Origin of the sequence: Pseudomonas sp. BP11-1-1 (genome assembly GCF_052112105.1) — a bacterium.
GTDB lineage: Bacteria > Pseudomonadota > Gammaproteobacteria > Pseudomonadales > Pseudomonadaceae > Aquipseudomonas > Aquipseudomonas alvandae.
Map to the genome: position 1 here is coordinate 516,286 of NZ_JAUTYU010000001.1, position 57,671 is coordinate 573,956.

Genomic DNA, 57,671 nt, shown 5'->3' on the forward strand with positions numbered 1-57,671 from the left:
ATGTGCTTCTGGCGATTTCCACCAGCGGTAACTCGGCCAATATTATTCAAGCGATCCAGGCCGCACATGATCGCGAAATGATTGTCGTAGCATTGACCGGTCGCGACGGCGGCGGCATGGCATCCCTGCTCTTGCCCGAAGATGTCGAGATTCGCGTACCAGCCAATGTCACCGCACGTATCCAGGAAGTCCACCTGCTGGCGATCCACTGCCTTTGCGACTTGATCGACAGCCAACTGTTCGGGAGTGAAGAATGACCCCTAATCGCCTAGGCCTTCTGGCCCTGACCCTGTGCCTCGGCATCAGCGGCTGCACATCGGTGGTTAACGCCAGCCGGGAAAAGCCGATTGAAGATGACCGCGGCACCCGCACCTTCGGCAGCAAGATCGATGACTCGCTGATCGAAACCAAAGTTGGCGTGAACATCGCCAAGGCCGACCCGGACCTGGACAACAACTCGCACATCGTCGTCACCAGCTTCAACGGTGTCGTACTGCTGGCCGGCCAGACGCCACGCGCCGACCTCAAGGCCAAGGCCGAACAGGAAGCCAGCGCCGTGCAGCGGGTCAAGACCGTGCATAACGAACTGCAGGTCCTCCAGCCCTCCTCCCTGCTGGCGCGCCAGAACGATGCCTGGCTGACGACCAAGATCAAGACGCAGATGTTGACCGACGCCAGCATTCCAGGATCGCGCATCAAGGTTGTAACCGAGAACGGGATCGTCTATCTGCTGGGGCTGCTGACCAAACAGGAGGCTGCGCAGGCGACCAACCTGGTGCAGGGTGTGTCTGGGGTGCAGAAGATTGTGAAGTTGTTTGAGTACATTGATTGATATAAGTGCTCGTAAAAAAACGGCGCTTTTCCTGAAAAGGAAAGCGCCGTTTTTTTATGTATCATTTGAGACTTGGATCGGCGCGCACCCCGCTCTTGCCCTTGATCTTGATCTTGATCTTGATCTTGATCTTGATCTTGATCTTGCTTTGGACTTTGATCTTCGACGCCCCGTTAACCACGATGGCCGAACGCAGGCGTTGCGCAGTGGGCATCCCGGCATGGATGCCGGGATAGCCGCGCTGGGCCATGGATGGCCCTTCGCGGCGGGCCCACGGAGCAATGCCGGAGTGAGGGCATGCCGAGCCTCGGCGAGGCACCGAGTGGTGGGGCAAGCCTTTTTGCTTACTTTTTTGGCGTCTGAAAAAAGTGAGCCGCCGTAAGGGCGGAACCATAAGCCGCCGTTACCGCAGCAACGGATATACACACCGACTACGACAAAAAAATGCCCGCATCTCACGATACAGGCATTTTCTTCACCAAGTTGCAGGCTATCGCACACTCAATGACTGGCACATATCTGTAGCCTACTTCACCACCTTCAAGCTCGGCCGCCCGGTAGGCCGTGGCGGTTCGTCATCCGGTGGCGGCATGTCATCATCCGCCTCGAACTCTTCTTCGCCATCCAACGGCACTTCCAACTCGAACACCATGCCCTGCCCGTTCTCCCGAGCATAAATCCCCAGGATCGAAGCAATCGGCACATAAAGCGTATGCGGTACCCCGCCAAAACGCCCCTCGAAGCTGACCGCATCGTTGTCCATGTGCAGATGACGCACAGCGGCCGGCGACACGTTCAAGACAATCTGCCCGTCATTGGCAAAACCCTGCGGCACCTGTACCGATGGATACTCGGCGTTAACCAGCATGTGCGGGGTGCAATCGTTGTCCACAATCCACTCGTAGAGCGCGCGGACCAGATAAGGTCGACTGGAGTTCATAGCGGCTCCCTAAGCCTTAGCGCATGTCGCGTTCGACGCCAGACAGACTCGCCTGGAAAGCCTCACGCGCAAATTGGCGCTCCATATAATCAAGCAGCGGCTTGGCGGGCCGCGGCAGTTCGATACCCAGGATCGGCAAACGCCAGAGTATGGGCAATAGGCAGCAATCCACCAGACTTTGTTCCTCACTGAGGAAAAACGGCTTGTCGACAAACAGCGGCGACACGCCCGTCAGGCTTTCGCGCAGCTCCTTGCGCGCCACGACCCGTGCCGGCTCCTTCGTTCGAGGATCCAGGATCAGGTCCACCAACCCGCACCAGTCACGCTGGATGCGGTGAATGAGCAAACGACTGTTCGCACGCGCAACGGGGTACACCGGCAGCAAAGGCGGATGTGGATAACGCTCATCCAGGTATTCCATCACCACAGTCGATTCCCACAACGCCAGGTCGCGATCGACCAGGGTGGGCAGGCTGCCGTAAGGGTTCACCTCGATCAGCTTCGGCGGCTGACGGCCCGCTTCGACGTAAATGATCTCGGCGCTGACACCCTTCTCGGCCAGTACGATACGTACCCGGTGGGAATAGTGGTCGGCGGGGTCGGAGTAACAGGCCAACCGATTGGTCACGCCCATGGCGATCCTCCTCGCTTGTTGAAATTATCGAAAAACGGAAAAACGAGCGCGCCCAGAGGGCGTCTCCCGTAACCACCTGGCCGACCAGGCTCGTTACACCTTCAGAGACGCCCTTGGGCGCGCACGATTAACAGCAACGGCTTACAGCTTTATCAATGAACGTCTTTCCAGTATTCACGCTTGAGCAGATATGCGAATACGAAGAAGAACGCCAGGTACAGCAAGACATACGTACCGATGCGCTGATGCTCCAGCTTCACCGGGTTGGCCGAGTAGGCCAGGAAGGTCACAAGGTTCTTGACCTTCTCGTCAAACTGCTCAGGCGTCAGGGTGCCGGAGTTCGGCACGATGGTCAGCTGGTCGCAGGCTTCATGGGTCAAGGCCGTGCCGGTCAGCGGATCATACTGCTTCTTGCCGTGTTCGACGATCTGAACCTGTTTGCAGCCTACCACCTGGCGACCCTGGAGGCCGACCAGGACGTTCGGCATGCCGACGTTCGGGAAGACCTTGTTGTTCACGCCCCATGGACGCGCAGGATCTTCATAGAACGAGCGCAAGTAGCCATAGAGCCAGTCGGTGCCACGCACGCGCGCCACCAGGGTCAGGTCGGGCGGCGCTGCACCGAACCAGGTCTTGGCGTCCGCAGGCTGCATGCCGATGGTCATGTGGTCACCCAGCTTGGCACCGGTGAACACCAGCTTCTCGAGCATCATTTCATGGGGGATGCCCAGGTCATCAGCCACACGCTCGTAGCGCTGGAACTTGGCACTGTGGCAACCCATGCAGTAGTTGGCGAACGTACGCGCGCCGTCCTGCATGGCTGCTTTGTCGGAAACGTCGATGTCGACCTTTTCCAGCTCCGGACCACCGTGTTCAGCCGCGAAGGACAGTACAGGCATGGCAGCAAGAATCAGTACAGCAAATAGCTTTTTCATCAGCCAGTCACCCTTTCCGGAACCGGTTTGGTCTTCTCGAGCCTGGTATAGAAAGGCATCAGAATGAAGTAGGCGAAGTAAAGGAACGTGCAAACCTGCGAGAGCAACGTACGCCCCGGTGTCGGCGCCAGTACGCCCAGCACCCCCAGGATCACGAACGAGATGCAGAACACCACCAGCCAGATCTTGCTCAGCCAGCCTTTATAGCGCATCGACTTGACGGGGCTGCGGTCCAGCCACGGCAGGACGAACAGCACGGCGATGGCTGCGCCCATGGCGATCACGCCCAGCAACTTGTCCGGAATCGCCCGCAGAATTGCGTAGAACGGTGTGAAGTACCAGACCGGCGCAATGTGTTCTGGGGTCTTGAACGCGTTCGCCTGCTCGAAGTTCGGCTTCTCTAGGAAGTAACCGCCCATTTCCGGGAAGAAGAACACGATGGAGCAGAAGATGAACAGGAAGACCACCACGCCGACGATGTCTTTCACGGTGTAGTACGGGTGGAAGGCAATGCCGTCCAGCGGTACGCCGTTCTCGTCCTTGTGCTTCTTGATGTCCACGCCATCCGGGTTGTTCGAACCCACTTCGTGCAGCGCCAGGATGTGCAGCACCACCAGGCCGAGGATCACGATCGGCAGCGCCACGACATGCAGGGCGAAGAAGCGGTTCAGGGTGATACCCGAGATGAGATAGTCACCACGAATCCACTGGGTCAGGTCGTCGCCGATGACCGGGATCGCACCGAACAGCGAGATGATCACCTGGGCGCCCCAGTAGGACATCTGGCCCCAAGGCAGCAGATAGCCCATGAAGGCTTCAGCCATCAGCGCCAGGTAGATCAGCATGCCGAAGACCCACACCAGCTCACGCGGCTTCTGGTACGAACCGTAGAGCAGGCCACGGAACATGTGCAGGTAGACCACGATGAAGAACGCCGAAGCGCCGGTGGAGTGCAGCAGGCGCAGGATCGAGCCGTACTCGACGTCGCGCATGATGTATTCGACGGAGGCAAACGCTTCCTCCGCCGACGGGGTGTAGCTCATGGTCAGCCAGACACCGGTGACGATCTGGTTGACCAGAACGAGCAATGCGAGGGAACCAAAGAAGTAGAAGAAGTTGAAGTTCTTCGGGGCGTAATACTTGCTGAGATGGTCTTCCCACATCTTGGTCGCGGGAAAGCGCGCATCAACCCAATCCATAAGTTTGCTCATCACGCTTTCTCCGTGTCGACGCCGATGACGATGACATCATCCGACTCATAGGAATGCGGGGGAACTGGCAGGTTCAGGGGTGCAGGCTGGGATTTGTAGACGCGACCCGCCAGGTCATAGTGGGAGCCGTGGCATGGGCAGAAATAGCCACCTACCCAATCCTTGCCCAGGTCGGCAGGGGCCACTTCGGGACGGAACGTTGGCGAGCAACCCAGGTGCGTGCAGATCCCGATCAGCAGCAGGACTTCCGGCTTGATCGATCGCGTTTCAGGGTTGACGTATTCCGGTTGGACCGAGTTCTTGGAAGAGGGATCGGACAGCTGGCCCTCGATCTTTTTCAGATTCCCCAGGATCTCCTCTGTACGGCGGACGATGAACACCGGCTGACCGCGCCACTCAGCAATCATCTGCTGGCCTGGCTCGATCTTGCTGACATTCACTTTCACCGGTGCACCTGCGGCTTTCGCCTTGGCGCTGGGAAACCATGACCCCACGAACGGGACCGCAGCCCCCACCGCTCCTGCAGCACCCACCACGGATGTGGCTGCTACCAGGAAGCGACGCCGGCCTGCATTCACGCCGTCATTGCTCATTCAGTCCTCTCCCATCAGCTTTGTGGCCTGTTAGATCAGGCGTCTACTAAGTAAAAATCTGAACTTATAAAAATTTTGCCGAATGGTAATGAAAAGCCCCAATTCTGACAAGGTAATTACCATGCGGCCAAACCGCCAAGCCTTGTAGTATAGGGGCTCTACGAATGTGGCAAGTTGTCACAGAGCAATTATTTCGCACATAAAAAAACGCCCAGCTCCGTGAGGAACTGGGCGCCTTTTGAACGCGGAAGCGAAATTAACGCTTCGAGTACTGCGGACGCTTACGCGCTTTACGCAGACCGACTTTCTTACGTTCAACTTCGCGAGCATCGCGAGTTACGAAGCCAGCTTTACGCAGGGCGCTGCGCAGAGTTTCGTCGTAATCCATCAGGGCGCGAGTGATGCCGTGGCGGATTGCGCCAGCCTGGCCACTTACACCACCACCGATAACGGTGACGTAGATGTCGAATTTTTCGACGGTCTCGGTCAGTTCCAGCGGCTGACGAACTACCATGCGGGCAGTTTCGCGGCCGAAGAAGTTATCCAGGGAGCGGTTGTTGATGGAGATGTTACCAGTGCCCGGACGCAGGAAAACGCGTGCGGTTGCAGTCTTGCGACGGCCAGTGCCGTAATTTTGAGTCGCCGACATAATGAACTATTCCGTTAAAACTTCAGTTCTTGGGGCTGCTGAGCAGTATGAGGGTGAGCAGCGCCCGCATAAACCTTCAGCTTACGATACATGTCGCGACCCAGTGGGTTCTTAGGCAGCATGCCTTTAACCGCGGTCTCGATCACGCGCTCAGGGGCTTTGGCGATCAGCTTTTCGAAGTTGATCGACTTGATGCCGCCAGGAAAACCGGAGTGGGAGTAGTACATTTTGTCAGTGGTTTTAGCGCCAGTAACACGTACTTGCTCGGCATTGATCACGACGATGTAGTCACCGGTGTCAACGTGAGGGGTGTACTCAGGCTTGTGCTTGCCACGCAGACGGCTCGCGATTTCGGTGGCCAGACGACCCAGGGTCTGACCAGCAGCGTCGACGACAAACCAGTCGCGCTTTACTGTTTCCGGTTTAGCAGTAAAAGTTTTCATTCTTTATAGCCTCAGGGGCCGCCCTGTAAATTAGACGGCGGATCTTACTGAATAGTGCGTACTTTGACAAGTCAAAGGCAGCCGGATACAGACGCTTTCGGGGGCTCGGGTCGGCGCGTCCGTTCAACGGCAAGATTCTTCGGCGGCGGCGCATCACTTCCACTGCAGAAAGAGGTGCGCAATTATGCAGATTGCGAAAAATATTTCAACCTGCTTTTATGATTGTTTTGCCCAAGGAGTCCCCGATGGACTATCGCAAGCTAGGCCGTACCGATCTGAACGTCAGCGCCCTGTGCCTCGGAACCATGACCTGGGGCGAGCAGAACAGCGAGGCAGAGGCGTTCGCCCAGATCGAACGCGCCAAGGGGGCCGGGATCAATTTTCTCGACACCGCCGAGATGTACCCTGTGCCGCCGAAGGCCGAGACCTACGCCACTACCGAGCGCTACATCGGCAATTACTTCAAGAGCCGTGGCGACCGCGCCGACTGGATCCTGGCCAGCAAGATCGCCGGCCCCGGCAACACCATCGACTACATCCGCGACAAGAACCTCAAGCACAACCGCCGACACATCGTCGAAGCCCTGGACGCCAGCCTCAAGCGCCTGCAGACCGACTGGATCGATCTTTACCAGCTGCACTGGCCGGAGCGCAGCACCAATTTCTTTGGCCAGTTGGGCTACACCCACAAGGCCGACGAAGATTTCACGCCGCTGGAGGAAACCCTCGAAGCCCTCGACGAACAAGTCCGCGCAGGCAAGATCCGCCACATCGGCCTGTCCAACGAAACGCCGTGGGGCACCATGAAGTTCCTCGCCCTGGCCGAAGCCCGTGGCTGGCCACGTGCGGTGTCGATCCAGAACCCGTACAACCTGCTCAACCGCAGCTTTGAAATCGGCCTGGCGGAGATTGCCATCCGCGAACAGTGTGGCCTGTTGGCCTATTCGCCGCTGGCGTTCGGCTTCCTGTCGGGTAAATATGAGAACGGCGCACGCCCCGCCAAGGGCCGCCTGACGCTGTACAGCCGCTTCATGCGCTACTTCAACCCGCAGTCGGAAGCGGCTTGCAGTCGCTATGTCGCCCTGGCCCGCGAACATGGGCTGGACCCGGCGCAGATGGCCCTGGCGTTCGTCACCCAGCAGCCGTTCGTGACCAGCAACATCATCGGCGCCACCACGCTGGAGCAACTGGACAGCAACATCGCCAGCTTCGACCTGAAACTGTCGGATGAAGTGTTGGCGGGGATCGAGGCGATTCACAAGGACCAGCCGAACCCGGCGCCCTGATCCATAGGCCTCATCGCGAGCAAGCTCGCTCCCATAGGGGGGCTGTGCTGATCACGAATATACGATCAGGCACAAATCCCCTGTGGGAGCGAGCTTGCTCGCGATAGCCGACTCAGACCCACCCCCTTATCAAAGCGACCGCGCAATGATCTCCTTCATGATCTCATTGGTCCCGGCATAGATCCGCTGTACCCGCGCATCCGCCCACGCCCGGGCAATCGGGTATTCCCACATGAAACCGTAGCCGCCATGCAACTGCACGCACTCGTCGAGCACCTTGCACTGCAGGTCGGTGCCCCAGTATTTGGCCATCGCCGCCGTCGGCACATCGAGCTTGCCTTGCAGGTGCAGCTCCAGGCAACGATCGACGAAGACCCGGCCGATCTGGATCTCGGTGGCCATTTCCGCGAGCTTGAAACGGGTGTTCTGGAAATCGGCGATGGACTTGCCGAATGCCTTGCGGTCGCGGGTGTAGTCCAACGTCCATTGCAATGCCGCTTCGGCCGAGGCCAGGCCACCGATGGCGACAGTCAGGCGCTCCTGGGGCAGTTCCTGCATCAGGTAGGCGAAGCCCATTCCAGCCTGCCCCAAGAGGTTTTCCATCGGCACCCGCACGTCCTGAAAGAACAATTCGGATGTGTCCTGGGCCTTCATCCCGACTTTCTCCAGGCGCTTGCCTTTCTCGAAGCCCGGCGTGCCCGCTTCCACCAGGAACAGGCTAGTGCCCTTGGCGCCCGCCTTCGGGTCAGTCTTGGCAACGACGATGACCAGGTCCGCAAGGAAGCCATTGGTGATGAACGTCTTCGAGCCGTTGATGACGTATTCGTCACCGTCCAGCACTGCCGTGGTCTTCACCCCCTGCAGGTCCGATCCCGCGCCCGGCTCGGTCATGGCGATGGCCGTGACCATTTCACCGGACACCAGTTTCGGCAGGTACTTGTGTTTCAACGCCTCGCTGCCGTAATGCAGGATGTACGGCGCGACGATATCGGAGTGCAACGAGAAGCCGATCCCGGTCAGCCCCAGGCGGCCGATCTCCTCGATCACCACGGCGCTGTAGAGGAAATCCGCGTCCAGCCCGCCGTAGGCCTCTGGAAGGTGCGAGCACAACATGCCCGCCTCCCCCGCTTTGTTCCAGAGCTTACGATCGACATGCCCCTGTTTTTCCCACTGGCTGTGGTACGGCACGGCTTCTTTTTCAAGGAAGGTTCGTACAGTGTCTCGGAACAATTCGTGCTCGGGACTGAACAGGGTTCTTGGGATCATGGCGCACCTTTGGTTATTGTTGAACAGGTCATCCGAAAGAGCCTAAGCCTGCGGCGCACAACGGGACACTGGACACTTGCGCCAAAAAATAAGACGATCCAGCCGTTTGATGACCACTATCCCCTATAAAAATAAAGATGAATTATGCCCATGCACGTCTCCACGCCCTTGCGGCGCGTCAGCATCCTGGCCATCGACCGGGTTTTCGCTTCCACCCTCATGCAAGCCAAGGATTTTTTCCACCTGGCCAGCCTGCGCTATGGCAAACAACTGGGCCGCGGCCTGACCCCGGCGTTTGAAACCCGCCTGGTCAGCCCCGATGGCAAACCGGTGAACAGCTTCAGCGATGTGATCATGCCGGTGGACGGTGGCCTGGAAAACACCGACGTCATCATCCTGCCGGCGTTCTGGGACGACTTCGCGACCCTCTGCCAACGTTACCCACAAGTCCTGCCTTGGCTGCGCGAACAACATGCGCGCGGCGCGGTACTCTGCGGCGAAGCCACCGGGGTGTTCTGGCTGGCCGAGGCCGGGCTGCTCGACGGCAAGGAGGCCACCACCTATTGGCGTTTCTTCAATGCTTTCAAGGAACGCTTCCCCAAGGTGCACCTGAACCAGGACAAGCACCTGACCGATGCCGACAACCTGTTCTGCGCCGGCGGCACCACCTCGGCGTGCGATCTCTACATCTACCTGATCGAACGCTTCTGCGGCGCCAACGTCGCCCAAGCCGTGGCGCGAGACATTCTCTACGAAGTACAGCGCAGCTATTCACCGGGACGCATTGGTTTCGGCGGGCAAAAACTGCACCAGGACGTGATCATCCTGCAGATCCAGCAGTGGCTCGAAGAGCACTTCGCCGACAAGTTCCGCTTCGAGGACGTCGCCCGTGAACATGGCATGAGCATCCGCAATTTCATGCGTCGCTTCCAAACCGCCACCGGCGATAAACCGCTGCATTACCTGCAACGGCTGCGGATCGAAACCGCCAAGGGCCTGCTCTCCGGCAGCCGCAAGAGCATCAAGACCATCAGCTACGAAGTTGGCTACGACGATGCGAGCTTTTTTGCGCGATTGTTCCGGCAACACACCGACCTGTCGCCGAACCAGTATCGGCAGCAGTTTCAGCAGGCGGCGTGAGCCAGGGCGCAATACAGTCCAGGTGCGAGCGGGCTTGCTCGCGAAGGCGGTGGGTCAGCTTGCATCTACGCTGGACATGCCGTCCCCCTTCGCGAGCAGGCTCGCTCCCACCTTCAACCATCCGCAACACAAGACCACCGTCCTCGCACATTCCTACAGGAAAAACAGAACGCAGAATGCCCGAGTGCCGAGTTTCGCTCACATACAGCGCCCCATGAACACCGCAACATCAATCCCTGAAAAAACACCATCAGGGACGATCAACAGTGACTATCGGATCAAGCTACAACTACCCCGCCTCCGCCACCCGGGGCATCACTCGGGCCAAGCGCTCGACTGACAAGAAATGGGTCGCTCGCTTTCCAAACCCTCCCGATTTGTGCTTCGACTACCGGGCGTTGGTCGAACAGAAAGAGGGCATTGCCAAGGCTACCGAACCAAAACATAGGATTTGCATCATCGGTGCGGGTATCACCGGGTTGACGGCCGCGAGGGAACTCTATCGTTGCGGATTCACCCACATCACCCTGATCGAACAATCCAGTCGCATCGGCGGCAGGCACCTGACCGTCCCCGGGAGTAAACAATCCACCGCGAGCCATACCCCTTTCGAGATGGGCGCCATGCGCATGCCCTTTTTCAACCGGTCGGATGAACCACCGACGGAAGGCCGGTCGCTGATGGCTTACTACGCCAAGGCGTTTGATTTATCGACTGTCGATTTCGCTAATCCAGGAAGCCAATGGGTCCGCTCGACGGGCATTTACTTGCGCGAGGGCACCATTGGCGGCAAGCCGACGCCGCAAATGCTGATCTGGAAAAACGAAGACGGCAGTACACCGCCGCCCGGCAGCGAGCTGCAAAAGGTATATGCAAAGTGGAACGCCTTTGCCGACAGAATGACTCGTCACGTCGCCGAGGTGTATGCCAGTGAACGATGGGAAGCCATGTGGCAGGCGATCGTTGCGAAATATCAGAATGTTTCATTTCGCGACTTGGTGACCATGCCAGCCTTACAAGCCTGGGATCAGCATGCACCGGGTGATTTCGGGGGCATGGGCATGTCTGCCGATGAGTCCGCGATCTTCTACGCAATCGGCATAGGCGACGGCAGTTGGGGGGCGTTCTACGATGTCTGCTCGCTGTATCCACTTCGCACCGCGATATTTGGGTTCAGCAGCCACTTGCAGTTAGTGCTCGGCCGGGTGGACTCACTGGGTGATCCATTACCATCGCCCCATCTGTATAGCGAAACCGTGGTTGATTCGGTGGGGCTGAACTTCGACGGCCCTCGCTATATCGGGCTCGCAGCCTTGAGCGAATGCCTGATGTTCATGAAAATCGCCGAGACCGGTAAATCCTTCCACGACCATTGCCTCGGAAGAAAAGACGGCCTGCTCATGGATTCATCGGTGACTAGATTGACCAAGCTGGCCGATGGAAAGACGCGCGTTCATTTCGACTGGCTACACAGTCTGTCCGAGCGAACCCGACACCGTTTCGAGGACTTCGACTCGGTCATCGTGACACTTCCCTCCTGGCTGATCGAAACCCGTATCGAGCTTGAGAACTTCACGCCGCAGATGCTGCCGTTCGAAACAATCAACGCCTATAAAACAGCTCATTGGGAGACCAGCTGCAAAGTATTCGCACCGTTGAAAAAATCGTTTCTATCAAAAAACAGGAACATCCCGCAGACCATCGTCACCGACAGCTTCATCCACGACGTCTATACCTATCGCTACAACGAGAATTACAGCTATGACTGCATTCTGCTGAGCTACACATGGGAGGACGATGCAACCAAACTCGCCTCATTCAGCGACAAGGCGCTTGTCAGCAAGTGCGCCAAGGAGCTGGATCGAATACTCATGAGATGTACCAATATCCACGAGAGAATTTCGCCCTATATCGGACTCGATCAAGCCGTGGTCCAACGGTGGATCACAGATAAAAACTCGTTGGGTTGTGCAAAGTTATACCGACCAGGTACCTACGGCGATGCCGTGAGCCTGATGAAATACAACAGGGATTTTGGTCATCATTCGGGCCTGTATTTTTCCGGCGAGTCGTTTTCCGTGGACGCTGGTTGGACAGAGCCTTGTTTTCGAGGCGCCGTCGATGCAGCCATCCACATCTGCGACAAGACCGCTGCGATCTTCAACGGCGGATTCTCCCTGAACGACTACCCGCACTATAACCTTGGCACCTGACCATGGTGCTGCCGAGTCCCCCTAAAGCGTTCCAATGTCCATCTTCAGAAGTTGCCTACAACCTACAAGGAAACGGCCGACTTACATCCCTGCCTGTTTAGCCTCTTATACACACGCCAATACACAGCGTAATAACAATAAAAAGAGGTTATCCCATGAGCGAGCCAATCAGCCCTGTTCGTGTCGCCGTCGTGCAATTCGACCCACAGGTAGGCATCAATAATCGAGAAACCAATCTGCTGCGCAGCCTTGCGTTGGCCCAGGAAGCGGTCGAAGGCGGCGCCAACCTTGTCGTCCTGCCCGAGCTGTCGAATGCCGGCTATTTCTTCAGCAGCAGGCAGGACGCGTTCGAACACGCCGAGTCGGTCCCCGACGGGCGAAGCGTGCAGGCCTGGATCGATTTCGCCCGTCAGCAGCAAGTCTTCCTGGTAGCTGGTTTGGCGGAGCGCGAAGGAATGCGTCTCTTCAACACCGGCGTCCTGGTGGGGCCTGACGGCTTTATCGGCAAGTATCGAAAGGCGCATCTGTGGAATCTGGAAAAACTCTGGTTCACGCCAGGCGATATCGGCTTTCCAGTGTTCGAAACATCCATCGGCCGCATCGGACTATTGATCTGCTGGGACATCTGGTTTCCGGAAGTGCCGCGAATCCTCAGCCAGCAAGGCGCGGACATCATATGCAGTCTGAACAATTGGGTCTGGACACCACCGCCTCTGTTTGATGACGCCGGCAAATGCATGGCCTCGTACCTGACGATGACGGCTGCGCACATCAACAATGTCTTTATCGCAGCGGCTAGTCGCATAGGTGAAGAGCGCGGTGCCCGCTACCTGGGCTGCTCGCTGATCGCGGGCACCAATGGCTGGCCAATCGGTGCGGTGGCATCCGCCGACCAACAGGAAATCCTGTTTGCCGACATCGACCTGACCAGTTCCCGCAGCGCCGCCATCTGGAACAACCTGAACGACCTGCACCGCGATCGTAGAGCCGACCTTTACGATCAAATGCTTGGCTACACCCAGCACCCTTCTCTGCCGCGTTGATAAGGGTGCGATCCAATGGAAACCACAAGCAAAAAACTCGAACAACGCCAGTTGACCACCCGATCACAGCTGGACGTCGCCATCGTTCTGCTGATGCTCGGTGCCATAGCGCTGGTCATCTGGCTTTCATTCACACACCGCGCCTCGTGGCTCGCCCACTGGCCAGACTACAGTCACATGGTGTCGAACCTGCCGCAGCCCAGTGCCTGGCTACGCTGGGTGCTGGGGGATATCAGCGAGGTTGCGTTCTACAAGCATGAGTTCGCCTCTATCGGGCTACTCGCCGGGGCCTACCTCGCGTACCGGGCCAATCGGACCGGAAAAGCCTGGCAGGGTTTTTCCATCTGCTATGGCAGCGGCCTGTGGCCGTGGCTCGTCACCAGCTCATTGCTGGGGCTCTTGCTCAGTAACCTGTTGTGGGGCTGGACAGTGACCGCCACCGCTTGGCAGCCCACCTTCGCCGCTTTCGTTTCATTGCCAGCGGCCATGGTGCTGATGTTTGGAGGCGGCTGGAAGGTCGCGATCAATGGCGCAGTCATGGGCGCTTTGCTGGTCACACCCGCCTGCTTGTTGATCGTCAACTACGTCTGCAATCCGTTCGGATTACCCGTCGTGATTGGCAATGTCTCGGGCATGGCTGTCGCCAGCGTCATCGCCTTTCTGATCTGTCGCTACCAGCCGGGCCTGGTGAAGCCACAAGCATCGGCTGAACCATCCGAGCCACCACGAGCCTCACTTCCCGCCAAGACGCCGGATTACGGCGTCGTCTGGACGCTACGCCGGATCCTGGCGGATTTTTCCGAGGCACCATTCTTCGGCAATGAATGGGCCAGCCTCGGCCTGATAGCGGGTGCATTGCTGGCCTACAGCTTGAGCCCGATGAGCCCAGCCTACGGCTCGGGGTTGCTGCCCCAATTGATCGGTGCGCAAGCATTGACCTCGGCACTGGGCGTGGTGATCTGGCGTAGACAATGGATATTGCGCGGCTGGTATCCCACCTACGTTCCATTGGTTTCAGTGGTTCCGGCGGCGTTGTTGACCTACGGCGACAGTTGGCAGGTGATCGTTTCAAGCGCCTTGCTGGGTGCTTTGATTGCGCCGCCACTGGCGTGCGCCATTGCCAAGCGGGTGCCTGCGGACATGCATCCTTTCATCGCCAATGTGCTGTCCATGGCCATTAGCACCGTGCTGATCATTCCGTTTATCGGACTGCTGATCCCCCTCTGATTCCTTCATCCCTTGGCTGTATTGCGGCCTTGAGACTCGGCGCATACAGCCATTCTTATTGAAAGTGAGGTATTTGCATGAACCTGCCAAAACTGGCCATCGCGTCACTCGGCGGCACCGTCAGCATGCAGGCCCGGGCCACCGGAGAAGGCGTGGTCCCGACTGTCAGCGGCGCAACCCTGCTGGCTTCAATACCGGAGCTGAGGTCACACGCCCACGTCACCGTCGAAACGCTGGGAATGTTGCCCAGCGCTTCATTGGATTTCGAGTATCTTCTGAGTGTTCTCTGTTGGGCGAAATATCAGATCGAGCAGGGGGCAGTGGGTATTGTCATCACTCAAGGTACCGATACGCTGGAAGAAGCCGCTACGTTTTTTGATTTTCTATGGGACCACGACGAACCCTTGGTTCTCACTGGTGCGATGCGTTCAGCGGCCCAGGCAGGGGCCGACGGACCGGGAAACCTGTTGGACGCCTGTCGAGTTGGCTTGGCCAAGAACAGCCGGCGACGAGGCGTGCAGGTGGTGATGAACGGGCAGATTCATTCGGCGCATGCGGTTCGCAAAAGCGATTCAATGGGGTTGCAGGCTTTTTCTTCGCCCAACCTGGGCCCGGCCGGTCTGCTGGTGGAAAACGCAGTTCGCTATTTGCATCCTGCACGACAGCGCAGTGTCTTGCCCTCTCCGCAACACACGACACACAAGGTCGCCTTGTTAGAAGCGGCACTGTCTGCCGACACCTTGCTGCTGGAGAACGTTCTTGCACTGGGCTACGAGGGGCTGGTCATTGCTGGTTTCGGTGCAGGGCACCTTTCTGGAACTTGGGCTGAGGCGATCGATACCATAGCCGACAAGATCCCAGTCATCGTTGCCACTCGCTGTGGCTCCGGCTCCACGGCTCGCTCAACTTACGGGTTCAAGGGTGGCGAAATGGACTTGATACGAAGAGGCGCTTCGATGGCTGGCTTTGCCTGTCCGCGCAAAGCGAGGATTCTCTTGTGGTTATTGATCGGGTGCCAGCGACAGGACGACTTGGCTCGCTATATGTCGTTTTAGCGGTATTGGGGCTTGGATAAACCGTTGTGGCGCGAGGGGCTGCTGCGCAACCCAGCGGGAGCAAGCTCCCTCGCCACAAGTTATTTTGCTGCCCTTGAATGAACAGCAACGCCCCAATCGCCAGGCCTTTATTGCGAATTCCTTAAGGCTTGTGCGCCCGCGACAGGAATTCGTGGGATTGCATTTCCAGCAACCGGCTCAAGGTCCGTTGGAACTCGAACGTCAGGCGACCACCGGTATAGAGATCCTTGAGTTCGACTTCCGCCGAAATGATCAGCTTCACGTTGCGGTCGTAGAACTCGTCGACCATGTTGATGAAGCGACGGGCGATGTCGTCGGTGGTGACGCTCATCTGCTCGACATTACTCAGCAGCACGGCGTGGAAGATCTTGCCCAGTTCGATGTAGTCGTTCTGGCTGCGCGGGCCGTCGCACAGTTCGCGGAAGTCGAACCAGGCGACGTCGTCGCAGGTGCGGATGGCGCGGATCTTGCGATTTTCGATGATCAGCTCGTCGTTTTCGATCGCCTGGGTGCATTCCGGCGTGAGCGCGCGGAAGCTCTTGCGCAGGCTTTCTTCGGCGGCAGCGTCCAATGGGAAATGGAACAGCTCCGCTTGCTCAAGATGACGCAGGCGATAGTCCACGCCGCTATCGACGTTGACGACTTCGGTGTGCTCCTTGATCAGCTTGATGGCTGGCAGGAAGCGCGCCCGTTGCAGGCCGTCCTTGTAGAGGCCATCGGGCACGATGTTCGAGGTGGCGACCAACGTCACGCCATTCTTGAACAGTTCTTCCATCAGCGTGCCGAGGATCATGGCGTCGGTGATGTCGGAAACGAAGAATTCATCGAAGCAGATCACCCGGGTTTCGGCGGCGAAACGCTTGGCGATGATGGTCAGCGGGTTCTTTTCGCCGCCCAGGGTTTTCATTTCCTCGTGCACGCGCTTCATGAAGCGGTGGAAGTGCGTCCGCGTCTTTTCCTTGAACGGCAGCGCTTCGAAGAAGGTGTCCACCAGGTAGGTCTTGCCACGGCCGACACCACCCCAGAAATACAGGCCCTTGACCGGTGCCTGGTCTTTCTTGCCGAACAGTTTGCCCAACAAACCCGGTTTGTTGTTCGACGCGGCGATCAGGTCGTCGTACAGGCGCTGCAAGTGCCGCACGGCCGTTTCCTGGGCTGCGTCGTGGAAGAATTCCGGGCGTTTCAGATCAGCTTGATATCGTTCTAGGGGCGTCATATTCGTTAGCAAGGCAACAAAAACGGGCCGTCACTGTAGCGATGGCCCAGAAGAATGGCAATCGGCCCTTATTCGGGCCGATGGTCGGGTAACGCCTTCGGTCAGTCCTGGGCAGGCGTCAGTGCCACGCGCAACGCGTCGATGGCTGCATCCCGGGCGGCACTGTCAGCGAACGCAGGGCTCTGGGCCACGCATGCGCCGTCGAGCCAGACGCTGAAACCCAGGTCGTCGCTGCGCACGTCCAAGGGTTGGCCGGACTGCAATTGCTTGGTCACCTGCCCGGCGGTCTTGCCGTCGGCAAAGTTGTTCGAGAGCAACAGTTGCTCGCCCTCGGCGGAAAGCAGGCGGAAGCGAAAACTGCCGTCCTCGTCGCGGAAGCTGACAAAACGGGCTGCCTTGGCCGCTTTCTTTTTGGTCTGGGTCGTCACCTGGACCTGGCTGACAAACGAGCGCAGGCCAACCGCCTCGCGCAGCTCGTTGAGGAACGGCGTGGCCACGGCCCGGGCTTTCTTGGCGCCCAGTTGCAGGATGTCCTCAAGGTCCGATGGACGCTCGATGAACTGGTGATAACGCTCGCGCGCTTCACCCAACTGGTCATCGAGCAATTGGAACAGGCGATTCTTCGCCTCGCCCCATCCCAGGCCCTGCAGCAGTTCGCTGCGGAATTCGGCGGACTGTTCGGCAGTGGCGAAGGCCTGGAACAGGGTGAACAGGTGCGAGTTGTCCGGGTCCTTGGCTTCGCCCGGGGCGCGGGAGTCGGTGACGATTCGCGAGATCGCGTCCTTCATGTCCTTGGCGCTGCTGAACAACGGGATGGTGTTGTCGTAGCTCTTGGACATTTTGCGACCATCGAGGCCCGGCAGCGTGGCGACGCTCTCCTCGATCAGCGCCTCGGGCATGGTGAAGAACTCCTTGCCCTGGCCGAACAGGTGGTTGAAGCGCTGGCCAATGTCACGGGCCATTTCCACGTGCTGGATCTGGTCGCGACCGACCGGCACCTTGTGGGCGTTGAACATCAGGATGTCGGCCGCCATCAACACCGGGTAGCTGTACAGCCCCATGGTGATGCCGGCGTCCGGGTCTTCGCCGGCCTCGACGTTCTTGTCCACCGACGCCTTGTAGGCGTGGGCGCGGTTGAGCAGGCCCTTGGCGGCGACGCAGGTCAGCAGCCAGGTCAGCTCCGGGATTTCAGGAATGTCGGACTGGCGATAGAACGTCACGCGGTCCACGTCCAGGCCACCGGCCAACCAGGTCGCAGCGATTTCCAGGCGCGAACGCTGGATGCGCAGCGGGTCATCGCATTTGATCAGGGCGTGGTAGTCGGCCAGGAAGTAGAACGAATCGGCGTTGCTGTCGCGGCTGGCGAGGATCGCCGGACGGATGGCGCCGGCATAGTTGCCCAGGTGCGGGGTGCCGGTGGTGGTGATGCCGGTCAGGATACGGGTACGCGTCGTCATGGGTTATCGCTTGTCAGACTGCTGTCAATTCGAGAGGCGCGGCAGGAGCAGATCCTTGAGATCGGTCAGCTTGCCATGAAAAAAGTGTCCGCATTCTGCCACTTTCAGCAGCTCATGGGGGCGTTGGAGCGCGTCAGACCATGCGTAGACCAGTTGCGGATCGACCACTTCGTCGGTTTCCGGCTGGATCACGGTCAGCTCACCATCTGTCGGCAAGGGCGATTGCTCATCCAGGCGCATCACCGCCGGTGCCACCATGAACAGGTGCTTGAGCGGTTGGCCCTGGGCTTCCAGGCGCCCGCCCAGGGTTGCGGCAACGAAGCCGCCAAAGGAGAAACCGAACAGGGTCAGGGGCAGGCCCGGGTGTTTTTCCAGCAGCCAGGCGGCTGCGGCCTGGGCGTCGTCCACTTCGCCGGTGCCCATGTCATGGCTGCCGGCGCTGGCGCCGACGCCGCGATAATTGAAACGCAACGTAACCAGACCGGCATCGCGGGCGGTGCGCTGCAGGGTCGAAACCACTTTGTTGAGCATGGTCCCGCCCTGCACCGGGTTCGGGTGGCAGATCAGCGCCAGGCCACGGGGCGCCTCGCTGTCCAGGTACAACGCTTCCAGTTGGCCCACCGGGCCATCGATGACTACAGGGGTTTCGCGCATAAGCAAGGAAAGAACTCCGTGACCCCGAATAGGGTCGACTCGTCTAGCTAAAAGTCTGTGCCTGGCATCATTGCGATGTTCTTCGCGGTATACAGCGCAGGTCCGAGCCGTTAACGTAAAGCAAAGCCGTTTATAGAGGAAGGACTCGTGGAACACTCGCTCTTAGTTTGGCTGTTGCCGACTCTTGCCCTGGTTGCCGGTGTCGCCATTGGATTCCTGCTTGCCCGCCTGCTGCCGAACGCGGTGCCCAACAGCACCCAACGTCAGCTGGACGACATCCAGGAACGTTTCGACAGTTACCAGAATGAAGTGGTCACTCACTTCAACAGCACCGCTTCCCTGGTAAAAAAACTCACCCAGAGCTACCAGGAAGTCCAGGATCACCTGTCCGAGGGCGCCAATCGCCTGGCCCTGGACGAGCAGACTCGCCAACGCCTGCTGGCTGCCCTGCAGGCCGATGCGGCACAGAGCCCGCGGGAACGCCTGACCCCACCGAAAGGGATCCAGGAACCACCACGGGACTACGCGCCGAAGGCCCCGAATTCGCCCGGCATGCTCGATGAGCATTACGGTTTGAAGAAGTAATTTCCGAGCGACACCCAAAAGCCCGCCCGATCACATGATCGGGCGGGCTTTTTATTGGTTCCAATTTCCTATTTCAATTTGATCCCCCGTGGCGAGGGAGCTTGCTCCCGCTGGGCTGCGAAGCAGCCCTATAGCAGCGAACTCGATTTTCCTGGCATACCGAGTTGCCTGGTTTTGGGGCCGCTTCGCGGCCCAGCGGGAGCAAGCTCCCTCGCCACAGGTTATTTGTGTCCTGAAGTATTGTGAACTCAGTTCAAGCCAACACCTCACCCGCCACCTGATCGATAGCGCCTTTGGTGATGTCGACGATCAGGTCCGCCTCTTCGCGGGTGAGGATCAGCGGTGGGGCGAAGCCCAGGATGTCGCCGTGGGGCATGGCGCGGGCGATCATGCCGCGTTCCAGGCAGGCGGCCGAGACCTTGGGGCCGACCTTGAGTGCCGGGTCGAACGCTGTGCGCTGTTCACGGTCGGCCATGAACTCCACCGCCGCCAGCATGCCATCTCCGCGTACCTCGCCCACCAACGGATGACCTTCGAGGGTTTCGCGCAACCGACGATTCAAGTAGCCGCCCACATCCTCGGCGTTGGCCGTAAGGTTTTCCCGCTCGAGGATGTCGAGGTTGGCCAGCGCCGCCGCCGCGCAGATCGGATGCCCGGAATAGGTCCAGCCGTGGCCCATGGCTCCTTCGGCCTGGGAAGCTTTTTCAATCACGCTCCAGACTTTTTCGCCGATGATCACCGCCGACAACGGTGCATAGGCACTGGTCAGGCCTTTGGCGGTGGTGATCAGGTCCGGCTTCATGCCGTAGCGCTGGCTGCCCATTTTCGAACCCAGGCGCCCGAACGCGCACACCACTTCATCAGCAATCAACAACACGTCGTATTTCTTCAGGACGGCCTGAATCGCATCCCAATAACCGGCGGGCGGAACGATGATGCCACCGGTGCCCATCAACGGCTCGCCGATAAACGCCGCCACGGTGTCGGGACCTTCAGCAAGAATCAATTTCTCCAGCTCATCGGCGCAATAGCGCACGAAGGCCGCTTCGTCCATGCCCGCCGGGGCCTTGCGATACCAGTGTGGGCAGACGGTGTGCTTGACCCCCTCCGCCGGCAGGTCGAAGTGCTGGTGAAACGCTGGGAGCCCGGTCAGGCTGCCGGTCATGATGCCCGAGCCGTGGTAGCCACGGTCCCGGGAAATGATTTTCTTCTTCTGCGGCCGGCCCAGCACGTTGTTGTAGTAACGCACCAGTTTGATCTGGGTTTCGTTGGCGTCGGAACCGGACAACCCGTAATAAACCTTCTTCATCCCTTCCGGCGCCCAGTCCATGATGCGGCTGGACAGCTCAATGATCGCCTCGCTCGAATGGCCGACGTAGGTGTGGTAGTAGGCCAGTTCCTTGGCCTGTTTGTAGATGGCGTCAGCCACCTCGGTACGCCCGTAGCCGATGTTCACGCAGTACAGACCAGCAAAGGCGTCGATGAACTCACGCCCTTCGTGATCGCGAATGCGGATGCCCGACGCGCTCTTGATGATTCGTCCCTTGAGCGCGCCGCTGGCGTGGTCATGGGCGTGAGTCGACGGGTGCATGAAATGCGCACGGTCTTGTTCGAACAGCGTGTTGAGTTCTTGGCTCATGCGGATTCTCCTGGGAACTGGCCTTGATGGTGCAGGCAAAAGTATTTGGTTTCGACAAAGGGCTCGAAGCCCTCGGTGCCGCCCTCGCGGCCGAGGCCGGAGGCTTTCATGCCACCGAAGGGAATCGGGTGGCCGGTGAACTTGACGCCGTTGACCGCGACCATGGCGTGGTCGAGACGGCGGATCAGCGGGTAAATGACATCCAGGCGATTGGAGCAAATATAGGCGGCCAGTCCGTACTCGGTGTCGTTGGCCATTTCGACGGCTTCGTCCAAGGTGTCGAACGGCATCACCCCGGCGATGGGCGCGAAATTTTCTTCACGGTAGATGCGCATCTGCGGCGTGACATCGGCCAGCACAGTGGGTTGGTAGAACAACCCGCCCAAGGCATGTGTTTCACCGCCCACCAGGCGTTGAGCACCCAACGCCAGGGCATCGGCGACGCGGTCGGCGGTCGCATCGAACGCGGCCTGATGCATCAATGGGCCGACGTCCACCTCCTGTTCCTGCTGATCGACCATGGCCGGGCCGACGCGCAAGGCGCGCACAGCTGCGGTGAAGCGAGTGAGAAAAGCCTGGTACACCGGACGCTGGACCATGATTCGGTTGGCCGCGCAGCAATCCTGGCCCGAGGTCTGGAATTTCGCCTCCACGGCGACCTTCACCGCCAGGGCCAGGTCGGCATCCGCGCAGACAATGAACGGCGCGTTGCCGCCCAGCTCCAGCGCGACTTTCTTCACGTCGTGGGCCGCCGCTTGCAACACCAGCTTCCCGACCCGGGTCGAGCCGGTGAAGCTCACCGAGCGTACGCGACTGTCCTTGACCAGGGTTTCCATGGCCATTTGCGGCTCGCCCAGGACCACGTTGAAGACCCCGGCAGGGAAGCCGGCTTCTTCGGCCAATTGTGCCAACGCCAAGGCCGAGTACGGTGTTTCGTGGGCCGGCTTGATCACCACGGTGCAACCAGCAGCCAACGCGGCGGCGGCCTTGCGGGTGATCATGGCCGACGGGAAATTCCACGGCGTGAGCAGCGCACAAACCCCCACCGGTTCCTTGACCGTGCCAAGGTGCGCATTCGGGATATGGCTGGGAATGTTCTGGCCGTACAGGCGCCGAGCTTCCTCGGCGAACCAAGGAATAAAGCTGGCGGCATAAGCGATTTCGCCACGGGACTCGGCCAAGGGCTTGCCCTGTTCCAGGCTGAGAATTCGCGCCAAGTCCTCGCTGTGCTCGGTGATCAACGCCGCCCAGCGCCGCAAGATGGCGCCGCGCGTCTCCAGGCTTTGTTCGCGCCACAAAGGAAATGCGCGATGCGCCGCGTCCACCGCCGCGACGATCTGCGATTGATCAAGCATCGGTACATGACCGATGACGGTGCGGTTGGCAGGGTTGTGGACGGCCACGCTGTGGCCGCTGTCGCTGTGGACCCAATGGCCGTCGACATAGCAAAGCGCTTTGAACAGCAGCGGGTGTTGATAAGGCATGACGTTCACTCCAGAGCGTGTGCGTGAATCCATGCTAGGGCAGCGACGCTTGGGTTTTCGGATGTTCGAGCGGGGTCAGACCTTGGTTTTTTTCTGGAAAGAACCTGCCGGAAAGCGTTTTCTGCGGTGCTCAGGCGGATGACACCAGCTCCGCCGGCAACGCACCGGCGGTCTTGATGGTCTTGGTGACGATGTAGGTGAAGTAGCGTTCGATGCCGAGGTCTTCGAGCAGCAGTTGATCGACAAAACGCTGGTAGGCATCGACGTCCGGCGCCTGGATCATCGCCAGGTAATCGACACCGCCGCCGGTGGCGTAACAGAACGCCACTTCGGGCGCGGCGATCATGCGTTGTTCGAAACGACGCATGTCCTGGGCGGTGTGCCGGGCCAGGGTGATTTCCACCAACACCTGCTGACGCTTGAACACCGCAGCCCAATCGATCTGCGCTCGATAACCGACAATCAAGCCCGCCGCTTCCAACTTGCGCACCCGCTCCCAGGCCGGCGTGACCGACAGGTTGATGGCCTCGGCCAGGCTCGACTTGGTGATCCGCCCGTCGTCGGCGAGGATCTGCAGGATCTTCAGGTCGTAGCGATCGAGCTTGTGCATGGGCCGTGGGCTCCGGGTAGTTACAGAAAACTTCCAGACATACATCAATTGTGGCGAGGGGATTTATCCCCGCTGGGTTGCGCAGCGACCCCAAAACCTGACACCTCGGTATGCCTGGAAAATCGAGTCCGCAGTTTTGGGGCTGCTTCGCAACCCAGCGGGGATAAATCCCCTCGCCACAAAGGTCATGCGCAGCCTGATCAAGCCAACACATCCGCAATCACCGCCAACGTATCGCCACACTGCACCAGCCCGGGAAAATGCCGGGCCGCCAGCAAGCCGCTGCGGGCGGCGCGGTATTCCACCGGGGCGACGCCGCTGCGGGCAGTGTCATGAATACGCGCTACTACCTCGCCCTGGGTGACGTTTTCACCAAGGTCGCGGCACATCTCCAGCAAACCGTTGTGCTCACTGGCAATGAAGCAACTGGCGTCCGGCATGTCGAGCACCAGCGAAGGCTGCAGCTCGATCGAGCCCCGCAAAATGCCAGCGTGGATCAACAGGTTGCGCACCCCACGCTCGGCAATCGCCACGCTGCGAGCGGTGGAAGAACCACCGCCGCCCAGCTCGGTGGTGACGAACACCTTGCCCTGGGATTCGGCGGCCGTGTCGTACATCGACCCGGCGTCCAGCTCCAGCATGCGCATGCAATACGGTGCGTTGAACGCCAGCATGCCGGCCTCGCAGCGCGCCTGTTGCTGTTTGTCCGGCAAGACGTGGCAGGCGGCGAACGGCAGGAAATCCAGGGTCCGGCCGCCGGAATGGATGTCCAGCACAATGTCGGCCAAGGGCAGTAGGGTGCGGTTGAAATAGTCGGCGATTTTCTCGGTGACCGTGCCGTCGGGCCTACCGGGAAAACTGCGATTGAGGTTGCCCTTGTCGATCGGCGAAGTCCGGCGCCCGGCATGGAAGGCCGGGGTGTTCATGAACGGCACGATGATCACCCGCCCGCTGACCTCTTCAGCGGTCAGCTGCTGGGCCAGCTTGCTCAGCGCCACCGGACCTTCGTATTCATCGCCGTGGTTGCCACCGCTGAGCAGCGCAGTCGGGCCGCTGCCGCGCTGGATCACGGTGATGGGAATCATCACCGCGCCCCAGGCCGAATCGTCCCGTGAATACGGGAGCTTGAGAAAACCGTGCTGCACGCCTGCGCGGCTGAAGTCGACCGTGGCAATGATGGGATTGCTGGGCATTTCGCTCATGGGTCAATCCTTCACGAACAGTTGACGAGGCACGTTGCACAGCGTCTCGACGCCGGTCTCGGTGATCAGGATGCTCTCGGTGATTTCCAGGCCCCAATCATCCATCCACAGCCCCGGCATGAAGTGGAAGGTCATGCCCGGTTGCAACACGCTGTTGTCACCGGGTCGCAGGCTCATGGTGCGCTCGCCCCAATCCGGTGGATAACTGATACCGATGGGGTAGCCGCAACGGCTGTCCTTGTGGATGCCGAATTTCTCCAGCACCTTGAAAAACGCCACGGCGATGTCGCCCGTGGTGTTCCCCGGCTTGGCCGCGTCCAGGCCTGCGGCGATGCCTTCGACCACGGCTTTTTCACCGTCGAGGAAATGCTGCGGCGGCTTGCCCAGGTAAATCGTGCGCGACAGCGGGCAGTGGTAACGCTTGTAGCAACCGGCGATTTCAAAGAAGGTGCCGGCGCCCCGTTCGAACGGCGAATCGTCCCAGGTCAGGTGCGGCGCGCTGGCGTCGGCCCCGGTGGGCAACAGCGGCACGATGGCCGGGTAGTCGCCGCCGTGGCCGTCGGCACCGAGGATGCCGCTGCTGTAGATCTCGGCCACCAGTTCGTTCTTGCGCATGCCCGGTTCGATCCGTTCGAGAATCCGGCCGTGCATGTTCTCGACGATGCGCGCAGCGATGCGCATGTAGGCGATTTCCTGGGGCGACTTGACCGCACGCTGCCAGTTCACCAGGCCCACTGCGTCCACCAGTTTCGCCTCGGGCAGATGCTTTTGCAGCGACAGGTAGGCGGCGGCGCTGAAGTAGTAGTTGTCCATTTCCACGCCGATGGACAGGGCGCCCCAGCCACGGGCGATGATCACCTCGCGGGACAGGTAGTCCATCGGATGGCGCTCGCGAGACTGCACGTAGATGTCCGGGTAGCCAACGATGTTATCGGCCTGCATGAACACCGTGCGCCTGGCACCGTTGGCATCCTGGCCGCGGCCGAACCACACGGGCTCGCCGTCCAGCGCCAACAGCACGCATTGGTGCACATAAAACGACCAACCGTCATAGCCGGTGAGCCAGGCCATGTTCGACGGATCGGTGACCAGCAGCAGCTCAAGGCCCTGGGCCTGCATGGCTGCGCGAACCTTCGCCAGGCGCTGGGCGTATTCCTCCCGCTGGAACGGAAGATTGACGACTATCTCTGACATCCACCTGCCCTCTGTTCAAATGACTCGTGAAAAAAGATCTAGCGCCCGAACGCAAAACCCTTCCCTGCCGCCCGCGCCCGCTCGAAAGCGAGATTGGCGATAGCGGTGTCCTGGGCGCCGGTGCCGGTGAGGTCGCACAGCGTCACTTGCGCCGCATCGGAACGCCCGATTCGCTGCCCCGCCAACACCCGCCCCAGCTCCAACAATGCGAGGTCATCGCGAACGGTGCCGGCCACCAGGGCGTGGTGCAGTTCACCGAGCACGCGGGTCTGGCTCAAGCGGTCGGCGACATAGCAGTCGACCGCCGCCAAGGCTTGCGGGGAAATTTCGTTCTTGTGCTCCGCGTCCGATCCCATCGCCGTGATGTGTAGGCCCGGATGTAAATGGCGAGCTTCGATCAACGGCTCACGACTCGGGGTGCAAGTGATGGCGATGTCCACGCCTTCCATGGCGTCATCGATGGAGGCGCACGGCGTAACGGCAATCCCGCTGTCGCGAGCGAGTTCGGCACTGAACGCCCGGGCCTTTTGCGCATCCCGCGCCCAGACCCGCACCTCGTCGATCGGTCGCACCAGCCGCAGCGCCTGGAGCTGCAATGCCGCCTGTTCGCCGGCACCGATCAGCGCCACGCTGCGGCTGTCCTCACGGGACAGGCAACGCGCCGCCACCGCCCCGGCCGCGGCGGTGCGCACGGCGGTGAGGTAACCGTTGTCCAGCAACAGCGCCTCCAGCAAACCGGTGCGTGCCGAGAGCAGCATCATCATGCCGTTCAGGCTGGGCAGGCCAAGCTTGGGGTTGTCGAAAAAACCCGGGCTGACCTTGATGGCGAAGCGTTCCAGGCCCGGCAGGTAAGCGGTCTTTACGTCCACTTCGCCGTTGTACTCGGGAATGTCCAATCGCAGGATCGGCGGCATCGCCACGGCGGCGGTGGCCAGCAGCACGAACGCCTGCTCGACGGCGTCGATGCTCGCCAGGTCGAGGGCCACGCAACTGCGCAGGTCGGCTTCGCTCAATAGGGTGACTTCACTCATGACAGGCTCCGTTCAACGGGTTATCAGGCGTTGGCGCCAGCGATCACGCGGGCATGGTGTTCGGTGTCGACGTTGCGGCCGCTGACCACCACCACGATGGGGCCACGCGGTTCGACCAGGCCGTCGAGCAGCGCCGCGATGCCGACCACGGCGGCGCCTTCGAGCACCAGGCGTTCGTGGTGATAGGCATGGCGCAGGCCGTTAGCGATGGAGGCCTCCGAAAGCAGGTGCAGGTCATCGATCAACTGTCGGGTCATGGCGAAGGTGAAGCGATTGTCCAGGCCGATGCCGCCCCCGAGGGAGTCGGCCAGCGTCGGCAGTTCTTCGACGTCGACGGGCTTCCCGGCGGCAAGGCTGGCGTGCATCGCCGCGCCTCGGGCCATGCTGATGCCGTGGACCTGAATCGCTGGATTGGCGCTTTTCAGGGCCAGGGCAACCCCGGCGAACAGGCCGCCACCGGACAACGGAACGAGCACCTGGGCCACGTCCGGTTGCTGTTCGAGGATTTCCAGGCCGAGGGTGCCTTGGCCGGCGATGATCGCGGGATGATCGAAGGGCGGCAGGAAAGTCGCGCCCTGCTCGCTCGCGATACGCTCGGCTTCGCGCTGGGCATCGTCCTGGGATTGGCCGACGATGCACACCTCGGCGCCTAAATCGCGAATCGCCTGCACCTTGTTGGCCGGCACCAGGTTCGAGAGGCAGACCATCGCCCGGACGCCCTGCTGCGAGGCAGCATAAGCGAGCGCCCGGCCATGATTGCCGGTCGAAGCCGTGACGACGCCTCGGGCTTTCTGTTCGGCGCTGAGCTGCGCCACCGCATTGCTCGCACCGCGCAGCTTGAAGCTGCCGGTGATTTGCAGGGCTTCCAGCTTGAGGTACACCGGCACCCCCATCCGTCGCGACAGGCTGGGGGAATGCTCCATGGGCGTGCGCCTGACCTGCGACTCGATGCGCTGGCGAGCGAGGAAAATGTCCTGAAGCTGCAATCCTGTCATGACCGCGTCCCGAGCAGATGTGTTGGGCGCAGTCTAAGAGGGCCGGATTGTGGTGATGAATGTACTAGGGCAATTTAGTGATGAAGTTCCAAAGTCACCACAAATCCCTTGTGGGAGCGAGCTTGCTCGCGATGGGGCCCTCACATTCAACATCTTTGCCGACTGCTACACCGCTATCGCGAGCAAGCTCGCTCCCACAGGGAATGGTGTGGTGCATCAGAAATCATGAATCTGCGGGTACTGGTTGAAGATCTGCCGCATGCCGATCAGTGCATGGCGCATTTCTTCATCGCTGCATTCGGCACCGACGCAGACCCGCACCGCGCGGGGCCTTGGTGTGCCGCGCACGGTGAACGGATCGGGGGACGTGACGGCGATGTGCTTATGCCTTAGCGCCCGCACCAGGCTGTCGACTTCCCAGTGGGGCGGAATGCCGATCCATGCGTTCAAGGCATGAGGATGCTGGGCCAACACATGTTCGCCCATGTGCTCGGTGACCATCGCCTGGCGTCCGGCCAACAGGCGCCTTTGCAGATGCAGCAGTGAGTCGGCGCGACCGTCGCGGATCCAGCGTGCGGCGATCTCCGAGACCATCGGCGTGGCCATCCAACTGTTCACCCGCAGGATGCTCTCGGTGCGCAACGCCAGGCGCTTGGGCACCACCAGATAGCCAATCCGCAACCCGGTGAGCACCGACTTGGTCATGCTCGTGCAGTAAAACGACAGCTCCGGCAGGTAATGGCTGATAGGCGGCGCCCGTCGTTCGTCCAGCAGCGGACCGTAAACATCGTCTTCGATGATGTGCACGCCAAAGCGTCGGGCGATCTCGGCGATCTCCCGGCGGCGGGCGTCGGGCATCAGGCTGGTGGTGGGGTTGTTCAGGTTCGGCGTGCACACCAGCGCGGTGATGCGCTCGTTGCTGCACATGTCTTCGAAGTGTTCGGGATCGATGCCATGGCGGTCAGTGTCCAGCCCCTTGAGGGTGAAGCCCAGCACCTGGGAATTGCCGATCACGCCGTGGTCGGTCAGCCCTTCGCAGAGCACCACATCGTCGGGACCGGCGAGGGAGGCCAGAGCGAGGAAGATGCCATGGGCGGCGCCATTGGTTATCAGTACATCGTTGCGATCGACTTTCAGCCCCTGTCGGCCGATCCATTGCGCCGCCGCTTCGCGATGGGATTCAAAACCGGCTATCGGACGAAACGCGTGGATCCATGGCTGGTCCTCTTCGGTACTCAGCTCGGCACAGGTGTCGCGCCAGCACTGATCGTGCTCGCGGGTATGCAGGATGCGCGTGATGGAAAAATCCACCAGCGCCCGCTCGGGGCTGTCGAGGATATAGGTGGCGACCCGATCACTCATGCGCCGCGAGACGAAACTGCCGCGCCCGACTTCGCAGCGGACCAGCCCTTGGCGCTCCAACTCCTTGTAGGCATTGGTGACGGTCTGCACGCTGATGCCCATGGCGTCGGCCACCTGCCGTTGCGGCGGCAGGCGCTGGTCATTGGCCAGGGTTCCCTGTTCGATGTCGTCGGCGATGGCCTGCACCAGGATCTTGTATTTGGATTCACCGCTGCGGGCGAGGTCCAGGGCTGACTTCCACTTATCCATAACGGCTGCAACCGGCGTGAGAACGGGTGCGCACAGCATTGCGCGGCCATCGCGGCAATGCAATTGTCCTAGTGCAATACAATCCGCGCCGGGGCTTTTGTATGCTCGGTCCAAGGTCGTTATCCAGGCGGGTGCATTGCCCCGACAAAAAGCCGGACCGACCTGTACCGGCGCCATTCCCGATCTCAGGCCATGCCCGGATCCGCCGTTGTACGTTTTGCTCTTGTCACACTGCCTCCTAACACAGAACCGTCCGCTGACGGATCCACAAGAAACAGGAGATTTTATCGATGAGCAATTTTCTTCCCCGCACTTGCACACCTTTGCGCCGGCTCTTGTTGACCTGTGCCGTGCTTGGCCTGGCCAGCAGCGTCCAGGCGGCGACCCTGGATACCGTCAAGAGCAACAGCAGCATCCGCATCGGCTACGCCAACGAAACCCCGTTTGCCTTCACCGAAACCGACGGCACCGTCACCGGTGAATCGCCGGAGATCGCCAAGATCATCTTCGCCAAGATGGGCATCAAGCAGGTTAATGGCGTGCTCACCGAGTGGGGCTCGCTGATTCCTGGCCTGCGCGCCGGTCGCTTCGACGTGATCGCCGCCGGCATGTACATCACCCCGGCGCGCTGCAAACAGGTGTTGTTCACCGATCCGCAATACCAATTGCCCGACGCCTTGTTGGTAGCCAAGGGCAATCCGAAAAAACTCCACAGCTATGAAGACATTGCCAAGCAACCGGACGTGAAGCTGGCGATCATGGCCGGCACGGTGAACCTGGCCTATGCCCGCGATTCCGGGGTAAAGGATGAACAGATCCTGCAGGTCCCCGACACCACCGCGCAATTGCAAGCCGTGCGCGCCGGTCGCGCCGACGCCGCCGTCGGCACGCAACTGACCATGAAGGGCCTGGCCGCCAAGGGCGGTGACAAGGTCGAGGCGATGACCGAATTCAAGGACGACCCGTCCCACATCGGCTACGGTGCGCTGGCCTTCCGCCCCGAAGACAAGGACCTGCGCGACGCGGTCAACGCCGAGCTGAAAAAGTGGCTGGGTTCGGAAGAACACCTCAAGGCCGTCGCGCCGTTCGGTTTCGACAAATCCAACGTCACCAGCAAGACCGCGGCCGAGCTCTGCGCTCAGCCCTGACGGCACGCCGAAACGGGCATGACGCACAGCGCGTAATGCCTGTTCCCCGCTTCATCGGACATCGGGTTGAACCATGGGCGAATTACTTCCGTTATTGATTCAAGGGGCCTGGGTCACGCTGCAAGTGACCTTCTTCGGCTCGCTGCTGGCGATTGTCGCGGCGGTACTCGCAGCCCTCGGGCGCCTGTCGCCGTGGCGCGCGTTGCGCTGGTTTTCGATTACCTACATCGAAGTGTTCCGAGGGACGTCGCTGCTGGTGCAGTTGTTCTGGCTGTTTTTCGTGCTGCCGCTGCCCCCCTTCAATGTCGAACTGAGCCCTTACGCCGTGGCGATCGTCGGCCTGGGCCTGCACATTGGTGCGTATGGGGCCGAGGTGATGCGCGGCGCCATCAGTTCGGTCGCCAAGGGCCAATACGAAGCCTGCACGGCGCTGAACTTCAGTGCCTTCACACGCTTCAAACGAATCATCCTGCCCCAGGCGTTGTTGGCGGCGATTCCGCCGGGCACCAATCTGCTTATCGAGCTGCTGAAGAACACCTCGTTGGTCTCGCTGATCACCTTATCCGACCTGAGCTTCCGGGCGCGCCAGTTGGATCAGGCGACATTCCAGACCCTGGAAATCTTCAGCCTGGCGCTGGTGATGTATTTCATCCTCGCCCAGGCCATCAACTTCGGCATGCGCAACATCGAGCGGCGACTGAGCCGGGGCCGGATGCGTGGAGGTCTGTCATGACGCTGTTCGACTGGTCCTACGCCGCGCAAATCCTGCCGGACCTGCTGCGCGCCTCCCTCAACACCGTGGGCATTACCCTGATCGGTTTCCTGATCGCGATTGTCCTGGGGCTGTTCCTGGCGATTGGCCGGCGCAGTCGCAAATTCTGGCTGTCGTGGCCGGCCACAGCGGTGATTGAGTTCATCCGCAGCACGCCGCTGCTGATCCAGGTGTATTTCCTCTACTACGTGCTGCCCAACTACGGCTTGAACCTGACGGCCATGCAAGTCGGCATCCTCGGTATCGGCCTGCACTATGCCTGCTACATCGCCGAGGTCTATCGCAGCGGTCTCGACGCGGTGCCGCGGGCGCAGTGGGAAGCGGTGACGGCGTTGAACATCGCGCCGTACGACGCCTACCGCAACATCATCCTGCCCCAGGCGCTGCGACCGATCGTGCCGCCGCTGGGCAACTACCTGGTGGCGATGCTCAAGGACACGCCGGTGCTGTCGGCGATCACCGTGGTGGAAATCATGCAGCAGGCCAAGAACATCGGCTCCGAAAATTTCCGCTACCTGGAACCGATCACCATGGTCGGCCTGTTCTTCCTCGCCCTGAGCCTCGCCTTGGCTTATCTGGTACGGCGCCTTGAAACGCGCATGGAGCTACGCTAATGACTTTACCTCTGTCCTCGCCCACCGATTTGTCCCGGCGCAGCACGCTGGCGTCGCAGCAGGAGGCCCCGGCCATGCAGATTCCGACACCGTCCCGGCCGATTGTGAGTTTCCAGGACGTGACCAAAAGCTACGGCAGCTTCACGGTGCTCGACCATCTGAACCTGGATGTCGCCCCCGGTGAAAAGGTCGCGATCATCGGCCCCAGCGGCTCGGGCAAATCCACGCTGTTGCGGGTGTTGATGACCCTGGAAGGCATCGACCAGGGCCAGATCCGCGTCGAGGATGACTCACTGACCCACATGCCCAACCGCAACGGCGTGCTGGTGCCGGCCAACGACCGACACATCCGCCGGGTGCGCGGCAAGATCGGCATGGTGTTCCAGAGCTTCAACCTGTTCCCCCACATGACCGCGCTGCAGAACGTGATCGAGGCGCCGGTGCAGGTGTTGGGCATGAACCCGAAAGAAGCCCGGGAGCGCGCCGCCGACCTGCTGGAACTGGTGGGCCTGGGCAACAAGCTCGACCACTACCCGTCGCAGTTGTCCGGCGGCCAGCAACAACGGGTGGCGATTGCCCGGGCACTGGCGATGCGGCCGAAAGTGATGCTGTTCGATGAAGTGACCTCGGCGCTGGATCCGGAACTGTGCGGAGAAGTATTGAACGTGATCCGCAAACTGGGTGCCGAGCACAACCTGACGATGCTGATGGTGACCCACCAGATGGGGTTTGCGCGGGAGTTCGCGGACCGGGTGTGCTTCTTCTACAAAGGCCAGATTCATGAACAAGGCACGCCGGCGCAGATTTTCGAGAACCCGCAGCAGGAGCGTACGTGTGCGTTCTTGAGTGCGGTAAAAGAGGCAAACTAACCCTACCCACTGGCGAGAACCCTGGTGTGGCGAGGGGATTTAGCGAAACGTCGCACCGCCCCGCTGGGCTGCAAAGCAGCCCTCAAAGCCAGACATCCAGTGTGTCCTCTTGATTTCCTATAAGAAAATTGGAGGATCCTCAGGGTCTGTCTCCGTTTCCCCCGACGCAGAAGGTGCGACATTGAAGGTGCGTGTGTTTGAATATAGCGGGCTGCCGCCGTTGGAAGATCTAACGTAGAGTCGATGCTCGCCCGAACCAAAGCTTGGGATAACGCGCCATGCACCGTCCGATGAAACACTGATCGTTATTCTGTAAGCCAGGTTGTCATACAAATCGACTGAAGTGGCAACGCTCGCTCGCCCCCAAAGCGATACCATCGGAAATTCGGTGATGCCGTTCTCCTGAATTTCTCTACCGAGATGGTCTTTGATACTCATAAAAGTTAGAGGATTTTTGACGGTATAAGTCCGCGGCGGGAAGTCCGTAGCCTGCGTCTCGTCAGTAATCTGACCGAAGGCAACCTTGAACTCCACCGTTAGCGTGCTGCCGTCGCCCAGCTCCAGCAAGTACTTGGAGATTTCAGACTTCCTGTAATAACCCTGGGTCAGCCAGATCTCGCTGACCATTGGGCCCGGCGGTATCCAGATATTGTGGTTGTGCTCAGCCCCATCGGCCTTATAGCCTTTCAAGCGCATCCACAAGTGCTGGCCGATCGCGATATGCGGCCAGTTGTCGACCTGTATCTCGATTTTATTCAACACGTTTTTAATATACAGTTCATCACCGTTGCCGTTATCCGCAGCCAGAAGAATACGCGGCCGGCTTGGCATCAGCGCACTGTTAGCCAACGTGCCTACAGTCAGCAACAACCCAGAGGACTGCGGCTTCACTCCACTGGTACGCTTGACGATGTAGGTGACCCCCACCGGCCTGCCCAAATTGAAGGCAATCACCGACACCGGCATCTCGATCTCCCGGTTGTCGGGCAGCGCTTGCCAGGCAGTAGTGGGGGACCCGCCCCCGGGAGCACCGGCCCATATCACACTGACCTGATCGCCATGCTGGATACCGTAGTCCGGAATCACCACCGTCAGCGCATCCTTAGCCTCCATAGGGTTCAGTAGCTGGAAGGGAGCACTGCCCATGGCCTGTTTGACGCCAGGGGCAGTCGCATAGAATGCCGAGCGGATGGTATAAGTGCGCGACGGTAACGGAGTGGCCTGTACTTCGTCTTCGCTTTTATCAAACGCGACCTTGAACTCAATTGTCAGGGTGCTGCCATCCTTCAGTTCCTTCAGCTCTGTATCTATGACTGTGGCGTTCAAGGCATTGCCGTTGAATTCGCTCTGCGTAACCTTTGATGGCGGCTTCCAGATCGTTTTCTCGTACGAGCCATCGACCTTAGTGCCCTTCAGGCGCAGCCACACATATTGGCCCGCCGCAATGTGCGGCCAACCTTCAATACGCACTCTGGCATTTCCCCACAAACTGCCTATATCCAATTCGCCGCTCTGATCGGCCTCGAGGATGCGCGGTTGACTCGGCATCAGCGCGCTCTCAGCCAACGTGGCCACAGCCAGCGTCAAGGCAGCGGATGGTGGCTTCACTCCACTGCTACGCTTGACGATGTAGGTGACCGTCACCGATCGGCCAAGGTTATAGGCGATTACCGACACAGGAATTTCTATTTCCCGGTTGCCAGGCAGTGCTTGCATTTCAGTGGTAAGGGAACCGCCCCCGGTACTACCGGCCCAGGTAACGCTGACTTCATCACCGGATTGGATACCGTAGTCTGGAATGACCACCGTCAGCTCGTTCTTAGCCGCCACTGGGTCCAGTTGCTGGGTGGAGCCACTGCCCGTGGCCTGTTTGACGCCAGGGGCAGTCGCATTGAATGCCGAGCGGATGGTATAAGTGCGCGACGGTAACGAGGTGGCCTGTGCTTCGACTTCGCTTTTATCAAACGCGACCTTGAACTCAATTGTCAGGGTGCTGCCATCCTTCAGTTCCTTCAGCTCTGTCTCTATGACTGTGGCGTTCAAGGCATTGTCGTTGAATTCGCTCTGTGTAACCTTTGATGGCGGCTTCCAGATCGTTTTCTCGTACGAGCCATCGACCTTAGTGCCCTTCAGGCGCAGCCACACATATTGGCCCGCCGCAATGTGCGGCCAACCTTCAATACGCACTCTGGCATTTCCCGACAAAGTGCCTATATCCAATTCGCCGCTCTGATCGGCCTCGAGGATGCGCGGTTGACTCGGCATCAGCGCGCTCTCAGCCAACGTGGCCACAGCCAGCGTCAAGGCAGCGGATGGTGGCTTCACTCCACTGCTACGCTTGACGATGTAGGTGACCGTCACCGATCTGCCAAGGTTATAGGCGATTACCGACACAGGAATTTCTATTTCACAGTTGTCAGGCAGTGCTTGCATTTCAGTGGTAAGGGAACCGCCCCCGGTACTACCGGCCCAGGTAACGCTGACTTCATCACCGGATAGGATACCGTAGTCTGGAATGACCACCGTCAGCTCGTTCTTAGCCGCCACTGGGTCCAGTTGCTGGGTGGAGCCACTGCCCGTGGCCTGTTTGACGCCAGGGGCAGTCGCATTGAATGCCGAGCGGATGGTATAAGTGCGCGACGGTAACGAGGTGGCCTGTGCTTCGACTTCGCTTTTATCAAACGCGACCTTGAACTCAATTGTCAGGGTGCTGCCATCCTTCAGTTCCTTCAGCTCTGTCTCTATGACTGTGGCGTTCAAGACATTGCCGTTGAATTCGCTCTGTGTAACCTTTGATGGCGGCTTCCAGATCGTTTTCTCGTACGAGCCATCGACCTTAGTGCCCTTCAGGCGCAGCCACACATATTGGCCCGCCGCAATGTGCGGCCAACCTTCAATACGCACTCTGGCATTTCCCGAAAAACTGCCTATATCCAATTCGCCGCTCTGATCGGCCTCGAGGATGCGCGGTTGACTCGGCATCAGCGCATTCTCCAGCAAGGCGCTCACATTCAACGTGAGCGAATCCGGTGCCGGCAGCGACGTGCTACCACGCGTCACCGTATAGGTAACCGTCACCGGCTTGCCCAGGGCGTAGGCGATCAACCCCACCGGCAGTTCGATCGTCTTCTGCCCGACGGTTCCCACCTCAACCGGTACCGTACTGTGTGATCCCTCCTCCGGGCTACCCGTCGCACCGGTCCAGGTGACGCTGATCTGGTCGGTGCTCCGCATGTCATCGTAGTGCGGCACTACCGCCGTCAGATTGGCCACCGCCGCAAGCGGATCGAGCTGATTGCCATCCGCCTCGGCGATTGTCAAGGCAGGCAAACGGTTGGTAGTTCCCGTCCAGGTCGGCGATTGTTTGAAGCGAACGCAGTCGAGGCTCAGGGTAAAGTCACCAATATCGTCGCTTGACGTCGTAACTGTCCAAGTGAGGCCATCCTCGACCAGCGTTCGAGCCTGCGTCGGCTCAACTTGCAGCCTTGACTGATCGACGGTGAGCGTCAGGTCCTCACCCGTCAACACACTGTCGGAGCTGGGTTTGAGCTTCAGTTCGTAAGACTGGCCGGGCAGTATCAGCCAAGGATCGTCGGGCGAAATCTCCTCTCCGTCGACACTCAGTTCGAACTGTGCCCATTTACGGGTAGGGATGGTCTTGATGTCGAAGACTTGCGCATGCCTATCGGCCTCGGACTTGTAAGGGCTGTCGATGGTCGCGACCAACTGGGCATCGCCAGTGGGTTGGTAGACATAGGCAGACCAACCATCAGGCCGAGTGGGAATGGTGGTCAGTAGCTCGTCATCATGACGCCATTGCACGTCGATACCAGGCTCAATCTCATCGGAAACGGTGTAACGAACCTTGACATGAAGATCGATGGTCTCGTCTTCCGCCACGCTTGGCCAGAAGTCCCGCAGGATGTGCCTGACGATATCAAGCTTGTAGGGCCCGACGATGCAGGCCAACGTTTCATGGGGCGGGGCGTGATAGACACTTTCAAAGCGCAGGGTGGCAGTTTTGCCATCAACGCTGGCATCGCCAGCATCACCATCGTTACGAATTTCCCAGCCCGTGGCGATAGGCTGGGCATCATCATCGTCGTCAGGTTCGGTCGGCGTCACTTGCAGCCAGGCCTGCCCGGCCTCGTCCTGATTGGTGAAGGACGCGTAGGCGCTGGTGCCTTTATAAACCCCGCCGCCGGCCCAGCCGCAGTCTTCAGCCACCGGCAAGTCAAGGTGATGCGTCCCTCCCCCCCGGCAGATCGGCATATAGGCACGGCCGTCTTTTTCCACCCAATAGCGTGCGCTGACGCCATCCAATTCGGGCATGGGTTGATCGGTGGTCAGTTGCAACGGTTTAAGGTGCAGGAATAACGACACACCGAAGGCCACTTCGGGAGCGACATCCGATCCCTGGGCCTTGCCGGAAAAATGCAACTCACCACGACCACCCGGCCAACCAGGCTCTTGGGCGACAGGCTGGTCGTTTTCTGGCCCGCTCGTGATATCGACATCAGGGCTGGATGGATCGAACAGTCCGGATTGAAAGGCCAGGACAGCTTTTGGCTGGTTGTTCTCGTTGTTCAGAACGATCGTTTCGTCGCAGGTCAACCAGTCTCGTGGCTGCTCCACGCCTTCTCTCATGTTGCTCGTGTGCAACTCGTATTCCCAGTAATGCGCCCTGGCGTTGAAGTACGCCCGCACTTTAGGATTTTCGCTCGACCGTTGTGTCGGTTGATAAAGAAACCTGACTTGATACCCGTCCTCTGCCGTCAGGTTAAGGTCGACTGGCAGATCGAATTCGATCGAGGCCTCCGCCGCGCCATAGAGATAGACAAAACGGCGTTGGATGTCGGGGCTCATTACATAGACGAGATCGGCACCGTCGTCGTTCCCGGGTGCGCGCCTCGTCCATTGCGAAGGCCAAGTACTCGTGAGCAAATCGCCTGCTTCTCCCAGCAAGTTGCGCTCGATTTTTTTCTGCACGCTCATGTCCACGCTCCCTGACAGGTTGTGTTACGTCAGTTCGGTGACTACAGGCCAAGCTTGAACGAGGTTTATGGACGCCTCGTCCTACTGGCGAAACACCGTCTCTTTTAAAAGCTCTGTGATGGTCTCGGCAAAGTCTTTGCCACCATCGTGGGCGGTGTATTCCACTTCGACGATGATGTCGGTCAACGACTCCAGAATCTCTGTTTGCTTGTCGGAGTCGGGGTGTGGAAAGGCGATTTGCCACGAAGCGATCGCGCCGGTTCGTTCGAAGGACGCATAACGGTCTTCGTCGAAAGCGAAACGTGAGCCGATGCCGTCATCGTCCAGTCCGTCGGAAACGGCGATTTGCGGCTGGGCGCGCAGGTTATAGCGCACATAAGTGGTATCGGCGTCAGCATGCGCCGGATCATAGAGATGCTGGGCACCACCAGGATCGGGTTTGATCAGCAGCTTGCTGGAGAGTTGCGTGAGCGTCATGCACGCCGTCTCGTAGGGACCGAACAGCGCCGGCAGGGTGATCGACACGCGACGAATCTGGCGCAAATAATGGCCGGGATAATCGCTGTCGTAGCAGCGGCTATCAAGGGTGAAATCCAATTTCCCGGTAACCTTGAGCGTCTCGAATGTATCTGGCCAGGCATCCCCGAAATAGTCGCGCAACGATACCAACTTCCTTATCGTCAAGCGCCGTTCATAGCGATGTAAAAAAGCTGACTCCATGCGCAGCAGGCCCAGCGTCAGCGATTCACCAGCAGTAAAACCATGATGGCTGTCGACCCATGCACCGGGCAGGATGAAGTGGCTTTCATAATCGCCAATTTCGTACTGCCAGCAGGCCTGCGCCGACAAACACAGGGCGGTCACCGCATCGTAGGTCTGGAAATACAACGTGGCCATTTTGCTCTGCATCCAGCGGTAGAGCGATGCCCGGGAGGTGCGGGTCTGGGTGAGGAAGGTATACATCTCCTTGGCCTGTTCGATGGCCCGAGCTTGCTGATTGACCGAGACCGTCGATGCCTGGATCTGGATCCGCTGGGCTTGCACTTGCTTTTCCAGTGCCTCGTGTTCGGCAATCGCCGCCTCGTGCTGGAATGTCCACTCATCGCGCAGGCGCTGTTGCGAAGCGCGGCGATCATGGAGATTGGCCCCGTTCGATTCACTTTGACTGTAGGCATTCGTCGCTGCCGCAGCTGCAAGTGCCGGAGCACCTAAGTTCTGCCCCCCCCACGTCATCGGTCCATAAATATTAGGAATGACCCCTGCCATGGTCCCAACGCTACTAAGGCCCCCTGCGACAATAGCCGATACATTTGCGTGCTTTAGATTCTTGATTGCCTCGATTTCATCCTTTATCAAATCCTTCTCGATCAACCCCCCAAAGTAGGTTTTGCGTTGACCAATCATGGATTGGGATGCCTTGAGCGCATCAAGCGTGACTTGAGCATGGCGCAACAACTCGGTTTGCAGCTCACGACTGAAATTGCTCATCTCGATGAGGTGTTCTTGTTGCAGGGTTTCCTGGTCGCAGCGATCCGCCTGCTCCATATATTGCCGAAGCTGGTCACCAAACCGGCACAGGGTCTGCACCGCTTGCTGCGCGCGAGGCAAGATGGCCATGAAGCGATAAGGCGGAACGATCGGTGGCGTCAGGATGTCCCGCAGGTTGAAGCCACCACCGCCAGCCTGGGCCCGCATCAGGTCCTTGGGGTTGATGGGCGTGTCGTAAAGCGGCAAGTCGATGGGCTTGCCGTCGAGGGTCAGGTAATGTCGCAAGTTGTGCAATCGTGCCTTCAGGACGTCCCAGACATCCAGCAGGTCGCGATTGATCTCCGCGCGAAAATCCGGGTGATCCATCATGGGCGCCAACAAACCATGGCCGGACGTCGGCGGCAGATTGATCAGTGTATCGACCGACAACGATTGAATGAGCGCGTCGAAACACTCAAGGTTGCGCGCGCCTTCCAGTTCACCGAGGGACTTTGGTGTCCAATTCGATGCCCCGCGCACATCAGGCGCCGGTCCCATCATGCGCGCAGCCTTCAGATAGAGCATTTTGGCTTCGGTCAAACTGTCGCGTGTCAGTTGCCTGTAGAGCCAATCGCCCCATTCGATCAAGGTCTCGACATAATCGCGAAAAATCCGCTTACGGTAATGAATCGGGTTGCTGTAGGCGATGGCATCCGGATCGGCGGGCGATGCCACTTCGAAGCTGGGATCGCCCTCCATCAGCAATGGCCGCGAGCGCCAATAAGGGGTAGTTTCTGTACGTCCCGGATTGATCTTGGCGGACGGATCGAAGAGATAGTGCAACCATCCCAGCGCATCCTCGAAGCTCATTTCGCGGCGCAACTGTACGGCTACCAGATGCGGGAGATGGAAGAATATTTCCCAGAAATAACGCCCGTTCGCGCCATGAAAGTCTAAAAACTCCGGTTCATTCGAGCCCGGGCGCGGCGGCTCTTCGGTGTGCTGGCTGTCCCAAGAAAGCAGATTGCCAATGGAAAGCCCCGCCCGCTCCACCAGCTCGCGACCGAACGTGGTGTTCAAGCGGATAGATTCGACGGCGTTTTCTTCTCCAAATTCAGCACCAAAATCGAGAAACTGACTGGCCTGGCCTTGATCAGTCTCGGGCCCTAAGACAATTTGTGGCCCTGTGGGTGGCGGGGCCTTGAGTGTGATTTCGTACTCTTGATAGCCCCCGCTCCAAGTACCTTCTTTATATTCCCCCAACCCGACGGCAACGGTTTTCGGATTGCTATCCAACGCAATCCAGTTCAAGCGCAACGCGGCCCCATTGAATGTAAACGACCGAAGATCCCCCGCGGGCTCTTTGCCCTCACCTACCCAGATGGGCAGGGAGAGAGGACCTACTGATCCGGTTCCACGGTTTGAAAACCGGCCATTGATTATAAAATCCGAATTACTATTGCTGGTGACTCTCAACCAGGTTCCATGGTTGGCATATTGTTCATCTGACAGGTTTGCCATGTTCCGAAAGATACTTCTATAAGTACCATCGCTATTAAAAGCCGGTACAGCCAAGGAGACGACAGTGCGATCACCCCCGTACGTCGCGGTCGCCACACCATGCTCATCTAAAAATTCAACCTGTGCAGGCGCCGTGAAGTTACCCGAGGCAGCGTCCAAGAGTATGTAGTTGTAGGGGGCGGAGCGAACATCGCCGGAAGACCCAGTCATAGAAATATCGATAAAAGAATGCGGTTGCGTATTATTTTTTTGTACGCGCGTGCGGAAATGCGTTATTCGCTTCTCAGAAATACTATGCAAGCTACCCACTATTATCGAGAGAAAAGCGCCAGCGACGTTTATTGCGCGTAGGTAGAGGTAATTGGTATATCCCGCCTCCGTCTCGGGGTTCTTGACTTGAATGGATCCTATCCCCCAACCTTTGTAGTTCCTTTCTGCACCCAGCTGCGGTAGGCGTCGTTGGAGATAAGACGTTCCCGCCCCCTCCGGAAAATATTGCTCGAACAGCTCATCGATGTGCGCCTGCTCGGCTTGCACGAGGTCGATGCGGTTCAGCAACTCATCCCATGCGTAATAGCACCTGGTGCGCTCCCCATCGGCGGTTGACAGCTCCACGCCAAGCACCATCTGCGCCGCTTTTTTGGTAATCCCGCTATCACTCATGATTGCCAGAAGTTTATTGTTTCCTTCTGTCGCACCTGCGCGCCGCTGGCGCTGATCGGGCTGCGGGCTTTCGCGCTTGAGCATGACCGTGTCAACGATAAACGGCGGGCTCCAATTGCCACTGAGACTGCGATAGGAAAAATGAATATCAAACTGGTCCAACATGGGGGCTTCAGTCTGGGCCATATCATTGAAGGATGTCCTGTTCACCCAAAAGACATAAAGCCGACTCCCAAAAAAAATCAGGCGCACACTCACGGCATCGCCTATGGCGGCCTCGAGGGGCTCCCACTCACTCCAGGCACTGGGCGGAATCCGTGTCTGCCCCTCACTGCGAACGATACCGACCTTGCGCCAATAATATTTGTTATCGACTCGCTTGCGCCCGAGAAAATAATAATCTGCCCGATAAAGCGTCGAGTCGGACAGCACAAAAGGCCCATCGATGTAACCGTTGAGCACTTGAATATCAGCGACATCCTCGAATTTTTCGAGATAGGTGAGCACGGACGATTGCGCGCGCTCGGTATTAAGTCGCCCCTGGGCAAGATCCCCTTCCAGTTGTTCGTAAAACTGCGTCTTGATGATTCGCAGTTCCGGATCGATATAGTTTTCCGGATAACTTTGCAGTTTCTCCGCACCCGCCCAAATCGCATAACGGCTTTCCCACTGACGCCAGGTTTCCACTTCCCGCTCATCGAACTGTTGTCCGAAACCCGGCTCGTCGCCGGAATAAATGCCGTGGATATAGCGCTGCAAGCTGGCGATCATCTCGCCCACGGCGGAGGTTTTCGGCGCCGTGTCGACATGGTGGTCGAACAGGTGATAGGCGTCGAGGTCATCGGCCGCGGCCAGCACATGGGTATCGCCGTCCCGGGCCGCCACGGCGCCCAAGTAACATTCAAGAAGTGCCTTCTGGCGCCGCTTGTTCAAGGCTTCAAGTTTCGTCGTAAGATCCTTCATGACCGCGCCTCTGGGATTTCATACCTGATGGCTGGTTCGCTGCTCCGATCCTGGGATCACCGCAGGGAGCGTCGATGTGCGTGTGAATGGGTAAGGGCCCGTTCAGGATCCCGGTCGGCGGGATGCCTGGCCATCCCATTGGATTTTCGTGCGCAGGATCCGGCTATAACGGGTGCCTTGCAGCGCCGCCCCGATCGAAAAGACCGCCCTGGGATCGGGCAGTTGTCGGCAGTCGATTTGCCAAGTCAAGCTGCCCCCCCCGGGAAGCTGGCGCATCTGCAAGAAGCTCGGGATCGCCACCAACCCTTGGCCGACCGGATTGACCCCACTCCAGGTCAGGGCGATCTTGCGATCTGTCCTATCACTGGCGTCGGACGTATCCACCAGGGTCAGGGTGTAGCGCTGGCCGACGACGAAGGTCAGCGAATCCGACTCGGCTTCGGTCGCCTTCTGATCGACCCGCGTCAAGGTGAATTGCCAATTCGGCTCGGCAAGGACTTTTATCGTGAAGCTGACCACCCGCCCCTCAAGTCCATCGAGTGTTGCCGTGAGCGCATATTCGCCAGCTCGATCGATCGGCACGGAAAAAACCGTCATACCTTCGGAATCGGTCCGCGTCTCTTTCGGTCCATCGGCATCATCCATCATCCATTGCACGGGATACTCGCCAACCCCCTCAAACCCCGCCGGCTCGACCTCGGCTTCCACCCGCACCCGCATATGCACCACCTCACCCGCCTGGGCAATCACCAGCACGTTGGCGGGGGACGCCGCGGCAAGCCTGGGCACGGGGAGAATGACCATGGCTTGTTCGAACGAGTCCTCTCGGTCGTCCTGTCTGCTCGGAGGCAAGAGGCTTGCGCGAACGGTCATGGCGCCTTCCTTGAGCTCCGACGCGGGCAGCTCGAAAACTGCGTATCCATCAGAGTCTGAAACAGCCACTTCCTGCGGTGTGTACTCTGACCCATCAGCGAATTGCACGTGCCAGTCGATTTGTGCTTCCGACTTGCCCGCTCCGCTCAGCGAGAGAACGCGGCAGGCGATTGTTACGTCCTGGCCGAGCACATTCGGCCCCTTGAAGCGCAACCTGTAGAAATTCTTATCGATATAGGCCGCATCGATGAAGCGAAACGTGGCAAAACCTTGGAGGGTCAGCCCCGCACCGAGGGTGGCCTGGACCTTCGTTATCCCCTCCTCGTTGCTGAACAGCTGGGCGCGGGCGATACCGCTTGCATCGGCAATCGTCGTATCCTTCTTGAACTGACCGGCGCCTTCGACAACGTTCCAACGTACACGCCGATTACGTCCGCGGTTGCCAAAACCGTCGTACACCGTGGCGGACAATTCGAAGGACTCACGGCGACCGGCGAGTTTTGGCGCGCCGCCCACTTCGGGCCTAGGCTGGCGCAAGCCTAGCGTTTCCTCGTCGCAGTCGATTGTCACCGTAGGCATTGCAATACGTTGGTCGAGTCCGATGATCGCAAAAACCGTTGCAATGCCCATCTCCGAAGCTGACGTCAATGTGACATTCACTACCCCATCGATATCGGTGTGGGATATATCCGAGTCCAAGACGCCTGGGCCTGTCAGCGCCCAACGCACCCGAATGTTGACCAGCGGTTTTCCACTCAAGTCCCGCACCAGCAGGCGATACCTTGCCTGTGCTTTTACCGGCGCTAACTCCAGCGCGTTGGCCACCAGGCGCGTCCGGTCGACCGACGTCTCGCTCGTTGTCGCCTGGCCAACCTCGGGGGCGTTGCCGGAACCGCCCAATTGAAGCCGACCGGCGTAGAGGCTACCGAGCGCGTATTGCACGGCGTTGCGATAATCTTCGGTATTGGCGGACACCGGCAATCCGCCAAGTTCATGCAGGGCCAGAATGCTTAGCTCGCTCGTGCGGGCCATCTCCAGCACGCGGATCAAACCATTGAACTGACTCAGCTGTGTAAGCACTCCCGACGGTGCAATGAAACGTACCGCTTCAAGCACCTCGCGCGCGCTGAGGCCCAGCATCTCCGCGACCTTGACGGCGGCCGCATCCTGCATCAGCCGCGCGTAATCCTCACTCTCGATGAACAGATCAGGGTCAAACGCCTGTGGATCGTTGACCAAGGACAAGTAATCCATCAATGCCGAAGGGGACGCCTGCATACGAGATGCGACATCACGGTAGGTTTGAAGGTGGTACAGCGTGGCGAGCGTGATCGCCCCGCTGTCATCCAAGCCTGGCCGAAATCCAAATAAGTCGGGCGCATCAGTCCAACCTTCCACCTGCCGCTTGTTTGCCGCATGACGACTCAGGAACTCGCCATCCAATTCGAACTGACGGGCGATATCAGCCAAACGACGCAAGCTCCCCAGTTTCTGGAGCATAACGTCAACATTGCTCCAGTTTTCCAGGTCGTCTTCCTCGCCCATGAAGGCGGCGTCCTTGGGCAAGACGGCGGCGCGCAAACGTCGTGCCACCGGATCGGAGCGGCTCAACCGCTGCAAGGCCATCGCGAGCAAGGACGCCGCGGGGGTTACCACGCCATCCGTCTCCCACACCCAGCGCAAAATGTCGTAAACGCTCTGGTCGGCCCAATCCATAAGAGGCAGCACGAGATCGGACGATATCGCCAGGTAAGTGGCTAGATGCTCTTCGACCAGAGCGCGCTGCGACGCCCGCATCCGCAGGATGACCGCCGTCACGGACTCCACCACCATATTTTTCAGGGTGTCCGCCTCACCTCGGTCCTCCCGGATCAAATCCTCGTTTGAGGCGAGCCTTTCCACCACATCGGCCACAATATTGCGAATGCTGAGCGCATAGTCCGTATCCGAGCCCGAGACGCCGTCAAGTACAATGCCCTGTGCATCGACAACGTCCGTAAGTGCTGAAACCCAGTCGATGCCAACCTTGGTGTCCATGTTATCCAGCGTTGGCGGAACACCGGCTTGCCTCAGGACCTCATTGGTAATACGCAGGCCTTCCAAGCTCGTATGCAAGCTGACGACCAATTGCCGCTCGCTATCACTGGCCACGGGGACGGTTGTATTTGAGCGCAGCGCTTGGACAAGCCAGGCCAGATCGATGCCTTTGTCCCGGCACCAACGCACGCATTCGACAACAGCCATCAACGCGGCGGTAAAATCCGTCGCGCCCAGCGAAGGCAGTGCATCGATCGATGGTACGCCAGCAATCTGCTTCAGGATCGGCCCGGTCTGGCCGAGCGTCTGGACGAGCCCGATCAAGACCGTCGGAGGAACTTGCAGGTACCGAGCGATGCTGGCAATACGATAAAAAGAAGACAAAATTTCCAGATTACGGGTGAGTTGCGGCGGGTCGTAGGCACTGGCGATAACCCGAGCCATGTAAGTGTACTCGGACGTATCCAAGCCAAGGCTGGCACAAATCGCCTGGACGGTTTCCCGCCCGCGTTCATCCATGTTGTCTTCTACCCGCGCGCTGAACGGCGAATTGTCGAGAATCAAGGGCCTCCCCAAAAGCCCGTGATTGACGAAGATACGGTCGTACTGGGGAAGCATTTCTCCGGCGCCAAAAATCGATACTTTGTCGAGCCAAGCGGCAAAATCCTCGGCAGTCACGCCATAACGCGTGCGCATCTCACAAAAAATCCCAAGCACCTTCAAGGTATTGCGGGTGATTTGTGGCGTTCCGGGTTTCTTCTCGGCGCGATGGGCCGCGACGATCAGTTGATCCATCTCTCGAAAAGAGGTGCCAAGCCATCGGCTGAGCCGCATAAGCCGGTGGATCCGATCCGCGTGGTCATTCGTCAGGTTCTCAAGCTGAACCGGTGGATTGACTGGGACAGGTTCCATGTCCTCTTGCAGAGGGGGGCGCCGCGTTTCATCCGTTGTCCGCAGCTCAATGGCAGGGGACATTGCACCATTGATGTAGACCGCTCCAAAATCCTGTGGACCGGGCTCCTGCTGGGAAACGGTCGATGGCGACACATGCGGGGACAGCATCGGCGCCTGTTCCCCCACCGCGAACAATCCTGGCAGCGCTTCGCGCGTCGCCCCAGTGCGCGTGCAAAATTCCGCACTGTCTTCCAAAGATGACTTGGAATAAACCCGATAGGTCGTCCAGTAAAAGTCCGCTATTTGCGCTTCGTTTGTTGGTTGGGCGCCGTTGAATCGCGCCTCCAGGAGAAGTTCCCGACGCGCCGGGCCGATCGGCAGGCTCAGGAGAAACGTATCGTCGCCGCGGTCGGTCTGCATGCTGGGCAAGGCAAAGTAATGAAAATCCGGATCGGTGGCTCGCGCCAGTTCACCAAAAGCTGAAACCGACTGGTCAAAAAGCGACAAGATCACTTCAAGCTGCTCGACCCAATGCTCGTACGGCATGCTAAGCGGATAACGTGCGCTCGCAAGTAGCCTATCCGCCTCAACGGCATCGGGGTCCGATGATCGCCCAGCGTTGAGCAGCGATGCTTCCAAGATCTTCGTCGACAGCGACAGCACCGAACACTCCCGTGTCATCGCCGCCGAATCAAGCAGCTGGGCGGCGATATCCGGCCGCCGAACCTCTAGACGGTACCGTTTATCCTCGCCTCCCGCTTGTTCCAGCGAGAGCGCTTTTTTGTACAGACTGACCAGATAAGCGACTGGCGAGGTTCGTGCTTCGATGGCGTTCGGGCGGGCCATGTTTGACCAGTCCTCATCGAACTCCATGTCATAGCGCGCCCCATCCGTGAGCGACGCAAAACCCCGTTGCACATCGTAAGTCAGGCTATCGGCTCCACGAAGCTCGCGCTCGCGGTATTGACGCACAATCCATATTGCCGCGCTCATCGCACGCTCGTGCAACTCTTGCGCCGGCCCGCTACGCAGCCCCTGGGCAAGCCACCGCTCAGGGCGCCCGCGCGCAAGTTCAAGAATAGAACCTGCCTGCGCGACTATGGCATTGATGGTTTCGCTTCCTGCCGGATTCAATAACGCAGCCATGGTGGTCGTCAGCGGCACCCGGGACGGTGAGGGATCAGGATTCGAAGGCAAGAGACGGTCGGATGGCATCAATTTCTCCAAGGATTTTGGGGCGCCCTACGGGCATCGCTTCCAATAAATCCGGGGCACGTATCATTTCGGTATGTGGGGTAATCAAACTCCAGACTTTGCGGAATGGCTACTGTCAAGTCTTACAGGTCGCAGCGGACTTTAGATAAGCGGTTGAAGTGGATCTGTTCATCGCCAGGCCTGCGAGATCCTGACTGGGGCCGGCTTGGAATTGCCGGAGAGCCTCGTTCTTCAGCGGCAGGCTGCTCAGATTCATTCGAACCAAAACGTCGCCACCATCATCAAATATGTGATTGACACTCCGTCGGTTGGCAAAACCGCGATCAGCGATCAAAACATGACCTTCCTGCACAGAGCACAAAGTCAACGACTCGCCGGTTTTGGACGGAGTTATTTACACCAGCCTGGTGCCTACCCACGCTTCGCCCTATGCAAAACGAAATAACCTCCGTCGCCGTTTTCTTATTCCATTAACAACTAGGCAACTGTCAACCCTGACAGTAGATAGGCGCGCCGGTTCGCGTCAAATTGGGCACCTGCACACCCGCTTGGAGCCCGGCGATGGACCAGCAGGAAAGTTTGAGCATCACGCCACCTTCCCTGCCCAAGGGCGGCGGTGCCATTCAGAGCATCGGTAAAGGCTGGGGCGGGGTCGGTGCCACCGGCAAGGCATCGTTCGACCTGCCCCTGCCGATTTCCCCTGGGCGCGGTTACGCCCCTGCCCTGCAACTCGGTTACGGCAGTAGCGTCGGTAACAGCCTGTTCGGGCTTGGTTGGGTGTTGTCATTAGGCTGCGTGGCGCGACGAACCAGCAAGGGCGTTCCAGATTACACCGACGATGATGTCATGCTGGGCCCCGACGGCACGGTCTGGATGCCGGAGCGCAATGACGGCGGGCAAATCATCCGCACGACGGTGCGCAGCTACCGAGGCCTGGCCCTGGGCATCGACTATCAGGTCGCACGTTATTTTCCGCGTATCGAAGGTGCGTTTGAGCGCATCGAACATTGGCGCTCAGCGGATGATTACCCGGGGTTCTGGCTGATCCACGGGGCAGACGGCAGCTTGCAGCTGTACGGTTTCAACCCTTCGTCACGCAGCACGGACGTCGAAGACGCCCTACGCGTCGGCGAATGGCTGTTGGAAGAAACCATGAACGCCCATGGCGAACATATCCTTTACGAGTATGCCCCCGAAGACCATGCCGGCATGCCCGCCGATACGCCGCGCGACTTCCGCGCCCAGTGCTATCTGAGCCGAGTGCGCTATGGCAATGCCGAGGCGAATGCCCACCTCTTTCATTGGGCGTCAGAACAGTTGGCTCAGGCGCAATGGCACTTCGACCTGATCTTCGATTACGGCGAGCGCAGCACCGGACTCGAGGAAATACCCACCTATGAGCCAATCCATGCGTGGCCGGTGCGCGACGATCCTTTCGCGACCTACGGCTATGGCTTCCTGCTGGGTAACCTGCGGCTGTGTCGGCAGGTGCTGATGTTCCACAATTTTGCGGAACTGGACAGCGATCCGCTGTTGGTGCAACGCCTGCTGTTCGACTATCAGGCCACCGAGCTGGGCTACAACTTGCTATCCGCCGCGCATCAACAAGGCTATGACGAACAAGGGCAAATCGAATCGCGGCCGCCAGTGGCGTTCAACTATTCGTCGTTTGAAACCGACGACGCCCAGTATCAACAGTTCGAGGCCATGCCTGGCCTCAACGACGGCCAGCAATACCAGTTGGTCGACCTGTATGGCGAGGGTGTCCCAGGCGTGCTTTATCGCAGTGACAAGGCCTGGTACTACCGCGAGCCGCTCCGGGCCCAACCGGCGCGAACGACCGATGAGGTGGTCTACGACGAGTGGCAACGACTGGATGCGATCCCCGTGATGGACAGCCGCAAACCGGTTCGCCAGTCATTGATGGACCTCACCGGCGATGGCCGTCTGGATTGGGTCCTGGCGCAACCCGGTGTGAGCGGCTTTTTTACCCTCAACCCGGATCGCAGCTGGTCGAATTTCGTTACCTCTGCGGCCTTTCCCCGAGAGTTCTTTCATCCTCAAAGTCAACTGGCCGACCTGGTGGGCGGCGGCTTGTCCGACCTGGCGCTGATCGGGCCACGCAGCGTGCGGGTGTATGCCAATCGCCGCGAAGGCCGTTTCGCCAAGGGCCTGGATGTGCCGCATCGCATCGAAGCCGCACCTAAGGATCGCCTGCCATTATTGAGCCAGGCACAGACCGAACTGGTGGCGTTCAGCGACGTATTGGGCACAGGTCAGCAGCATCTGGTGCGCATTCGCCATAACGAAATCGTCTGCTGGCCCAACCTCGGTCATGGCCGGTTCGCCCCAGGTTTTCACCTTGGCACCCTGTCCTATACTTACAAGTCTTTCGACGCCTCGCGAATCTTGCTTGCCGACCTGGACGGTTCCGGCGCCGCTGACCTGATCTACCTCACCAGCGAACATGCCGAAATCTACATGAACCGAACTGGCATGGGTTTTGAAGCCAGCCCACGGATTTTGCCCTGGCCGACGGGCGTATGTTATGACCGTTTGTGCCAGGTGAGCGCCGCCGACCTGCAAGGGCTGGGTTGTTCGAGCTTGGTGCTGACCGTTCCACACATGAAGCCACGGCACTGGCGCTGCGATTTTGTCGAGGCCAAGCCGTATCTGTTACACCAAACCAATAACAATATGGGCGCGGTTGGGGAAGTTTTTTACCGCAGCTCGGCCCAGGAGTGGCTGGATGAGAAACAGGAACGACGGGCGGCGGACGCGGAAATTGCCAGCTATGTACCGTTTCCGATGCCGCTGGTCTCGCGGCAAACCCAACAGGATGAAATCACCGGCAACCTGTTGACCCAACGTTTCGGGTATCGCCAAGGCTTTTATGATGGCCAGGAGCGTGAGTTTCGTGGCTTTGGCCTGGTGCTGCAAACTGACAGCGAAGCCACCGGAGACGAACAGCGACAGGCCGGTTTTACCGCGCCGGTGCTGCGCAAGAATTGGTTCCATACCGGGCGGGCGCCGGATCTGCCAGGCTCGGACTATGACCAATCAGACCGCGAGGCCAAGCCCCTGGGCTCGGCGCTGCTGTTGGCACCGCAGGACGGCGAGCCGGACGAAATCATCAGCCACGCTGACGACGACACCTGGCACGACATGGCTTACGCGATGGCCGGCACGCCGCTGCGGGTCGAGGTGTTTGACCCAGCGCAGCCCCGTCCCTACTCGGTACAGCAATCGCGCCTGGCCGTGCGTTTATGGGAAAGACGCGGCGATTACCAACCCTATTGCCGAATGCAACCACTGGAACTGGAATCGATTGCCTACACCTACGAGCGCCTGCCGGACGACCCGCTGTGCCAACATCACATCAGCCTGGCCTGGGATCGCTATGGCGGGCTAACCCATGAGGTAACGGTCAACTATGCCCGGCGCAAGGGCATCGACGATGAGCCACCCTTCGACGCCCCCCATGAACAAACCTGGTGGCGCGCCTCCCATGACGACGCGCAGCGTCACTACTACCTGAGCGAAAACCGCGCCCAATACATTCATCTCGACGACGATCCGCAAGCCTGGCGCCTGGGTTTACCGTATCTGTCCCGAGGTAATGCGCTGGTGTTGCCGAAGGCGATGCTGGGGCCGGAGGATATCTCCCATGAGGCGATGTTCGATCGTCTCAATGCACCGCCCGGCGAACATTTCCAGCGGGAACTGGCGCACCTGTCCGAACAACGGTACCAAGAGGGAGGCCAGACCCTGCCGCCGGGAGAAGCCAGCCTCGAAGCGTTGGCCGACTATGTTGAGTCCGCCGAATTGGATGCAACGGCGTTGCAGGCCTATGCGTCGGTGCTCAGTCCCGAGGAACTGGATGCCAGGCTACCCGAACTGGGCTATCACCCCATGGCCGCCCTCCTGCCGGCAGAACCCGCCAGGGTGTTGTGGTCCGTTCGCAAGGGCTTCATGACCTATGCCGGGCTGGAGGGTTTCTATCGCGTCATCAGTAGCCGCCCCACCCAAAGCCAGGGGGCGACGGACATCGGTTTCGATCCCTACTACTGTCTGCCGGTCAATGTCACAACGGCCGACGGCTGCAGCACTCGCGTGGTCGACACGGATTATCGGTTCCTGCTGCCCCGTCGCATCATCGACCCGAACCAGAACATTCAAGAAGCCCGCTATGACGGCTTTGGCGAATTGTCAGTCAGCAGTTTCCACGGGACCGAGCGCGGCGAGGACCTAGGTTTCGCCCCCCTGGACGAGCACCTACCCTTCACCCGCTCCCCCGCTGAAGCCATTGCCGACCCGGAGGCCGCCTTGCAAGGCGCCGCCAGCGCCTGCTTTCGCGACCCCTTCAGTTGGATGCGCGATCGTGAACCGGTCCATGCGGCTACCCTGCAAGCCGACCGCTACCCGCAGCCCCCGGACAATCCCGAGCGCAAGATCCGTATCGCCGTGCAATGCTGGGACGGCTTTGGCCGCGTCCTGCAAAGCAAGCAAAAGGTCGAGCCGGGAAACGCCTACCAAATCGCCGACGACGGCACCCTCGTGCTGGACGGCGACCAGCCCGTCACCGCGCCGGCCATCGAGCGCTGGCGAGTCAGTGAACGGGTCGAGTACAACAACAAGGGCCTGGCGGTGCGGGTCTACCGGCCTTACTTCGCCGATGGCCATCGCTACATCAAGGACGAATCGTTCCGCCGTTTCGGGCATTGCGACCAGCAATTCTACGATCCGCTCGGGCGGCCTACGTTGACCGTCACGGCCATGGGGTATTGGCGGCGTCAGCGGTATCTGGGGTGGTATGGGATTGAGGAGGATGAAAACGATACGTCGGAAGAATCTTCATTGGGGGATCCGCCGAGTCTATTAGCTTCCTAGTTGAAGGTTAAAAGAGGTTTCAGCATGTCGAGGTTTACCGCCAGCATTCACGTCCACACACCTACCTTGGCCGTAGTGGATCCTCGCGGGCTCGATGTACGTTCAGTTGCTTACTACCGCTCCATCGAAACGGCGGCCCCCGAAGAACGAATCAACCGCAGCGCCCACGACGCAATTGGCCGCCTGGTCAAACAGTGGGATCCCAGGCTGTGGGCGCTCAGTTCGGAAGATACGCCTGCCAATTTGGTGAGTCAGTACTCATTGTCCGGCAAAGTGCTGGGTTCGCTCAGCGTCGATGCGGGTGAGCGGATCAGCCTGTTCGGCGATGGCGATCAGCTTGTTCAAAGCTGGGATAGCCGCGAGACTCAGCGACGGATTGACTATGACAACCTGCTACGCCCGCTGGCTGTTTTCGAACAGGGCAAAAACGAAACCGCTCGCTGCGCCGAGCGTTATGAATACGCCGATGACGGTGCCGGTTTCGCCGCCCACAACCAATGCGGGCAATTGATCCGACACGACGATCCGGCAGGCAGCCAGACCTTGGACGAATACGCCCTGACGGGTGGCGTCCTCGAGCAAACCCAGCGATTCCTGCAAGCGCTGGAACAACCGGATTGGCCGCTGCTTGTGCCAGATCGCGATGCACTCTTGGAACCCATGGCGCAAGTCGCAACCAGCGCAACACGCTTCAACCCGCTGGGCGATGTGCTGGAGCAGACTGATGCCAAGGGCAATCGGCAGCTGTTCGACTACACCGTCGATGGCCAGTTGTTCGCCAGCCACCTGCAACTGAGCAGTCGAACCACGCCTCAGACGCTGGTCAGTGATATTGCCTACAACGCCTACGGCCAGGTCGAACAGGAAACCGCCGGTAACGGTGTGGTCAGCACAATGAATTACCGGGACGAGGACGGACGCCTTCTTCAGTTGCGCGCCGCGCGCGAGGCCGGCGAACCGCTGCAGGATCTTCACTACGACTACGATCCAGTGGGCAATGTACTGAGCATCGAAGACGCTGCCCTGCCGATTCGCTATTTCGCCAACCAGCGGGTTGAACCGATCAACTGCTATGACTACGACAGCCTCTATCAGTTGAGCAAGGCCACCGGCTGGGAGGCTGGAGCCGCCAGTCGCGGACCACAATTCAACCGCTTCGACGATCCGGGCGCCGTCGCCAACTATGAGCAAACCTATCACTACGACGCGGGCGGCAACTTGCTGGAGCTGGTCCATGTCGGCCCGCAAAGCCACAGCCGCAAACTGACGGCGGCGCGTTATAGCAACCGCTGCCTGCCTGAGCGCAACGGCCAGCCACCGCCCGAAGCGGAAATCGCCGCCGCGTTTGATGGCAACGGCAACCTGCTGGACCTGCAACCGGGACAAACGATGACTTGGGACCTGCGCAATCAGTTGCGTGAGGTGCGGCCGGTTGAACGGGAAAATGCTGATGATGATCGGGAACTGTATCTGTACGGTGGCGATGGAATGCGACGGCGCAAAATCCGCACGACCCAAACCAATGCCCGTTCGCTGATTTCCGAAGTTCGTTATCTGCCAGGCCTGGAAATCCGTACCCATGAAGGCACGGGCGAAGTGTTGCACGTGATCTGCGCGCAGGCCGGACGCAGTGCCATGCAGGTGCTGCATTGGGAAACGGCTTCGCCTGACGACATCACCAACGACCAATATCGTTACAGCCTGACCGACCATTTGGGCTCCAGCAGTTTGGAACTCGATAGCGATGCCCAAGTGATCAGCCGCGAAACGTATCATCCGTATGGCGGTACGGCCTGGTTTGCCGGGCGCAGTGAAGTGGAAGCGAGTTACAAGACGGTGCGTTACTCAGGGAAAGAGCGGGATGCGACGGGGCTTTATTATTATGGGTTCAGGTATTACGTGACGTGGTTGCAGCGGTGGGTTAATCCGGATCCCAGCGGAACCTTGGATGGCTTGAATTTGTATCTCATGGTCAAGAACTGCCCCATTGTATTGCGCGATATCGCAGGCTTGGCACCTGTCTTGGCGGACGGCTCAGAGCTCAACTCGGCGATTGCGAACGAAACGCCTGCATTGCGCATCGAGAATAACAAACCGACCTCTTTCATTTCGTATGTGGTCGATGATCTGGGCAGTCGTTTAGCCAAGGTGGATAAAGAATCGCAAGGCAGGGCGGAACGTATCGCCGAACAGTTCAATCATAAAATCGTCCTAGGGTTCATTGCCAAAACGACCCCAAAAGTGACCGACCTGCAGGAACCGAGCAAATACTTCAATGTGTTCAATAAGCATGAATGGGAGTTCAAGCAAAACTTTAAATACGCCGATTCCGGCAAAATTTTCGCGAATGATGTGGCTCGACACCAATATCGGCTTGTTGCTGAAAAAAATAATTTTTTTGGCCATTTACCCAGTACGATCAGACGATCGAAAGTGATAAATGCCGAAACGCTAAACAAAACAAAGTCGCTGGAGAGCGGCTCTGCTGAGTTATTCAATGCCTTTTGGAGTACACCAAATGGCAAAACAACACAGAGAGTCATGGAAGATTTTGGTTTGAAAGCCTTGGCGGTCAGGAAAGAGACGAACGGAAAGTACACCGACTTTATCGTGGATGTCGAACCGATTGGAGCCTACCGCAAAGTTGAGTCCTGCACCGCCGTTCCAATCACCAACGCAAATCTTGAAGCCCCCGCTGCCGCAAGACCGATATCACCAAGATTCTTGGCACGCTTTCGAGCTCGAACAATGGCGGCGTGAGGGCATTAGAAACCTTCCGCTCCCAGCCCGGTCGAGCCGAGCCGAGCCGGAGCAAGCTCTCATGGAACAAATTACAACCTACTGATTTTTAACAAGTAGATTTTTCCGCTAGAAACAGTTTGGCCATTTGCCTCAGTTGATCGAGCTCCCTTGTGGCGAAGGGACTTATCCCATAAGCGCTAACCAAATTCCAAAATAGTAAACTGATCGTCAATGAAAGAGCTGCAAGGAAAGCAAGCGTGACACCAGGACTAGATAAAGTGTCTAGTCCTGAAATCGGTTTACACCTTTTTCACCTACAGCCCAGCGATCAAGGATACTGCTGGTAAGTCTGGCCCTGCTGCGGCGGCGCCTGGTACTGCTGACCCGGAATAGCCTTGAGGTTGACCTCGACCCGACGGTTCTGCGCGCGGCCATTGACGTCGGCGTTGCTCGCCACCGGGTTGTCCGGGCCGGCGCCACGGGCCGACAGGTTGGCACCGCTCACGCCTTGGGACGTCAGGTAGGTCGCCACGCTCTGGGCGCGTCGCTGGGACAGGTCCATGTTGTGCTGGCGGCCGCCGGTGCTGTCGGTGTAGCCGACGATTTCGATCTGGTTCTGGTTGAACTCCTTGAGGGAGTTGGCCAGGTTGTTCAGCGGCTGGTAGAAGCTGGACGCGATGTTCGCCGAGTCGGTGGCGAAGGTGATGTTGCCCGGCATGATCAGCTTGATCTGGTCGCCCTGGCGCTGCACTTCAACGCCAGTGTTGGCCATGCTCGCGCGCAGTTTCTTTTCCTGCTGGTCGGCGTAGTAGCCATAGCCTGCCGCCGAGGCGCCGACCACAGCGGCGCCGATCAACGCGCCCTTGCCGCGGTTATCGTGACCGATGGCCGCACCGGCCAACGCCCCCGCCAGCGCACCGAGGCCGCCGTACTTGGCGGTTTTGCTCATGCCCGAAGATTCGGTAGAGGCCTGGCCCTGGTTGTCATAGGGGTTGGGCGACGCACAGCCGGACAACAGGGCCACGGCGGTAGCGACAACGATCAAGCGACGCGAGGTGAACATGGAGGTGCTCCTGGGATTTTCAGTCTGGTTGCCAAAGTGTAGGCAATCGACTCTGGCTGGCGTTGGAACGCGACAATCGTTAAAAATTCCGTCCCGCTGCGCTGCGCTTCGCCCTGACTGGAAAACACCGCTCTTCGCCCGATCGAAGACGTTTCACGCCTGCGCCAAACTGCGGCTCACGCCCCTGGCGATCATCTCCACTTCCCGCCCGTCAATCGTCAGCGGCGGCAACAGCCGGATGGTCTTGCCCCGGGTCACGTTGATCAACAAGCCATGGTCCCGGGCAGCGCAAAGGGCCAGGTCGCGCACCGGTTGCTTGAGCTCGATGCCGATCATCAACCCTTGGCCGCGAATCTGGAGCACGTTCGGGTTATCCGCCAACTCAGCCCGCAACCGGCTGAGCAATTGCTCGCCTTGGCGCCTGGCGTTTTCCACCAGGCCTTGCTCCTCGATGATGTCCAGCACCGTGCAGCCGACGCGACAGGCCAGCGGATTGCCGCCAAACGTACTGCCATGGCTGCCGGGGGTGAACAGCTCGGCGGCCTTGCCCCGGGCCAGGCAGGCACCGATGGGTACACCATTGCCCAAGCCTTTGGCGAGGGTCATGACGTCCGGCACGATGCCCTCGTGCTGGAACGCGAACCACTGGCCGGTGCGGCCAATACCGGTCTGGATCTCGTCCAGCATCAACAACCAGGCACGCCGGCTGCACAGGTCCCGCAGCGCCCGCAGGTAACCCGGCGGCGCGACTTGCACGCCACTTTCCCCTTGGATCGGCTCCACCAGAATCGCGACGATACGCTCGCCATGGGCCTGCTGGATTTTTTCCAGCGCGGCGAGATCGCCAAATGGCACTTTGATGAAATCCCCGGGGAGCCGATTGAACCCCAGCCGTACCGATGGGCCGTCGCTGGCAGACATCGTGCCCAGGGTGCGCCCATGGAAGGCGTTGTCCATGACCACGACCAGCGGCTGCTCGACGCCTTTGTGCCAGCCATGCAGACGCGCCAGTTTCAGCGCGGTTTCGTTGGCCTCGGCTCCGGAGTTGTTGAAAAACGCCCGGTCCATCCCCGAAAGCTGCGTGAGCTTGCCGGCCAACCGTTGTTGCCAATCGATGCTGTACAGGTTGGAGGTGTGCAGCAACAGGCCGGCCTGTTCACTGATGGCGGCCACCAGCCGGGGATGAGAATGCCCGACGTTGGTTACCGCCACGCCTGCCACCGCGTCGAGGTACTCGCGACCGTCCTGGTCCCAAAGGCGCGTACCCAACCCATGGGTGAAACTCAGCGGCAGGGGTTGGTAAGTGGTCATCAGGCAGGCGGCGGTCATGACATCGAGCTCCATTGGATGGTTTTTTCCAGTATGGTTAGCCACCCTCAATGGATAAACATCGCTTTACTTCAATCATTTAAAAGCTGAGCTTGATAATGGACCTGTTCCAGGCAATGACCGTTTACGTGAAAGTCGTGGAAGCCGGCAGCCTGACGGCGGCGGCCCAGGCCTGCGAGATGTCCACCACCATGGTGGGTAATCACCTTCGCGCATTGGAGCAGCGCCTCGGCGTGCGCCTGATCAATCGTACGACGCGGCGCCAGCGCCTGACCGAGTTCGGCGCGACCTACTATCAACGCTGCCTGGAAGTCATCGGGCTGGTCGCCGACTCCGAGCGCCTGGCGGAGCAGACCCAGGGCGACCCCACCGGCACCTTGCGCATCACCGCGCCGCTGACCTTCGGCACGGAGCTCCTGGCGCCAGCCCTGGCCGAATTCAGCCAGCGCT

41 protein-coding genes (2 of these 41 only partly in view) are annotated in these 57,671 nt (G+C 59.4%); 16 read left to right on the forward strand and 25 right to left on the reverse strand.

What is annotated here, in order from left to right; genetic code table 11:
• Both Q7C33_RS02255 and Q7C33_RS02260 read left to right on the forward strand, forming a co-directional pair.
• Positions 1-257: the 3' portion of a phosphoheptose isomerase gene (locus tag Q7C33_RS02255; RefSeq protein WP_007928463.1), read on the forward strand. It extends 337 nt beyond the left edge of the window; the window shows 257 of its 594 coding nt (coding positions 338-594); the start codon falls outside the window, past its left edge; its stop codon occupies positions 255-257.
• Positions 254-832 carry a BON domain-containing protein gene (locus Q7C33_RS02260; RefSeq protein ID WP_030139689.1) on the forward strand — a complete coding sequence of 193 codons (579 nt, stop codon included), beginning with the start codon at positions 254-256 and terminating at the stop codon, positions 830-832. The genes Q7C33_RS02255 and Q7C33_RS02260 overlap by 4 nt, the downstream gene beginning before the upstream one ends.
• 61 nt (positions 833-893) lie before the next feature.
• Here the strand turns inward: Q7C33_RS02260 and Q7C33_RS02265 are convergent, their stop codons facing one another.
• From Q7C33_RS02265 to rplM, 8 genes are all read right to left on the reverse strand, one after another.
• On the reverse strand, positions 894-1,082 hold the full coding sequence (locus tag Q7C33_RS02265) for a hypothetical protein (protein WP_407682858.1): 189 nt from the start codon (positions 1,080-1,082) through the stop codon (positions 894-896).
• Between the two features lie 276 nt (positions 1,083-1,358).
• Entirely contained in the window at positions 1,359-1,772 is a 414-nt protein-coding gene (locus Q7C33_RS02270) for a ClpXP protease specificity-enhancing factor (RefSeq protein ID WP_030138558.1), read from the reverse strand.
• 16 nt (positions 1,773-1,788) lie between these two features.
• A complete protein-coding gene (locus Q7C33_RS02275) occupies positions 1,789-2,406 on the reverse strand; it encodes a glutathione S-transferase N-terminal domain-containing protein (protein WP_030138559.1) in 618 nt (205 codons plus the stop codon).
• Between the two features lie 152 nt (positions 2,407-2,558).
• Positions 2,559-3,341, reverse strand: a complete 783-nt coding sequence (locus tag Q7C33_RS02280; RefSeq protein ID WP_030138560.1) for a cytochrome c1 — start codon at positions 3,339-3,341, stop codon at positions 2,559-2,561.
• Entirely contained in the window at positions 3,341-4,552 is a 1,212-nt protein-coding gene (locus tag Q7C33_RS02285; RefSeq protein ID WP_030138561.1) for a cytochrome b, read from the reverse strand. Before Q7C33_RS02285 ends, Q7C33_RS02280 begins: the two co-directional genes overlap by 1 nt.
• The gene (petA, locus tag Q7C33_RS02290; protein ID WP_030138562.1) at positions 4,552-5,145 is read right to left on the reverse strand and encodes a ubiquinol-cytochrome c reductase iron-sulfur subunit; all 594 of its coding nucleotides are present in this window, start codon (positions 5,143-5,145) and stop codon (positions 4,552-4,554) included. The genes Q7C33_RS02285 and petA overlap by 1 nt, the downstream gene beginning before the upstream one ends.
• A 256-nt stretch (positions 5,146-5,401) precedes the next feature.
• A complete protein-coding gene (gene rpsI, locus Q7C33_RS02295; RefSeq protein ID WP_003228056.1) occupies positions 5,402-5,794 on the reverse strand; it encodes a 30S ribosomal protein S9 in 393 nt (130 codons plus the stop codon).
• A 14-nt stretch (positions 5,795-5,808) separates the two neighbouring features.
• Entirely contained in the window at positions 5,809-6,237 is a 429-nt protein-coding gene (rplM, locus tag Q7C33_RS02300; RefSeq protein WP_003205365.1) for a 50S ribosomal protein L13, read from the reverse strand.
• 245 nt (positions 6,238-6,482) lie between these two features.
• On the opposite strand from rplM, the gene Q7C33_RS02305 reads away from it, so the two are divergent.
• Complete coding sequence (locus Q7C33_RS02305) at positions 6,483-7,523, forward strand: NADP(H)-dependent aldo-keto reductase (RefSeq protein WP_198796609.1); 1,041 nt, start codon at positions 6,483-6,485, stop codon at positions 7,521-7,523.
• Positions 7,524-7,652: 129 nt separating this feature from the next.
• Here Q7C33_RS02305 and Q7C33_RS02310 read toward each other — a convergent pair whose 3' ends face one another.
• Positions 7,653-8,789, reverse strand: a complete 1,137-nt coding sequence (locus tag Q7C33_RS02310) for an acyl-CoA dehydrogenase family protein (protein WP_407682765.1) — start codon at positions 8,787-8,789, stop codon at positions 7,653-7,655.
• Positions 8,790-9,032: 243 nt separating this feature from the next.
• Here Q7C33_RS02310 and Q7C33_RS02315 point away from each other — a divergent pair, with 243 nt between their 5' ends.
• The 5 genes from Q7C33_RS02315 to Q7C33_RS02335 all read left to right on the forward strand — a co-directional run bounded on the left by Q7C33_RS02315 (position 9,033) and on the right by Q7C33_RS02335 (position 15,467).
• Positions 9,033-9,929, forward strand: coding sequence for a GlxA family transcriptional regulator (locus Q7C33_RS02315; protein ID WP_187293302.1), 897 nt, complete (start codon positions 9,033-9,035; stop codon positions 9,927-9,929).
• A 266-nt stretch (positions 9,930-10,195) separates the two neighbouring features.
• Positions 10,196-12,142 (forward strand): flavin monoamine oxidase family protein, encoded by a 1,947-nt coding sequence (locus Q7C33_RS02320; protein WP_407682766.1) that lies wholly within the window; start codon positions 10,196-10,198, stop codon positions 12,140-12,142.
• Between the two features lie 155 nt (positions 12,143-12,297).
• The gene (locus tag Q7C33_RS02325; protein ID WP_407682767.1) at positions 12,298-13,185 is read left to right on the forward strand and encodes a nitrilase family protein; all 888 of its coding nucleotides are present in this window, start codon (positions 12,298-12,300) and stop codon (positions 13,183-13,185) included.
• 15 nt (positions 13,186-13,200) lie between these two features.
• Complete coding sequence (locus Q7C33_RS02330) at positions 13,201-14,412, forward strand: hypothetical protein (RefSeq protein WP_407682768.1); 1,212 nt, start codon at positions 13,201-13,203, stop codon at positions 14,410-14,412.
• 77 nt (positions 14,413-14,489) lie between these two features.
• Positions 14,490-15,467 carry an asparaginase gene (locus Q7C33_RS02335; RefSeq protein ID WP_407682769.1) on the forward strand — a complete coding sequence of 326 codons (978 nt, stop codon included), beginning with the start codon at positions 14,490-14,492 and terminating at the stop codon, positions 15,465-15,467.
• 142 nt (positions 15,468-15,609) lie between these two features.
• Here the strand turns inward: Q7C33_RS02335 and zapE are convergent, their stop codons facing one another.
• From zapE to Q7C33_RS02350, 3 genes are all read right to left on the reverse strand, one after another.
• Entirely contained in the window at positions 15,610-16,704 is a 1,095-nt protein-coding gene (gene zapE, locus Q7C33_RS02340; protein ID WP_407682770.1) for a cell division protein ZapE, read from the reverse strand.
• A 101-nt stretch (positions 16,705-16,805) separates the two neighbouring features.
• Positions 16,806-18,161 carry a tryptophan--tRNA ligase gene (locus tag Q7C33_RS02345; RefSeq protein ID WP_323154504.1) on the reverse strand — a complete coding sequence of 452 codons (1,356 nt, stop codon included), beginning with the start codon at positions 18,159-18,161 and terminating at the stop codon, positions 16,806-16,808.
• 24 nt (positions 18,162-18,185) lie between these two features.
• On the reverse strand, positions 18,186-18,815 hold the full coding sequence (locus Q7C33_RS02350; RefSeq protein WP_258648959.1) for an alpha/beta hydrolase: 630 nt from the start codon (positions 18,813-18,815) through the stop codon (positions 18,186-18,188).
• Between the two features lie 147 nt (positions 18,816-18,962).
• Between Q7C33_RS02350 and Q7C33_RS02355 the strand changes: the two genes are divergently transcribed.
• Complete coding sequence (locus Q7C33_RS02355; RefSeq protein ID WP_198796612.1) at positions 18,963-19,400, forward strand: ZapG family protein; 438 nt, start codon at positions 18,963-18,965, stop codon at positions 19,398-19,400.
• Positions 19,401-19,653: 253 nt separating this feature from the next.
• On the opposite strand, the gene Q7C33_RS02360 is transcribed toward Q7C33_RS02355, so the two are convergent.
• The 8 genes from Q7C33_RS02360 to ehuR all read right to left on the reverse strand — a co-directional run bounded on the left by Q7C33_RS02360 (position 19,654) and on the right by ehuR (position 29,166).
• Positions 19,654-21,039: an aspartate aminotransferase family protein gene (locus Q7C33_RS02360; RefSeq protein ID WP_407682771.1), complete on the reverse strand. Its 1,386-nt coding sequence runs from the start codon at positions 21,037-21,039 to the stop codon at positions 19,654-19,656.
• Positions 21,036-22,523: an NAD-dependent succinate-semialdehyde dehydrogenase gene (locus Q7C33_RS02365; RefSeq protein ID WP_407682772.1), complete on the reverse strand. Its 1,488-nt coding sequence runs from the start codon at positions 22,521-22,523 to the stop codon at positions 21,036-21,038. Before Q7C33_RS02365 ends, Q7C33_RS02360 begins: the two co-directional genes overlap by 4 nt.
• A gap of 130 nt (positions 22,524-22,653) precedes the next feature.
• Positions 22,654-23,133, reverse strand: coding sequence for an Lrp/AsnC family transcriptional regulator (locus Q7C33_RS02370; protein ID WP_198796615.1), 480 nt, complete (start codon positions 23,131-23,133; stop codon positions 22,654-22,656).
• A gap of 200 nt (positions 23,134-23,333) precedes the next feature.
• The gene (doeB, locus tag Q7C33_RS02375; RefSeq protein WP_407682773.1) at positions 23,334-24,335 is read right to left on the reverse strand and encodes a N(2)-acetyl-L-2,4-diaminobutanoate deacetylase DoeB; all 1,002 of its coding nucleotides are present in this window, start codon (positions 24,333-24,335) and stop codon (positions 23,334-23,336) included.
• 3 nt (positions 24,336-24,338) lie between these two features.
• Entirely contained in the window at positions 24,339-25,529 is a 1,191-nt protein-coding gene (gene doeA / locus Q7C33_RS02380; RefSeq protein ID WP_323154501.1) for an ectoine hydrolase DoeA, read from the reverse strand.
• Between the two features lie 38 nt (positions 25,530-25,567).
• Positions 25,568-26,560 (reverse strand): cyclodeaminase, encoded by a 993-nt coding sequence (locus Q7C33_RS02385; protein ID WP_407682774.1) that lies wholly within the window; start codon positions 26,558-26,560, stop codon positions 25,568-25,570.
• 23 nt (positions 26,561-26,583) lie between these two features.
• A complete protein-coding gene (gene eutB / locus Q7C33_RS02390; protein ID WP_407682775.1) occupies positions 26,584-27,555 on the reverse strand; it encodes a hydroxyectoine utilization dehydratase EutB in 972 nt (323 codons plus the stop codon).
• Positions 27,556-27,771: 216 nt separating this feature from the next.
• Positions 27,772-29,166: a MocR-like ectoine utilization transcription factor EhuR gene (ehuR, locus tag Q7C33_RS02395; RefSeq protein WP_030139938.1), complete on the reverse strand. Its 1,395-nt coding sequence runs from the start codon at positions 29,164-29,166 to the stop codon at positions 27,772-27,774.
• Positions 29,167-29,456: 290 nt separating this feature from the next.
• Here ehuR and ehuB point away from each other — a divergent pair, with 290 nt between their 5' ends.
• From ehuB to ehuA, 4 genes are all read left to right on the forward strand, one after another.
• The gene (gene ehuB / locus Q7C33_RS02400; protein WP_258648942.1) at positions 29,457-30,314 is read left to right on the forward strand and encodes an ectoine/hydroxyectoine ABC transporter substrate-binding protein EhuB; all 858 of its coding nucleotides are present in this window, start codon (positions 29,457-29,459) and stop codon (positions 30,312-30,314) included.
• Between the two features lie 73 nt (positions 30,315-30,387).
• Positions 30,388-31,047 carry an ectoine/hydroxyectoine ABC transporter permease subunit EhuC gene (gene ehuC, locus Q7C33_RS02405; RefSeq protein ID WP_030139936.1) on the forward strand — a complete coding sequence of 220 codons (660 nt, stop codon included), beginning with the start codon at positions 30,388-30,390 and terminating at the stop codon, positions 31,045-31,047.
• Complete coding sequence (ehuD, locus tag Q7C33_RS02410) at positions 31,044-31,700, forward strand: ectoine/hydroxyectoine ABC transporter permease subunit EhuD (protein ID WP_407682776.1); 657 nt, start codon at positions 31,044-31,046, stop codon at positions 31,698-31,700. Before ehuC ends, ehuD begins: the two co-directional genes overlap by 4 nt.
• On the forward strand, positions 31,700-32,569 hold the full coding sequence (ehuA, locus tag Q7C33_RS02415; protein ID WP_329957048.1) for an ectoine/hydroxyectoine ABC transporter ATP-binding protein EhuA: 870 nt from the start codon (positions 31,700-31,702) through the stop codon (positions 32,567-32,569). The genes ehuD and ehuA overlap by 1 nt, the downstream gene beginning before the upstream one ends.
• A 117-nt stretch (positions 32,570-32,686) precedes the next feature.
• Here ehuA and Q7C33_RS02420 read toward each other — a convergent pair whose 3' ends face one another.
• From Q7C33_RS02420 to Q7C33_RS02430, 3 genes are all read right to left on the reverse strand, one after another.
• A complete protein-coding gene (locus Q7C33_RS02420) occupies positions 32,687-37,564 on the reverse strand; it encodes a hypothetical protein (protein ID WP_407682777.1) in 4,878 nt (1,625 codons plus the stop codon).
• 81 nt (positions 37,565-37,645) lie between these two features.
• Positions 37,646-42,178: a neuraminidase-like domain-containing protein gene (locus Q7C33_RS02425; RefSeq protein WP_407682778.1), complete on the reverse strand. Its 4,533-nt coding sequence runs from the start codon at positions 42,176-42,178 to the stop codon at positions 37,646-37,648.
• Positions 42,179-42,280: 102 nt separating this feature from the next.
• Positions 42,281-47,197, reverse strand: coding sequence for a Tc toxin subunit A (locus Q7C33_RS02430; protein WP_407682779.1), 4,917 nt, complete (start codon positions 47,195-47,197; stop codon positions 42,281-42,283).
• A 561-nt stretch (positions 47,198-47,758) separates the two neighbouring features.
• Between Q7C33_RS02430 and Q7C33_RS02435 the strand changes: the two genes are divergently transcribed.
• Both Q7C33_RS02435 and Q7C33_RS02440 read left to right on the forward strand, forming a co-directional pair.
• Entirely contained in the window at positions 47,759-52,087 is a 4,329-nt protein-coding gene (locus Q7C33_RS02435) for a SpvB/TcaC N-terminal domain-containing protein (RefSeq protein WP_407682780.1), read from the forward strand.
• Positions 52,088-52,111: 24 nt separating this feature from the next.
• Positions 52,112-54,847 carry an RHS repeat domain-containing protein gene (locus Q7C33_RS02440; RefSeq protein ID WP_407682781.1) on the forward strand — a complete coding sequence of 912 codons (2,736 nt, stop codon included), beginning with the start codon at positions 52,112-52,114 and terminating at the stop codon, positions 54,845-54,847.
• Positions 54,848-55,157: 310 nt separating this feature from the next.
• Here the strand turns inward: Q7C33_RS02440 and Q7C33_RS02445 are convergent, their stop codons facing one another.
• Both Q7C33_RS02445 and Q7C33_RS02450 read right to left on the reverse strand, forming a co-directional pair.
• The gene (locus Q7C33_RS02445; RefSeq protein ID WP_407682782.1) at positions 55,158-55,892 is read right to left on the reverse strand and encodes an OmpA family protein; all 735 of its coding nucleotides are present in this window, start codon (positions 55,890-55,892) and stop codon (positions 55,158-55,160) included.
• A 153-nt stretch (positions 55,893-56,045) separates the two neighbouring features.
• On the reverse strand, positions 56,046-57,221 hold the full coding sequence (locus Q7C33_RS02450) for an aspartate aminotransferase family protein (RefSeq protein ID WP_407682783.1): 1,176 nt from the start codon (positions 57,219-57,221) through the stop codon (positions 56,046-56,048).
• Between the two features lie 98 nt (positions 57,222-57,319).
• Here Q7C33_RS02450 and Q7C33_RS02455 point away from each other — a divergent pair, with 98 nt between their 5' ends.
• Positions 57,320-57,671, forward strand: partial view of a LysR family transcriptional regulator gene (locus Q7C33_RS02455; protein ID WP_407682784.1) — the beginning only. It continues 551 nt past the right edge of the window; 352 of the gene's 903 nt are visible here — the first part of the coding sequence; its start codon is at positions 57,320-57,322; its stop codon lies beyond the right edge, outside the window.

Excerpts from the sequence above, each read along its gene's own strand:
- Q7C33_RS02260 (WP_030139689.1), top strand. The coding sequence starts at position 254 with ATGACCCCTAATCGCCTAGGCCTTCTGGCCCTGACCCTGTGCCTCGGC.
- Q7C33_RS02265 (WP_407682858.1), bottom strand. The coding sequence starts at position 1,082 with ATGGCCCAGCGCGGCTATCCCGGCATCCATGCCGGGATGCCCACTGCG.
- Q7C33_RS02270 (WP_030138558.1), bottom strand. The coding sequence starts at position 1,772 with ATGAACTCCAGTCGACCTTATCTGGTCCGCGCGCTCTACGAGTGGATT.
- Q7C33_RS02275 (WP_030138559.1), bottom strand. The coding sequence starts at position 2,406 with ATGGGCGTGACCAATCGGTTGGCCTGTTACTCCGACCCCGCCGACCAC.
- Q7C33_RS02280 (WP_030138560.1), bottom strand. The coding sequence starts at position 3,341 with ATGAAAAAGCTATTTGCTGTACTGATTCTTGCTGCCATGCCTGTACTG.
- Q7C33_RS02285 (WP_030138561.1), bottom strand. The coding sequence starts at position 4,552 with ATGAGCAAACTTATGGATTGGGTTGATGCGCGCTTTCCCGCGACCAAG.
- petA (WP_030138562.1), bottom strand. The coding sequence starts at position 5,145 with ATGAGCAATGACGGCGTGAATGCAGGCCGGCGTCGCTTCCTGGTAGCA.
- rpsI (WP_003228056.1), bottom strand. The coding sequence starts at position 5,794 with ATGTCGGCGACTCAAAATTACGGCACTGGCCGTCGCAAGACTGCAACC.
- rplM (WP_003205365.1), bottom strand. The coding sequence starts at position 6,237 with ATGAAAACTTTTACTGCTAAACCGGAAACAGTAAAGCGCGACTGGTTT.
- Q7C33_RS02305 (WP_198796609.1), top strand. The coding sequence starts at position 6,483 with ATGGACTATCGCAAGCTAGGCCGTACCGATCTGAACGTCAGCGCCCTG.
- Q7C33_RS02310 (WP_407682765.1), bottom strand. The coding sequence starts at position 8,789 with ATGATCCCAAGAACCCTGTTCAGTCCCGAGCACGAATTGTTCCGAGAC.
- Q7C33_RS02325 (WP_407682767.1), top strand. The coding sequence starts at position 12,298 with ATGAGCGAGCCAATCAGCCCTGTTCGTGTCGCCGTCGTGCAATTCGAC.
- Q7C33_RS02330 (WP_407682768.1), top strand. The coding sequence starts at position 13,201 with ATGGAAACCACAAGCAAAAAACTCGAACAACGCCAGTTGACCACCCGA.
- Q7C33_RS02335 (WP_407682769.1), top strand. The coding sequence starts at position 14,490 with ATGAACCTGCCAAAACTGGCCATCGCGTCACTCGGCGGCACCGTCAGC.
- zapE (WP_407682770.1), bottom strand. The coding sequence starts at position 16,704 with ATGACGCCCCTAGAACGATATCAAGCTGATCTGAAACGCCCGGAATTC.
- Q7C33_RS02345 (WP_323154504.1), bottom strand. The coding sequence starts at position 18,161 with ATGACGACGCGTACCCGTATCCTGACCGGCATCACCACCACCGGCACC.
- Q7C33_RS02350 (WP_258648959.1), bottom strand. The coding sequence starts at position 18,815 with ATGCGCGAAACCCCTGTAGTCATCGATGGCCCGGTGGGCCAACTGGAA.
- Q7C33_RS02360 (WP_407682771.1), bottom strand. The coding sequence starts at position 21,039 with ATGAGCCAAGAACTCAACACGCTGTTCGAACAAGACCGTGCGCATTTC.
- Q7C33_RS02365 (WP_407682772.1), bottom strand. The coding sequence starts at position 22,523 with ATGCCTTATCAACACCCGCTGCTGTTCAAAGCGCTTTGCTATGTCGAC.
- Q7C33_RS02370 (WP_198796615.1), bottom strand. The coding sequence starts at position 23,133 with ATGCACAAGCTCGATCGCTACGACCTGAAGATCCTGCAGATCCTCGCC.
- doeB (WP_407682773.1), bottom strand. The coding sequence starts at position 24,335 with ATGAGCGAAATGCCCAGCAATCCCATCATTGCCACGGTCGACTTCAGC.
- doeA (WP_323154501.1), bottom strand. The coding sequence starts at position 25,529 with ATGTCAGAGATAGTCGTCAATCTTCCGTTCCAGCGGGAGGAATACGCC.
- Q7C33_RS02385 (WP_407682774.1), bottom strand. The coding sequence starts at position 26,560 with ATGAGTGAAGTCACCCTATTGAGCGAAGCCGACCTGCGCAGTTGCGTG.
- eutB (WP_407682775.1), bottom strand. The coding sequence starts at position 27,555 with ATGACAGGATTGCAGCTTCAGGACATTTTCCTCGCTCGCCAGCGCATC.
- ehuR (WP_030139938.1), bottom strand. The coding sequence starts at position 29,166 with ATGGATAAGTGGAAGTCAGCCCTGGACCTCGCCCGCAGCGGTGAATCC.
- ehuB (WP_258648942.1), top strand. The coding sequence starts at position 29,457 with ATGAGCAATTTTCTTCCCCGCACTTGCACACCTTTGCGCCGGCTCTTG.
- ehuC (WP_030139936.1), top strand. The coding sequence starts at position 30,388 with ATGGGCGAATTACTTCCGTTATTGATTCAAGGGGCCTGGGTCACGCTG.
- ehuD (WP_407682776.1), top strand. The coding sequence starts at position 31,044 with ATGACGCTGTTCGACTGGTCCTACGCCGCGCAAATCCTGCCGGACCTG.
- ehuA (WP_329957048.1), top strand. The coding sequence starts at position 31,700 with ATGACTTTACCTCTGTCCTCGCCCACCGATTTGTCCCGGCGCAGCACG.
- Q7C33_RS02420 (WP_407682777.1), bottom strand. The coding sequence starts at position 37,564 with ATGAGCGTGCAGAAAAAAATCGAGCGCAACTTGCTGGGAGAAGCAGGC.
- Q7C33_RS02425 (WP_407682778.1), bottom strand. The coding sequence starts at position 42,178 with ATGAAGGATCTTACGACGAAACTTGAAGCCTTGAACAAGCGGCGCCAG.
- Q7C33_RS02430 (WP_407682779.1), bottom strand. The coding sequence starts at position 47,197 with ATGCCATCCGACCGTCTCTTGCCTTCGAATCCTGATCCCTCACCGTCC.
- Q7C33_RS02435 (WP_407682780.1), top strand. The coding sequence starts at position 47,759 with ATGGACCAGCAGGAAAGTTTGAGCATCACGCCACCTTCCCTGCCCAAG.
- Q7C33_RS02440 (WP_407682781.1), top strand. The coding sequence starts at position 52,112 with ATGTCGAGGTTTACCGCCAGCATTCACGTCCACACACCTACCTTGGCC.
- Q7C33_RS02445 (WP_407682782.1), bottom strand. The coding sequence starts at position 55,892 with ATGTTCACCTCGCGTCGCTTGATCGTTGTCGCTACCGCCGTGGCCCTG.
- Q7C33_RS02450 (WP_407682783.1), bottom strand. The coding sequence starts at position 57,221 with ATGACCGCCGCCTGCCTGATGACCACTTACCAACCCCTGCCGCTGAGT.